Source organism: Nonomuraea spiralis (assembly GCF_014648435.1).
Taxonomy (GTDB): domain Bacteria; phylum Actinomycetota; class Actinomycetes; order Streptosporangiales; family Streptosporangiaceae; genus Nonomuraea; species Nonomuraea spiralis.
The window spans coordinates 112,533-170,203 of record NZ_BMRC01000007.1 but is presented as its reverse complement, the minus strand read 5'-3'; the positions used below and the strand labels follow the sequence as shown (position 1 = coordinate 170,203).

General features: G+C 74.3%; 32 protein-coding genes (2 of these 32 cut by a window edge). 17 read left to right on the top strand and 15 right to left on the bottom strand.

All coding sequences use genetic code 11. The features are described 5' to 3' along the window. Window positions 1–778, top strand: partial view of a guanitoxin biosynthesis L-enduracididine beta-hydroxylase GntD gene (gene gntD, locus IEZ27_RS19030; RefSeq protein WP_189648466.1) — the 3' portion only. The gene continues 251 nt to the left of window position 1, outside the view; only the last 778 of its 1,029 coding nucleotides appear in the window; the start codon falls outside the window, past its left edge; the stop codon is at window positions 776–778. An 18-nt stretch (window positions 779–796) separates the two neighbouring features. Beyond that, the gene (locus IEZ27_RS19025; protein ID WP_189648465.1) at window positions 797–10,237 is read left to right on the top strand and encodes a non-ribosomal peptide synthetase; all 9,441 of its coding nucleotides are present in this window, start codon (window positions 797–799) and stop codon (window positions 10,235–10,237) included. 7 nt (window positions 10,238–10,244) lie between these two features. Here IEZ27_RS19025 and IEZ27_RS19020 read toward each other — a convergent pair whose 3' ends face one another. Further along, entirely contained in the window at window positions 10,245–11,414 is a 1,170-nt protein-coding gene (locus IEZ27_RS19020; protein WP_189648464.1) for an MAB_1171c family putative transporter, read from the bottom strand. Continuing rightward, window positions 11,407–11,949 carry an ImmA/IrrE family metallo-endopeptidase gene (locus tag IEZ27_RS19015; RefSeq protein WP_189648463.1) on the bottom strand — a complete coding sequence of 181 codons (543 nt, stop codon included), beginning with the start codon at window positions 11,947–11,949 and terminating at the stop codon, window positions 11,407–11,409. The genes IEZ27_RS19020 and IEZ27_RS19015 overlap by 8 nt, the downstream gene beginning before the upstream one ends. Window positions 11,950–12,280: 331 nt before the next feature. Between IEZ27_RS19015 and IEZ27_RS19010 the strand changes: the two genes are divergently transcribed. From IEZ27_RS19010 to IEZ27_RS19000, 3 genes are read left to right on the top strand one after another with little or no spacing between them, the layout of a single operon-like run. Further along, window positions 12,281–24,673 (top strand): non-ribosomal peptide synthetase, encoded by a 12,393-nt coding sequence (locus IEZ27_RS19010; RefSeq protein ID WP_189648462.1) that lies wholly within the window; start codon window positions 12,281–12,283, stop codon window positions 24,671–24,673. A 1-nt stretch (window position 24,674) separates the two neighbouring features. Beyond that, window positions 24,675–26,033, top strand: coding sequence for a serine hydrolase domain-containing protein (locus IEZ27_RS19005; RefSeq protein ID WP_189648461.1), 1,359 nt, complete (start codon window positions 24,675–24,677; stop codon window positions 26,031–26,033). Between the two features lie 20 nt (window positions 26,034–26,053). Next, a complete protein-coding gene (locus IEZ27_RS19000) occupies window positions 26,054–27,286 on the top strand; it encodes an MFS transporter (RefSeq protein WP_189648460.1) in 1,233 nt (410 codons plus the stop codon). A gap of 22 nt (window positions 27,287–27,308) precedes the next feature. On the opposite strand, the gene IEZ27_RS18995 is transcribed toward IEZ27_RS19000, so the two are convergent. The 4 genes from IEZ27_RS18995 to IEZ27_RS18980 form a co-directional block, all read right to left on the bottom strand. Further along, entirely contained in the window at window positions 27,309–28,016 is a 708-nt protein-coding gene (locus IEZ27_RS18995) for an SDR family NAD(P)-dependent oxidoreductase (protein WP_189648459.1), read from the bottom strand. Between the two features lie 65 nt (window positions 28,017–28,081). After that, complete coding sequence (locus tag IEZ27_RS18990) at window positions 28,082–28,726, bottom strand: response regulator transcription factor (RefSeq protein ID WP_189648458.1); 645 nt, start codon at window positions 28,724–28,726, stop codon at window positions 28,082–28,084. Then, the gene (locus IEZ27_RS18985) at window positions 28,690–29,943 is read right to left on the bottom strand and encodes a sensor histidine kinase (RefSeq protein ID WP_189648457.1); all 1,254 of its coding nucleotides are present in this window, start codon (window positions 29,941–29,943) and stop codon (window positions 28,690–28,692) included. Before IEZ27_RS18985 ends, IEZ27_RS18990 begins: the two co-directional genes overlap by 37 nt. After that, window positions 29,940–30,713: a CPBP family glutamic-type intramembrane protease gene (locus IEZ27_RS18980; protein ID WP_189648456.1), complete on the bottom strand. Its 774-nt coding sequence runs from the start codon at window positions 30,711–30,713 to the stop codon at window positions 29,940–29,942. The genes IEZ27_RS18985 and IEZ27_RS18980 overlap by 4 nt, the downstream gene beginning before the upstream one ends. Before the next feature lie 198 nt (window positions 30,714–30,911). Here IEZ27_RS18980 and IEZ27_RS18975 point away from each other — a divergent pair, with 198 nt between their 5' ends. Continuing rightward, complete coding sequence (locus tag IEZ27_RS18975; RefSeq protein ID WP_189648455.1) at window positions 30,912–32,753, top strand: serine hydrolase domain-containing protein; 1,842 nt, start codon at window positions 30,912–30,914, stop codon at window positions 32,751–32,753. Between the two features lie 18 nt (window positions 32,754–32,771). On the opposite strand, the gene IEZ27_RS18970 is transcribed toward IEZ27_RS18975, so the two are convergent. Further along, window positions 32,772–36,632 carry a protein kinase domain-containing protein gene (locus IEZ27_RS18970; protein ID WP_189648454.1) on the bottom strand — a complete coding sequence of 1,287 codons (3,861 nt, stop codon included), beginning with the start codon at window positions 36,630–36,632 and terminating at the stop codon, window positions 32,772–32,774. 161 nt (window positions 36,633–36,793) lie between these two features. Between IEZ27_RS18970 and IEZ27_RS18965 the strand changes: the two genes are divergently transcribed. Next, entirely contained in the window at window positions 36,794–38,077 is a 1,284-nt protein-coding gene (locus IEZ27_RS18965) for an NAD(P)/FAD-dependent oxidoreductase (RefSeq protein ID WP_189648453.1), read from the top strand. Between the two features lie 29 nt (window positions 38,078–38,106). Here the strand turns inward: IEZ27_RS18965 and IEZ27_RS18960 are convergent, their stop codons facing one another. From IEZ27_RS18960 to IEZ27_RS18950, 3 genes are all read right to left on the bottom strand, one after another. Beyond that, on the bottom strand, window positions 38,107–39,090 hold the full coding sequence (locus IEZ27_RS18960) for a BtrH N-terminal domain-containing protein (protein WP_189648452.1): 984 nt from the start codon (window positions 39,088–39,090) through the stop codon (window positions 38,107–38,109). A 112-nt stretch (window positions 39,091–39,202) separates the two neighbouring features. After that, the gene (locus IEZ27_RS18955) at window positions 39,203–40,726 is read right to left on the bottom strand and encodes an MFS transporter (RefSeq protein ID WP_189648451.1); all 1,524 of its coding nucleotides are present in this window, start codon (window positions 40,724–40,726) and stop codon (window positions 39,203–39,205) included. Between the two features lie 115 nt (window positions 40,727–40,841). Further along, window positions 40,842–41,660: a S1 family peptidase gene (locus IEZ27_RS18950; RefSeq protein WP_229824116.1), complete on the bottom strand. Its 819-nt coding sequence runs from the start codon at window positions 41,658–41,660 to the stop codon at window positions 40,842–40,844. A 190-nt stretch (window positions 41,661–41,850) separates the two neighbouring features. Between IEZ27_RS18950 and IEZ27_RS18945 the strand changes: the two genes are divergently transcribed. Beyond that, on the top strand, window positions 41,851–42,915 hold the full coding sequence (locus tag IEZ27_RS18945; protein ID WP_189648449.1) for a serine hydrolase domain-containing protein: 1,065 nt from the start codon (window positions 41,851–41,853) through the stop codon (window positions 42,913–42,915). A gap of 53 nt (window positions 42,916–42,968) precedes the next feature. After that, window positions 42,969–43,457 (top strand): phosphatase domain-containing protein, encoded by a 489-nt coding sequence (locus tag IEZ27_RS18940; RefSeq protein WP_229824115.1) that lies wholly within the window; start codon window positions 42,969–42,971, stop codon window positions 43,455–43,457. 30 nt (window positions 43,458–43,487) lie between these two features. On the opposite strand, the gene IEZ27_RS18935 is transcribed toward IEZ27_RS18940, so the two are convergent. Both IEZ27_RS18935 and IEZ27_RS18930 read right to left on the bottom strand, forming a co-directional pair. Further along, window positions 43,488–45,023, bottom strand: coding sequence for a long-chain-fatty-acid--CoA ligase (locus tag IEZ27_RS18935; protein ID WP_189648448.1), 1,536 nt, complete (start codon window positions 45,021–45,023; stop codon window positions 43,488–43,490). Between the two features lie 84 nt (window positions 45,024–45,107). Next, window positions 45,108–45,857 carry a helix-turn-helix transcriptional regulator gene (locus tag IEZ27_RS18930; protein WP_189648447.1) on the bottom strand — a complete coding sequence of 250 codons (750 nt, stop codon included), beginning with the start codon at window positions 45,855–45,857 and terminating at the stop codon, window positions 45,108–45,110. Between the two features lie 355 nt (window positions 45,858–46,212). Here IEZ27_RS18930 and IEZ27_RS18925 point away from each other — a divergent pair, with 355 nt between their 5' ends. The 4 genes from IEZ27_RS18925 to IEZ27_RS18910 all read left to right on the top strand — a co-directional run bounded on the left by IEZ27_RS18925 (window position 46,213) and on the right by IEZ27_RS18910 (window position 52,648). Further along, a complete protein-coding gene (locus tag IEZ27_RS18925; RefSeq protein ID WP_189648446.1) occupies window positions 46,213–48,621 on the top strand; it encodes a PQQ-dependent sugar dehydrogenase in 2,409 nt (802 codons plus the stop codon). A gap of 85 nt (window positions 48,622–48,706) precedes the next feature. Then, complete coding sequence (locus tag IEZ27_RS18920) at window positions 48,707–50,455, top strand: CBM35 domain-containing protein (RefSeq protein ID WP_189648445.1); 1,749 nt, start codon at window positions 48,707–48,709, stop codon at window positions 50,453–50,455. Between the two features lie 114 nt (window positions 50,456–50,569). Next, complete coding sequence (locus IEZ27_RS18915) at window positions 50,570–51,121, top strand: hemerythrin domain-containing protein (protein ID WP_189648444.1); 552 nt, start codon at window positions 50,570–50,572, stop codon at window positions 51,119–51,121. A 189-nt stretch (window positions 51,122–51,310) separates the two neighbouring features. Next, window positions 51,311–52,648, top strand: a complete 1,338-nt coding sequence (locus IEZ27_RS18910) for an MFS transporter (protein ID WP_189648443.1) — start codon at window positions 51,311–51,313, stop codon at window positions 52,646–52,648. Here IEZ27_RS18910 and IEZ27_RS18905 read toward each other — a convergent pair. Continuing rightward, on the bottom strand, window positions 52,632–53,474 hold the full coding sequence (locus IEZ27_RS18905; RefSeq protein WP_189648442.1) for an alpha/beta fold hydrolase: 843 nt from the start codon (window positions 53,472–53,474) through the stop codon (window positions 52,632–52,634). The two genes, IEZ27_RS18910 and IEZ27_RS18905, sit on opposite strands and share 17 nt — an antisense overlap. Window positions 53,475–53,531: 57 nt before the next feature. On the opposite strand from IEZ27_RS18905, the gene IEZ27_RS18900 reads away from it, so the two are divergent. Both IEZ27_RS18900 and pip read left to right on the top strand, forming a co-directional pair. Continuing rightward, window positions 53,532–54,062, top strand: a complete 531-nt coding sequence (locus tag IEZ27_RS18900) for a helix-turn-helix domain-containing protein (protein WP_189648441.1) — start codon at window positions 53,532–53,534, stop codon at window positions 54,060–54,062. A gap of 53 nt (window positions 54,063–54,115) precedes the next feature. Then, window positions 54,116–55,072 carry a prolyl aminopeptidase gene (gene pip / locus IEZ27_RS18895; protein ID WP_189648440.1) on the top strand — a complete coding sequence of 319 codons (957 nt, stop codon included), beginning with the start codon at window positions 54,116–54,118 and terminating at the stop codon, window positions 55,070–55,072. Between the two features lie 17 nt (window positions 55,073–55,089). Here the strand turns inward: pip and IEZ27_RS18890 are convergent, their stop codons facing one another. Further along, the gene (locus IEZ27_RS18890; RefSeq protein WP_189648439.1) at window positions 55,090–55,575 is read right to left on the bottom strand and encodes a nitroreductase family deazaflavin-dependent oxidoreductase; all 486 of its coding nucleotides are present in this window, start codon (window positions 55,573–55,575) and stop codon (window positions 55,090–55,092) included. A 91-nt stretch (window positions 55,576–55,666) separates the two neighbouring features. After that, a complete protein-coding gene (locus tag IEZ27_RS18885; RefSeq protein WP_189648438.1) occupies window positions 55,667–56,272 on the bottom strand; it encodes a TetR/AcrR family transcriptional regulator in 606 nt (201 codons plus the stop codon). 67 nt (window positions 56,273–56,339) lie between these two features. On the opposite strand from IEZ27_RS18885, the gene IEZ27_RS18880 reads away from it, so the two are divergent. Together IEZ27_RS18880 and IEZ27_RS18875 are read left to right on the top strand one after the other, a co-directional pair. After that, complete coding sequence (locus tag IEZ27_RS18880; protein WP_189648437.1) at window positions 56,340–56,960, top strand: hypothetical protein; 621 nt, start codon at window positions 56,340–56,342, stop codon at window positions 56,958–56,960. A 135-nt stretch (window positions 56,961–57,095) separates the two neighbouring features. After that, on the top strand, window positions 57,096–57,671 hold the 5' portion of the coding sequence (locus IEZ27_RS18875; protein WP_189648436.1) for a GNAT family N-acetyltransferase. The gene runs 228 nt beyond the window's last position; only the first 576 of its 804 coding nucleotides appear in the window; its start codon is at window positions 57,096–57,098; the stop codon falls past the right edge of the window.

The following is a 57,671-nucleotide window of genomic DNA, read 5'->3' as shown; positions in this document are numbered from 1 at the left end:
ATCGCGGCCCACGCCGTCGCCGACACTGTCGCTGGACATCGCGTTCTACCTGGTCATGAGCCTGTTGGGCGAGCCGATCGGCTGGGTGACGCAGCAGGACGGACGCATCATGCACGACGTTTTCCCGATGCGCGGCTTCGAACGCGAGCAAATCGGCTGGAGCAGCGCGGAAACGCTGGTCTGGCACACCGAGGACGCCTTCCACCCGCTCCGCACGGATTATCTCGGGCTGTTCTGCCTGCGTAATCCCGACAAGGTGGAGACGACCTTCGCCGAGGTCGGTTCGATACATCTCGACGAGGCCACAGAAGCCTTGCTCCGGGAGCACCGATTTCTCATTCTCCCGGACGACTCGCACCGTCCTGAGAATCGCGCCCCGGACCGGGACGACGACCCGAGGGTGGCCGACCTGAAACGCCGCAGTTATCGCCAGGTCGAAAGCGCGCTGACCGATCCGCAGCCGATGCCGGTGCTTTTCGGCGCCCCGGACGACCCGTATCTCTGCGTCGATCCGCACTATATGCAAGGAATACAGGGAGAGGACGAGGAGAAAGCGCTCGCCGCCCTCGCCGCGACCGTGGACGCGGCCATGACCGGGATCGTGCTGGAACCCGGCGACATCTGCGTCATCGACAACTACAAGGCCGTGCACGGGCGCAAGCCCTTCCGCGCCCGGTTCGACGGGACGGACCGGTGGCTGCGCCGGCTGAACGTGGCCAGGGATCTTCGCAAGTCGCGCGAGTTCCGGCTGGACGCGCGTTCCCGCGTCATCTACTGAGGCTAGGAGCACCGGGTGATGGACAACTCGACACGTGACGTCCTCGATCTGTTCGCCGAGCGGGTCCGGCTGGCTCCCGGCGCCACCGCCGTCTCCTCGGCCGCGGGCTCGCTCGCCTACCGGGAGCTCGACACGCGCGCGAACGGGTTCGCCCATCGCCTGCGCGGGCTCGGGGCCGGTCCGGACACGCTCGTCGCCGTCTACGCCGAGCGCGGCCTCGACCTGGTCGTGGCGCTGCTCGGCGTGCTCAAGGCGGGCGCGGCGTACCTGCCGCTGGATCCCGGCGTGCCGGCGAGCCGCCTCGCCGTCGTGATCGACGACGCGGGCGCGCCCGTCGTCGTCACCCAGCGGGCGCTGCGCGGGCGGCTGCCCGTGACGGCGGCGCGGGTGGTGTGCGTGGACGACGATCCCGCGCCGTTCGCCGACGCGCCGCCCGCTCCCCCGGGCCGTCCGGCGGACCTGGCGTACGCGATCTACACCTCCGGCTCCACCGGCCGTCCCAAGGGGGTGCTCGTCGAACGCCGGCAGCTCGCCGCCTACCTGGCCTGCTGCCTGCGGGACTACCCGGGGCTGGCGGGCACGGCGCTGCTGCACTCGTCGATCTCGTTCGACCTGTCGGTGACCACGCTGTGGGGGCCGCTCGTCGCGGGCGGGCGCGTCCACGCGGGCACGCTCGACGAGCCGGGCGGCGTCCGGCCGTCCTTCCTGAAGATCACCCCGAGCCACCTGCCGCTGCTGGAGGGCGGGTCGCCGGACGCCTCCCCGGAGCGCGGCGAGCTGGTGATCGGCGGCGAGGCGCTGCACGGCGACGCGATCGGCCGCTGGCGCGCGGACCGTCCCGGCGTGACGGTGGTCAACGAGTACGGCCCCACGGAGACGACGGTCGGCTGCGTGGCCTTCCGCCTCGAACCCGGCGACGGCACGCCCGGCGGCGCGGTGCCGATCGGCCGGCCCATGTCCGGGTCGCGGGCCTACGTCCTCGACGCCCGGCTGCGGCCGGTCCCGCCGGGCGAGCGGGGCGAGTTGTACGTCGCGGGCGCCGGGGTGGCCCGCGGGTACCGGGGCCGTCCCGGCGGCACCGCCGAACGGTTCGTCGCCGACCCGTACGGGACGGACGGCGAGCGCATGTACCGCACCGGGGACGTGGTGCGCCTGCTGCCGGACGGGGAGCTCGAATACCTCGGCCGGGCGGACGACCAGGTCAAGCTCGGCGGGCACCGGATCGAGCCCGGCGAGATCGAGGCCGCCCTGACCCGGCATCCGCGCGTGGCCGCCGCCGCGGTCGTCGCCGACGGCGACCGCCTGGTGGCCCACATCGTCCCCATCACCCCGGGCGGTGTGTCCCCTGAGGGGGCGGCTGGGCCGTCGCCTGAGCAGTTGCGGGCGTTCCTCGCGCGGGACCTGCCCGAGTACATGATCCCTTCGGTGTTCCAGCCTCTCGACCGGCTCCCTCTCGCGGCCAGCGGCAAGGTGGACCGCGCCGCCCTGCCCGCCACGGGCCCCCAGGGCGCCACCGGCTACACGCCCCCCGGCGATCATGAGGAACGGGTGATCGCCGAGTTGTGGGCCGAGGTGCTGGGCCTGGACCGGGTGGGCGTGACCGATGACTTCTTCGCCATCGGCGGCAACTCCCTGCTGGCCTTCCGCGTGGTGCCGCGCATCCGTGCCGCGCTCGGCACGAGCCTGTCCCCCCGGGCGATCTTCCGCGAACGCACGGTGGCCGCCCTGGCCGCCTCCCTGAAACCGGACGAGAACCGCGCCGGGGCGCACGTGGAGGGTGCGGACGTCGTCACCCCGCTTCCGCCCGGACGCGACGCGCCGCTCTCCTACGCCCAGCGGCGTTTCTGGTTCTTCCACGCCCACGACCCCGGCGGCACCGAGTACAACGTCCGGTTCGGCTACCGGCTGAGCGGGCCGTTCGACCCCGAGGCGCTGCGCACCGCGCTCGGCGAGCTCATCGCCCGGCACGAGCCGCTGCGCACGACGATCGAGGACGGCGGCGCCGACCCCACGCGTGCCGAACCCGTACAGAAGGTGCACGCGGACGTCGAGGTGCCGCTGACCGTCACCGACGTCGCCGGCCTGCCCGGCGAGGAGCTGGACCGGATGTTGCGGCACGAGGTGACCCGGCCCTTCGACCTGGCCCACGGCCCAGTGCTGCGCCTGGCCGTGCTGCGCCGGTCCGCCGAGGAGCACCTGCTGGTGCTGAGCCTGCACCACTCGGTGATCGACGCCGTGTCCATGCGCGTCCTGGCCGACGAACTGGGCCTGCTCTACGACGCCGCCCGCCACGGCCACCGGGCCACCCTCGCGCCGCTGCCCGTCCGGTACGCCGACTACGCCGCCTGGCAGCGCGACCGCTGGACCGACGACAGCCTGGCGGACCAGCTCGACCACTGGCGTCGCCGGCTCGACGGGATCACCCCGCTCGACCTGCCCGCCGACCGGCCGCGCCCGGCCGTACGCGGCTCGGCGGGGGCCGCGCACCGCTTCACCGTCCCGGCGGAGCTGGCCTCCGCGCTCGGGGACCTCGCCGCGCGTACCGGGGCGACGCCGTTCATGGTGCTGGTCGCGGCCTGCCAGGTGCTCCTGTCCAGGTACGCCGGCCAGCGGGACGTCTCGGTCGGCACCCCCGTCTCCGGACGCGACCTGCCCGAGTTCGAACCGCTCATCGGCTGCTTCATCAACACCCTGGTGCTGCGCTCCACCGTGGACGAGCGCGCCACGTTCGCCGAGTTCCTGGGCGCGGTGCGGGAGACCGTGCTGAACGCGTTCGCCAACCGGGACGTGCCCTTCGACCGGCTGGTGCGCGAGCTGGACGCCGAACGCGATCCCAGCAGGACGCCCCTGGTGCAGGCCATGGTGGCGTTGCAGAACGCGCCGCCGAAGACGCCGCGCTTCGCCGGGGCGCGTACGGAGCCGTACCGGCTGCCGCACGTGTCCTCGATCTTCGACGTCACGCTGGAGTTCGTCGAACGCGAGGACGGCGGCGCGCTCGACGCGATGATCGAGTACAGCACGGACCTGTTCGAGGCCGCGACCGCCGAGCGGATGGCCGCGCACCTGATCGCGCTGCTGGAAGCGGTGACCACGACCCCGGACCGCCCCCTGGCCCGCCTCCCCCTGCCATCCGCTCCCCGGACCGCCCCCGCGATGACCGATCCCGCCGCTCCCGCTGCCGGTCGCGGCGGCGGGCCGGCCGGGCGGCCGGTGCATGTGCAGGTGAGTGAGTGGGCGCGGGTCGCGCCCGACGCCGTCGCGCTGGAGTGGGACGGCGGCACCCGCACCTACGCCGACCTCGACCGGCGCGCCGACCGGCTGGCGCACCGGCTGCGCGGCCTCGGCGTGGGCCGGGGCGTGCCCGTGGTGGTGTGCATGGAACGCGGCCCGGACATGGTGACCGCCGCCCTCGGCGTGCTCAAGGCGGGCGGCGCGTACGTGCCGCTCGACCCCGGCATCCCGGCCGAGCGGCTGGCGTACGTGATGGCCGACACCGGCGCGCCGATCCTGCTGGCCGACGAGGACCACGAGGGGCTGCCCGTCGTACGCCCCGGCGACACGGAAGCGGGCGACCGCCCCGGCGCCGGGCCCGATTGCGTGGCGGAGCCGGGCGACCTGGCGTACATCATCTACACCTCCGGCTCCACGGGCCGTCCCAAGGGTGTCATGATCGAGCACCGCGGCCTGGCCGACCTGTGCGCCTGGCACGTGGCGGCGTTCGGGGTGGTGCCCCGGGACCGGGCGTCCCAGGTGGCCTCGCTCGGGTTCGACGCCGCCGTGTGGGAGGTCTGGCCCTACCTGTGCGCGGGGGCCCGCGTCGCCTTCCCCGGTCAGGACGCGCTGGACGACCCGGACGCGCTGGTGGCCTGGTTCACCGCCATGGGCACCACGATCTGCTTCCTGCCGACGCCCCGGCTGGAGACCGTGCTCGACCTGCCCGCGATCGACGGGACGGCGCTGCGTACCGTCCTGACGGGCGGCGACGTGCTGCGCCGCCGGCCGCGGCCCGGCGTCCCGTTCCGGCTGGTCAACAACTACGGGCCCACCGAGGCCACCGTCGTGGCCACCGCCGGGGACGTGAGCCGGGAGGGCGAGGGGCTGCCGCCGATCGGCCGCCCGCTGACCGGCAGCGCCGGGTACGTCCTGGACGCCTACGCCAACCCGGTCCCGGAGGGCGTGCCCGGCGAGTTGTACCTGGCGGGGCCCGGCCTGGCCAGGGGCTACCTGAACCGGCCCGGCCTCACCGCCGAGCGCTTCGTCGCCGACCCGTTCGGCCCTCCGGGCGGACGGATGTACCGGACCGGGGACCTGGTCCGCCGGTTGCCCGGCGGCGAGCTGGAGTACCTGGGGCGGAGCGACGACCAGGTGAAGATCCGCGGCTTCCGGGTGGAGCCGGGCGAGATCGAGGCCGCCCTCCAGCGCCACCCCTCGGTGGGCGGCGCGGTCGTCCTGGCCTCCCCGGGACGCGACCGCCTCAACGGGTACGTCACCCCGGCGGGCGACGCCGAACCCGACCCGGCCGCGCTGCGGGCCTTCCTGGCCGGGTCGCTGCCCGACCACATGATCCCCGCCGTGATCATGGTGCTGCCCGCGTTCCCGCTGACCGAGCGGGGCAAGGTGGACCGGGCGGCGCTGCCCGAGCCCGGCGCGCGGGCGGGAACGGCGGCCTACGTCGCGCCCTCGGGGTCCGTGCAGCGGGAGCTGGCCGCGATCTGGGGCGAGGTGCTGGGCGTCGAGCGCGTGGGGGCCGAGGACTCCTTCTTCACGCTGGGCGGCGACTCGATCCTGGCCATCCAGGTCGTGTCCAGGGCGCAGCGCGCCGGGCTGCGGCTCACCGCGCGCGACCTGTTCCGGCGGCAGACCGTGGCGGCCCTGGCGCCGTACGTGCGGCGGGCCGAGCAGCCCGCGAACGCCGCCGCCGAGGATGCCGCCGACGGCGGGTCCGCGCCGCTGACGCCGATCCAGCGTTTCCTGTACGACCGGTTCACCGTGCCGGGGACGTTCCACCAGTACGTGGAGGCCGAGCTGGCGGCGGACGTGGACGCAGATGCGCTGGGCGTGGCGGTGTCCGCCCTGGTCACCCGGCACGCCGCGCTGCGGACACACGTCACCCGGCACGACGGCGAACGATCCCAGCACGTCACTCCGCCACCGGCCGGGAACGTCCTGCGCCACGTCCGCCTCGACGACGAGACCGGCGAGACTGACCAGACCGACGAAGGCGACGCGCGGGGCGTGATCGCGCGGGAGAGCGAGGCCGTGCAGCGGGGCATCGACGCCGAGCGCGGGCCCGTGTTCGCCGCGGTGTTGTTCACCGGCTCCGGCTCGCCTCGGCTGCTGCTCACCGCGCACCACCTCGTCGTGGACGGCGTGTCCTGGCGGGTGCTGCTCCAGGACCTGCACACCGCGTACGGGCAGGCCGTCCGCGGCGAGCCCGTCGACCTGGGCGCGGAGACCGCCTCCTTCGTGAGCTGGTCCCGCGCCCTGGCCGCCCACGCCGCCGCCTTCGACGGCGAACTCCCCCACTGGACCCGGGCGACCGACGCCCCGGGCGCGGCGGACGTCCCGCTGGACCGCGAGGGGGCCAACCTCGTGGCGTCGGGACGGCGTACGACGGTGTCGCTGGACGAGGAGACCACCCGCGCCCTGCTGCGCGACGTCCCCGGCGTCTACCGTACGGAGGTCAACGAGGTGCTGCTGGCCGCGCTGGCCCGCACCCTGGGCGACTGGACCGGGCGTACGGACCTGCTGCTGGCCACCGAGGGCCACGGCCGGGAGGAGATCTTCCCCGGCACCGACCTGTCCCGCACGGTCGGCTGGTTCACCACCTACTTCCCGCTGGCCCTGCGCCTGCCCGGCGACGGCGGCTGGGGCGAACTGCTGAAGAGCGTCAAGGAGCAGGTCAGGGCCGTCCCGGGCCGCGGCTTCGGGTACGGCGTGCTGCGTCACCTGCGCGGCACCGCGCCCGATTGCCACCCCGGCGTCTGCTTCAACTACCTCGGCCGGTTCGACCCGCCTCTGGGCGACCTCTACCGGGACGTCGCGCCCATCGGCCTGTTCCAGGACCCCGGCGACGTCCGGCCGCACCTCCTGGACGTCGTCGCCGCGGTGCGCGCCGGCCGCCTGGAGGTGACCTGGGAGTACTCGGCCGACCTGCACGACGAGGCCACCGTCGCCCGGCTCGCGGACGGGTTCGCCGCGAACGTGACCCGGCTGGTACGCCACTGCGCCGAACCGGGCGCGGGCGGGCGTACCCCGTCGGACTACCCGCTGGCGGGGCTGGACCAGGCGAGCCTGGACCGGCTGATCGGCGACGGACGCGACGTGACCGACGTCTACCCGCTCACCCCCGGCCAGGCCGGCATGCTCTACGAGTGCCTGGCGGCCGGCGACGACCTGTACGTCGCCCAGTTCGGCATGCTGCTCGACGGCGTCGACGACCCCGGGACGCTGGCGCGGGCGTGGCAGTCGGTCGTGGACCGGACGCCCGTGCTGCGCACGTCCCTGGCCTGGGAGGGACTGGACCATCCCGTGCAGATCGTGCACGGGCGGGCCCGTCTGCCGGTCGTCCGGCACGACTGGCGCCGCCTGCCCGAGGACGAACGGCGGGCCGCGCTGGCCGCCCTCCTCGCCGCGGACCGGGCCGAGGGCCTGGACCTGACGGCCGCGCCGCCGTCCAGGCTGGCGGTCATCCGGCTGGACGACGACACCGTGCGCGTCGTGTGGACCCTGCACCACATCCTGCTGGACGGCTGGAGCGTGCACCGGCTGCTGCGCGACGTGCTGGCCGCGTACGCCCGGCTCTCCGGAGAGGGCGACGGCGGCGCGCCCGAGCCGCGCCGCCCCTTCCGCGACTACGTGGAGTGGCTGGCCGGGCGCGACCTCGCCGCGGACGAGACGTACTGGCGGGAGGCGCTGGCCGGGCTCACCGCCCCGACGCCGCTGCCCTACGACCGGCCGCCCGGCAGGGAACACCGGCCCAAGGCGGCCGGACGGGTCCGCGCCGCCCTGCCGCCCGACCTGACCCGGCGGCTGGCCGACCGGGCCGCGGCGGCCGGCCTGACGCTCAACACGCTGGTCCAGGGCGCGTGGTCGATCCTGCTGTCCCGGCACAGCGGCGAGCCGCGGGTGTGCTTCGGCGCCACGGTGTCGGGCCGCCCCGAGGACCTGGACGGCGCCGAGTCCATGATCGGCATCTTCATCCAGACGCTCCCCGTCCACGTGCACGTGGACGGCGCCCGCCCGCTGCTGCCCTGGTTGCGCGAGCTCCAGGAGTCGCAGGCCGGGGCGCGGGAGCACGAGGCGGCCTCGCTCACCCGGATCCGCGCGTGGAGCGACGTGCCGCCGGGGACAGCGCTGTTCGACAACATCGTGGTCTTCGAGAACTACCCGATCGACTACGCCGCCCCCGGCCCGCGCCTGCGGGACGTGGACGCCGCCGAGGCGAACGGCTACCCGCTCGGCCTGGTCGTCTACCCGGGCGAGGAGCTGTCGTTCGTCCTGCTCCACGACGAGGAGCTGTTCGACGCCGCGACCGTGCGACGGCTCGGCGAGAGCCTGTCGGCGCTGCTCGGGCAGCTCGCCGCGGACCCCGGCGGGACCGTGGGGTCGCTGAGCGCGGTGAGCGCGCGGGAGCGGCGGCTGACGCTGACGGAGTGGAACGACACCGCGCGCGACTACCCGCGCCGGACGGTCCACGAGCTGTTCGCCGAGCGGGCGCGGGAGATGCCCGGCGCGGTGGCGGTGCGCGGCGGCGGCGCGGAGCTGACGTACGGGGAGCTCGACCGCCGTTCCGGGGAGCTGGCGGGGGTGCTGGCCGGGCTCGGCGTACGCGCCGAGTCGCGGGTGGCGGTGTTGCAGGGACGCTCGCCGGACGCGCTGGTGTCGATGCTGGCCGTGCTCAGGGCGGGCGGCGCGTACGTGCCGCTGCATCCGGACTTCCCGGCCGAACGCATGCGGTGGATCCTGCGGGACACGGGCGCGGTCGCGGTGCTGACCGACCGGTCGCTGGCCGGGCGCGCCGCGGACCTGGGCCTGCCCGCCGTCGAGGTGGACGGCGACCTGCCCGCCCCCGGCCCCCCGCCCACCACCTTGCCCACCGCGCTGCCCGGCTCGCTGGCCTACGTGATGTACACCTCGGGCTCGACCGGGTTGCCCAAGGGCGTCGCGGTCACCCACGAGGACGTGGTGAGCCTGGCCTGGGACCACCGCTGGCGCGGCGGCGGTCACGACCGGGTGTTGTTCCACTCGCCGCACGCCTTCGACGCGGCCACGTACGAGATGTGGGTGCCGCTGCTGGCGGGTGGCGAGGTGGTGGTCGCGCCCGGCGACCTGGACGCGCGGCGGCTGCGGGCGCTGGCGGCCGAGCACGGCGTCACGGGGATGTTCCTCACGGCGGCGCTGTTCAACCTGTTCGCCGAGGAGCTGCCCGAGTGCTTCGCCGGGCTGCGCGAGGTGTGGACGGGCGGCGAGGCGGCCTCGCCGCAGGCGCTCGCGCGGGTGATCGGCCGCTGCCCCGGGACCACGTTCCACAACGGGTACGGGCCCACCGAGACCACCACGTTCGTCACGACCCGGGAGATGACCCCCGAGCTCGTACAGGCGGGACGGGCGCCGATCGGCCGTCCCATGGACAACACCTGCGCCTACGTGCTGGACGCCGCCCTGGCGCCCGTGCCCGTCGGCGCGCCGGGCGAGCTGTACCTGGCGGGCTCCGGCCTGGCCAGGGGCTATCTCGGCAGGCCGGCGCTGACCGCCGAACGCTTCGTGGCCGACCCGTTCGGCGGCGGCGGGCGGCTCTACCGCACGGGGGACCGGGTCCGCTGGACGCCCGAAGGCGATCTGGAGTTCCTCGGCCGGGTGGACGGCCAGGTCAAGATCCGGGGCTTCCGGATCGAGACGGGCGAGGTGGAGGCCGCGCTCCTGGCGCATCCCGGGGTCGCCGAGGCCGTCGCCATGGCCAGGCAGGACGCCGCCGGACGCCGGACGCTGGCGGCGTACGTGGTGCCGGCGGCCGGCGGGCCCGCGCCCTCGCACGAGGAGCTGGCCGCGAGCCTGGGCGCGCGGCTGCCCGCGTACATGGTGCCCGCGGCGTTCGTATCCCTGGACCGGCTGCCGCTGAACGCCAACGGCAAGGTGGACCGCGCCGCCCTGCCGGAGCCCGCCCCGCCGCGGGAGAAGGCGGAGTCGTACGTCGCGCCGCGCAATCCGACCGAGGAGGCGCTCGGCCGCATCTGGGAGCAGGTGCTCGGCCTGGACCGGGTGGGCGTGCACGACGACTTCTTCGCGCTGGGCGGCGACTCGATCACCAGCCTGCGGGTGACGTCGCGGGTGGGACCGGCCTTCGGCGTCGACCTGTCGCCGCGCGACATCTTCCTGACGCCGACCGTCGCCGGGCTGTCGGAGGTGGTGCAGGACAGGATCCTGGACTCCCTGGAGGAGGCGGTCCACCGGTCGTGACCGCGGCTCAGCGCGCGCCCAGCCGCCGGTAGGCGCGCGAGACGAGGCCGAGGAAGGCGGCGTCGCTGCTCAGGTCGACGCCGCCGGGCACGGCCGCCGTCCCGGCGCCCCCGTCGGGCGGCAGGCCGCGGGCGCGGGCGCGGATGGCCGCGTCCACCGCGGCGGCCTCGGCGAACGCCTCCAGCCGCTGCCCGCGCAGGCCGGACCGCGCGCCCTCCCGCCGGGCCGCGTCCGTCACGCGCGCGTCCAGGTACGGCTCCAGCGCGATCCGGCCGTCCCGGATCTCCACGAACCGCCGGTACAGCCGCAGGTCCAGGTCGCGGAAGGTGACCAGCTCGGTCAGGAAGGGGGCCGGGGCCAGCAGCGCGATGTCCGGGCTGGCCCGGTAGAGCGCCCGCCACAGCGGACGCAGCCGCAGGTGCAGCCGGAAGTCGCGGAACCAGCGCAGCCGCGCGGGCCACCACGACGGCAGGGCCAGGCCGAGCAGCACCGCGAGCACGCCGAGCGGCACCAGCAGCATGTCCAGGGGCGCCCGCAGCAGGTCGGGGTAGTCGGCGCCGATCCGCCGGCAGGCGAAGTAGGCCGCCTTGTGCAGGTGGTAGAGCACGGTCAGGGACGCGCCCACGGCGATCAGCCGCAGCCCCGCGCTCACCGCCCGGTTCTCCGTCTGGCGGGCCTCACGCAGGGCGAACCAGGTGGCGTGGCACAACACCGGCACGAGGTAGCACAGGAAGACGAGCCAGTATTCGAGCACGCCCGGCGTGTCCCCGTACCGGACGGCGAAGCGCGGGCTGTTGACCGGCGTACGGGCCAGGGCGAAGGTCAGGCACATGCCGAGCAGCACGAGCGCCGGCCATGCCGCCTCCCCCCACGTACGGCGGCGCGGCCCCTCCGGCGGCTGGCCGACCTGCCGTACGAACGTCCCGACCGACCAGGCCACGGCCAGCATGAACGCGTGGGACACCAGCCTGGCCAGGTTCGGCACGCCGGTCAGCCGCCAGACGGCGTCGTAGGCCCAGGGCGTGTTGACCGTCGTCGAGGCGGCGATCGCGGCCAGGATGACGAACACCGCCCGCCCGGCCGGGTCGCGCGCCCAGGAGCGCACGGCGGCCAGCCGGTACACGGTCAGCGCGCAGGCCAGCACCGCAGGGCCGTTGAGCCGCAGCCACTCACCCACGGGCGAGGCCGGACACCCCGCCGTGGAGGGCGTCCACGGTCCCGGTGAGCGCGGCGTCCACACGCCGGACGTCCGACGCCCGCGGGCGCGACTCGCGGCAGGCCCGCTGCCAGATGAGCGAGGCGAGCAGCTCGGCCTCCTGCTCCTCCTCCGACCCGTAGATCGAACGCCTGAGCACGCGGCGGACGAGGGCGGGGTTAAGGCTGGGGAACAACACGTGCCGCTGTGCCCTCGGGTCGGCCTCGGGGTAGTGGCCGCAGATCACGTGGCTCAGCTCGTGCAGGATGATGTGGTCCTGGTGCGGCGGCGTCGTGTCGGGCTTGTAGAAGATCAGGTCGGTCGCCTCGGTGGCCAGCCAGGCGCCCAGCATCTCGTCGTCGCCGGGCAGCTCCAGGAGCCGGATGGGACGCCCCCGCTCGGCGGCGACCAGGTCGCAGAGCGTTCTGACGCGATAGGGCCGCGGCATCGGTAATCGGCGGGCGATCTCCGCGCAGCGACGCCGCATGAGCCTGAACTTCTTGCCGGCGGGAGTCATACCTCTCCAGGGCTAACAATTCAGCATCGACATCCGATCACGATCGTGTCGCATCCGCTTCGACCGTGACAACGTCGTGCTTGCTCTGCCCCTTGGGCCGCCGGCCTAACCACCTCCGCACCCGCCGCCCGTACCGGCCTCTGAGCTGGTTCTTTAGCCGTCGGTTCAATGCTCTGGAGCGGCCGGGCGGCCGTTGACAACATCAAGAGGAGGCGGCGGGCGGCCTCGGACGACGCCCGCGAGGGCCGGGCCGCGCGCTTACCGCAGTTCATCGAAACGTTATCCAGGCGCGGGCGGCCGACCGTCAACCGGAGGGCTTGGAGACACCCCGATGCATATCTCTTCCCAGCGGGACGAGCGGATCGCGGCACTGCCGGAACACCTCCGTGACCAGATGCTGCGGAGACTGTCCGGCCGGTCGGCCGCCGACCCGATCCCGCGTACGGACACCACCGGCCCGGTCCCGCTCTCCCCCGCCCAGGAGCGGCTCTGGTTCATGTACGAGCTGGACCCGGACGCCGTGGACTACCTGGTGCCGCTGGCCGTACGGCTGAGGGGCGACCTGGACGTGCCCGCGCTGCGGACCGCGCTCACCCGGGTGGTGGCCCGGCACGAGACCCTGCGCACGACGTTCGGGTCCCTGGACGGGCGCGGCACGCAGCGGGTCATGCCGGCCGCCGACGTGCCGCTGCCGCTGACGGACCTGTCGGAGCGTCCCGGCGAGCTGGACCGCCTGCTGGAGGAGGAGGCCCGCCGGCCCGTGGACCTGCGCGTGGGGCCGGTGTTCCGGGCCCGGCTGATCCGGCTCGGCCCGCGCGAGCACGTGCTGACCGCCCACGCCCACCACATCGTCACCGACGGCTGGTCCTCGCGGGTGCTGCTCGACGACCTGGCCGCCCTGTACGCCGAGGCCGCCGGCGGCCCGCCCGCCGGCCTGCCGCCGCTGCCGGTGAGCTACGCCGACGTCAGCGTCTGGCAGCGGGAGCGGGCCTCGGCGCCGCAGGCCGGGGAGCAGCTCGCGTACTGGCGGCGCAGGCTGGACCGGCTGGCCCCCATGGACCTGCCGACGGACCGGCCGCGCCCGCCGGTCAGGAGCTCCGCGGGGGCGGCGTGCGCGTTCGAGGTGCCGGCGGACGTCGCCGGGCGGCTTCGGGAGATCGGCGAGCGGGCCGGCGCCACGCTCTTCATGACGCTGGTCGCCGCGGTGCACACGCTGCTGGCCCGCTACACCGGCCGTCCGGACGTGGCCGTGGCCACCGTCGTCTCCGGCCGGGACCGGGTCGAGACGGAGAACCTGGTCGGCTTCTTCGTCAACACGCTGGTGCTGCGCGGCGAGGTGGACGAGTCGCGCCCGTTCGAGGAGCTGCTGGGCCGTACGCGCACGACGGTGCTGGACGCGTTCGCCCACGACCGGGTGCCGTTCCAGCGGCTGGTGGAGGCGCTGCGCCCGGAACGCGACCCGAGCCGCCCGCCGCTGACGGAGGTGGCGGTCAACCTGCGCAACCTGCCGCCCGGCACGGCCGCCTTCCCCGGCCTGCGGGTCACCGAGCTGCCGCCGCCCGTGCTGGCCGCGAGCATGGACCTGTCGTTCGACTTCACCGAACGGGACGGCGCCCTGGCCGGGAGCCTGGCCTACAACACGAGCCTGTACGGCCCGGACACCGCCGAGCGGATGACCGCCCACCTGGTGCGCCTGCTCGCCGGGATCGCGGCGGCGCCAGGCCGGCCGCTGGCCGGGATCCCGCTGCTCGGCCGGACCGAGCACCGGCTGCTGACCTCGTTGTGGGCCGGGACCGGCGCCGGGCCGGAGACGCTGACGGTGACGCGGCTGTTCGCCGAGCAGGTGGCGGCCCGGCCGCGGGCCCAGGCCGTGGTGTGCGGCGGCCGTTCGCTCACCTACGGCGAGCTGGACGAGCGCGCCGACCGGCTGGCCCGGCTGCTGGCCGCCAGGGGCGCGGGGCCGGAGCGGTACGTCGCGGTGGCGCTGCCCCGGTCGATCGACATGGTCGTGGCGGTGCTGGCGGTGCTCAAGTCCGGGGCCGCGTACCTGCCGGTGGACGTGGGGCAGCCGGCCGGCCGGATCGCGGCCATGGTCGGCGACACCCATCCCGTGCTGGCGGTGGCCACCCGGGAGAGCGCGTCCGCGCTGCCCGCCGGCCTGCCGTTCGTCGAGCCGGACGCCCCGGCGCCCGCCGGACCGTCCGGCGGCGCCCCGGCCGCGCGGCCGGACAACCCCGCCTACGTGATCTACACCTCCGGCTCGACCGGCCGGCCCAAGGCCGTGGTGGTCACGCACGAGGGCGTGCACGACATGGTGCGCGTCCAGCGCGAGCGCATGGACGCCGGGCCGGGCGCGCGGGTGCTGCAGTTCGCCTCGCTCTCCTTCGACGGCGCGTTCTGGGAGCTGGTGCTCGCCCTGCTGTCCGGGGGCACGCTCGTGGTCGCCGCCGACGACGAACGCCCGCCGGGCGCGCCGCTGGCCGGGCTGATCGCCCGCGAGCGGGTCACCCACGTCACGCTGCCGCCCACCGCGCTCGCGACGCTGCCCGAGGACGGCGTCCCGCGCGGCGCGGTCGTCGTGGTGGCGGGCGAGACGTGCCCGCCGGAGCTGGTGCGCGCCTGGTCGCCGGGGCGGCGGGTGTTCAACGGGTACGGGCCCACGGAGACCATGGTCGGCGCCACGCTGAGCGAGCCGCTGACCCCGGCGGACGCCGACCCGGGGCCGGTCCCCATCGGGCGGCCGTTCCCGAGCATCCGGGCGTACGTGCTGGACGAGCGGCTCAGGCCCGCGCCCATCGGCGTGCCGGGCGAGCTGTACCTGGGCGGTACGCGCCTGGCCAGGGGGTATCTGAACCGGCCCGGCCTGACCGGCGAGCGGTTCGTGGCCGACCCGTACGGGCCGCCGGGCACGCGCATGTACCGCACCGGGGACCGGGCCCGCTGGCTGGCGAACGGGCGGCTGGAGCACGCGGGCCGCACCGACGACCAGGTCAAGCTGCGCGGGTTCCGGATCGAGCCGGGCGAGGTGGAGGCCGCGCTGTCGGAGCAGCCCTGCGTGGTCGCCGCCGCCGCCGCGGTCAAGGAGGACGCGAACGGGACCAGGCGGCTGGTGGGGTACGTCGTACCGGCCGAGGGCGGCGCGGACCCCGCGGAGCTGCGCGAGGCCCTGCGGCGGCGGCTGCCCGAGCACATGGTGCCGACGGCGTTCGTGATCCTGGCCGCCCTGCCGCTCACGCACAGCGGCAAGGTGGACCGGCGGGCCCTGCCCGCGCCGACCGGCGCCCGCCACAGCGGCGAGGAGTACGCCGAGCCGCGCACACCGGCCGAACGCGCGCTCGCCGAGGTGTGGGCGCGGGTGCTGGGCGTCGAGCGGGTGGGCGTGCACGACAACTTCTTCGACCTGGGCGGCGACTCCATCCTCGGGCTCCAGGTCGTCGCCGGGGCGCAGGCGGCGGGGCTGGCTCTGACCCCGCGCCTGATGTTCCTCCGCCAGACCGTCGCCGACCTGGCCGCCGAGCTGCCCGCCGACCTGCCCGACGAGTTGCCGGGCGCGCGGGAGGCCGAGGACGGCCCGGTGAGCGGTGACGTGCCGCTCACGCCGATCCAGCACTGGTTCCTGGAGAACCTGGCCGGCAGCCTGCCGCGGTTCAACCAGGCGATAGCGCTGGAACCGCCCGCCGAAGCCGGCGACGACGCCGTCGAGGCGGCGCTGACGGCCCTGGTCGAGCGGCACGACGCGCTGCGCCTGCGGCTGGAGCGGGACGGCGCCGGGTGGCGGCAGCACAACGCCGCCGCCGAGCACGGCCGGGTGCTGCGCCGCGTCGACCTGTCCGGCGTGCCCGAGGACGAGCGCGCCGCGTACGCCCACCGCGCGGCCGTGGAGGCGCAGACCTCGTTCGCGCTCGACCGCGGGCCGCTGATCAAGGCCCTGCTGTTCACCGGCGGCGGCCCCCGGTGGTTGTTCCTGGCCGCCCACCACCTGGTCGTGGACGGCGTGTCGTGGCGGGTGCTGCTGTCGGACCTGGAGATCGCCTGCCGCCAGGCCGCCGCCGGGCAGCCGATCCGGCTGGGCCCGCGTTCCACGTCGTTCCGCGAGTGGGCGCTGCGGCTGGGCGACCACGCGGCCTCGGGCGGCTTCGACCACGAGCTGCCCCACTGGCGGCGGGTACGTGAGCTGGCCTCCGGGGTCCCCCCGCTGCCCGTGGACGACGCCGGGGGCGCGAACGTCGCCGGCGACCTGCGTACGGTGACGGCCACGCTGGACGCCCGGCTCACCCGCCGGCTGCTGCGCGAGGTGCCGGAGGTCTACCGGACGCGCATCGACGAGGTGCTGCTCGGCGCGCTCGGCCGGGTGCTGGCCGGCTGGGCGGGCGGCGCCCGCGTCCTGGTCGAGCTGGAAGGGCACGGCCGCGAGGAGCTGTTCCCCGAGGTGGACCTGTCGCGCACGGTCGGCTGGTTCACCACCGTCTCGCCCCTGGTGCTGGAGCTCCCGGACGGCGGGTGGGGCGACCTGCTCCGATCCGTCAAGGAGCAGGTCAGGGCGGTCCCGCTGCGCGGACTCGGGTACGGCGCGCTGCGCCACCTGTCCCCGGCGGGCGCCGAGCTGCGCGACGACCGGCAGCCCGAGGTCGCCTTCAACTACCTGGGCCGGATGGAGTCGCGCGGCATGCTGCCGACTCCCGAGGGCACCGAGCGCGACCCGCGGCAGGAGCGCGTCCACCTGCTGGAGGTCAACGCGGTGGTGCGCGGGGACCGGCTGGAGATGCGCTGGTCGTACTCGTGCCGGCGGCATCGGGAGGCGACCGTGGCGGCCCTGGCCGAACGGATGACGGCGGCGCTGGCGGAGATCGTCGAGCACTGCGCGGAGCCCGGCGCGGGCGGCTGCACCCCCTCCGACTTCCCGCTGGCCCGGCTCGACCAGGCCGCCGTGGACCGCGTCGCGGGTGACGGCCGCTCGGTCGAGGACGTCTACCCGCTCACGCCGTTGCAGGGCGGCCTGCTGTTCCACTCGCTGGCCGACCCCGCCGCCGACACCTACGCCTCGCACTTCAGCCTCCTGCTCGACGGCGTGGACGACCCGGAACGCCTGGTACGGGCCTGGCAGGAGGTCACCGACGAGATCCCGGCGCTGCGCACGGCGATCGTCTGGCAGGACGTGCCCGAGCCCGTGCAGGTCGTGCGGCGCGGCGTGCGCCTCCCGGTCGAGCGGCACGACTGGCGCGGGCTGCCGGAGGCCGGGCGGCGGGCCGAGACCGAACGGCTGTGGGCGCGCCGCGCCGAACGGCGCCTCGACCTGGCCACCGCGCCGCTGGCCCGGCTGGTCGTCGCCCGCCTGACCGACACCCGGGTACGGGTCTTCTGGACCGCGCATCACCTCATGCTCGACGGCTGGAGCGCGGCGCAGGTGCTGACCCAGGTGTTCGAGCGGTACGCGGGCCGTCCGGCCCCGGTGCGCAGGCCGTACCGGGACTATCTGGAATGGCTCGGGCGGCAGGACGTGGCGGCGGCCGAGGAGCACTGGCGGCGGGAGCTGGCCGGGTTCGCCGCGCCGACGCCGATCCCGTACGACCGGCCTCCGGCGCGGGCGCACCGGTCGCGTTCCACCGCCGCCGTACGGGTGAGCCTGCCCGCCGACCGTTCCGCCCGCCTGTACGAGCGGGCCAGGAACGCGCGGCTGACGGTGAACACGCTGCTCCAGGGCGCGTGGGCGATCCTGCTGTCGCGCTACGCCGGAGAGCGCGAGGTGTGCTTCGGCGCCACCGTCTCCGGCCGCCCCGCCGGCCTGCGGGACGCCGGGTCGATCGTGGGGCTGTTCATCAACATGCTGCCCGTCCGGGTCGAGGTGGACGGCGAGGCCGAGGTGTTCGGCTGGCTGCGCCGGCTCCAGGACCACCAGGCCGAGTGCCGCCAGTACGACTACCTGTCCCCCGCCCAGGTCCACCGGTGCGGCGAGCTGCCGGGCGGCGTGCCCCTGTTCGACAGCGTGCTGGTGTTCGAGAACTACCCCGAGGGCCGGCGCGACGGGCACGGCGTACGGGTGCTGGAGCACCTCGGCGACGAGCGCAGCAACTACCCGCTCATGATCACCGTGCACGCGGGCGACGAGCTGACCATCGCCGCCGACTACGACCCGGCGCTGCTCGACGAGTCCACCGCGGCCCGGCTGCTGGGCCATCTGGAGACCCTGCTCGACGCCCTCGCCGACGGCACCGCCCGGCGGACGGCGGACCTGCCGGTGCTCACCGCCGCCGAACGCGGGCAGCTCGCCGCCTGGAACGACACCGCGGCGCGTTTCCCCGCCGCCCGCCCGGTGCACGAGCTGTTCGCCGAGCAGGCCGCGCGCACCCCCGGCGACACCGCCGTGAGCTGCGGCCCCGACAGCCTGACGTTCGCCGAGCTGGACGGGCGGGCCGACCGGCTGGCGCACCTGCTGATCGAGCGCGGCGCGCGGCCGGGCACGCTGGTCGGCGTCTGCGTCGAACGCGGTGTGGACGCCGTGGCCGCGCTGCTCGGCGTGCTCAAGTCGGGGGCGGCGTTCGTGCCGCTCGACCCGGACTACCCGCCTGCCCTGCTGGAATCCATGCTGGCCGACTGCGCCGCCCCGCTCGTGGTCACCCGTACGGCGCTGCTCGACCGGCTGGGCGGGACGCGGGCCGTCCTGCTGGACGATCCCGCCCTCGCCACCGCCCCCGCCCGGCCGCCGCGCGTGGACGTCGGGCCGGACGACCTGGCGTACGTGATCTACACCTCGGGCTCGACGGGACGGCCGAAGGGCGTGATGGTCGAGCACCGCAACGTCCACCACATGACCCACGCCTGGGACGCCCGCTACGGCCTGGCCGGGACCCGGCCGCGCTGCCTGGCGGTCTCCAGCCAGTCGGTCGACCTGTTCTTCGGCGACTTCCTGCTGTCGGCGATGTTCGGCGGCGAGATGGTGATCTGCCCGGCCGACCGCGTCGGCGACCCCCGTGCCATGGCCGAGCTGCTGGTGAGCAGCGGCGCGCACCTCATGGTGACCGTGCCGTCGCTGGCGGCGGCGGTGACCGAGGAGCTGGAGCGCGCGGGCCTTCGGCCGGAGGCGCTGCGGGTGCTGATGGTCGGCTCGGAGGGCTGGCCGGTGGCCGAGGCCGGACGGGTGCTCGCCCGCCTCGGGCCCGGGACGATCGCGGTCAACGCCTACGGCGCGACGGAGACCACCGTGGACTCGACGGTGTTCCGGCTCGGCGCGGCGCCCATGGGGCAGGGGGCGTACGCGCCGATCGGGCGGCCGTTCGCCAACACCCGCGTGCACGTGCTCGACGCCGGGCTGCGTCCGGTGCCCGTGGGCGTGACCGGCGAGATCTGCGTCGCGGGCGACGGGGTCGCGCGCGGTTACTGGGGGCGTCCCGAACTGACCGCGAGCCGGTTCGTGCGCGACGCCTCCGGGGAGCGTGTGTACCGTACCGCCGACCTGGGCCGCCGCCGGGCGGACGGCGAGCTGGAGATCGTCGGACGGGCCGACGACCAGATCAAGGTCCGCGGGTTCCGCGTGGAGCTGGGCGAGGTGGAGGCCGCGCTGGCCCGCCATCCCGGGGTGGCCGCCGCCGCGGCGGCCGGGCACCGGGACGAGGCCGGGCGCACGCGGCTGGTCGGCTACGTCGTGCCGGCCGGCGAGGACGTCCCAGGTCCGGCCGAGCTGCGCGCGTTCATGGCCGCGCACGTGCCCGCGCAGGCGGTGCCGTCGGCGTTCGCCCGGCTGGACGCCCTGCCGCTGACCGCGGGCGGCACCCTCGACCGGCGGGCGCTGCCCGTGCCCGACGGGCCGCTCGACGCGGCCGTGCCCCGGGTCGCCCCGCGCGACGACACCGAGTCGCTGCTGGCCGGGATCTGGGCCGAGGTGCTGGGGCTGGACGTGGCGGACGTGGGCGTCGAGGACGACTTCTTCGACCTCGGCGGCGACTCCGTCCTCAGCATCCGGGTGATCTCGCGGGTGCGCGCGGCGCTCGGCGCGGCGCCCTCGCCGCGCCAGCTCTTCGACACCCCGACCATCGCCGCCTTCGCGGGCACGCTCACCGCCGCGCCCGTGCCCGACGCCGTCGAACGGGTCACGGGCGACGAGGGCCTGCCGCTGTCCTTCGCCCAGCAGCGGTTGTGGTTCCTCAGCGAGTTCGAGCCCGGCGGCTCGGAGTACAACACCGTGTACGGGCTGCGCCTGTCCGGCGAACTGGACGTGGCGGCGCTGCGTACCGCGCTCGACCGGCTGGTGGAGCGGCACGAGGCGCTGCGCACGGTCTACGGCGACGTGGACGGCCGCGGCACGCAGACGATCCTGCCTCCCGGGCCGGTGCCCCTGCCGGTGACCGACGTGTCCGGCGACGGCGATCCCGAACGGGCGATGCGGGAGGCCGTGCAACGGGCCGCGTCCCGGCCGTTCGACCTGCGGCGCGGACCCGTACTGCGGGCCACGCTGGTCCGGCTGGGCGCCGGCGAGCACGCGCTCGCGCTGGTCATGCACCACATCGCGACCGACGGCTGGTCGATGGGCGTGCTCGGCGCCGAGCTGGGCGCCTGCTACGCCGCCGCGCTGCGGGGCGAGCGGGCCGAGCTGCCGCCGCTCCCGCTGCGGTACGCCGACTTCGCCTCCTGGCAGCGCCGGCACCCGTCCGACCCCGCCTACTGGGAACGCCGGCTGGCCGGCCTCACGCCGCTCGCGCTGCCGATCGACCGGCCCCGCCCGCCGGTACGGGTGGCCGACGGCGCGATGCGGCTGCTCGACGTCGCGCCGGGGACGCTGGACCGGCTCAAGGCGCTGGCCCGCGGGCACGACGCCACACTGTTCATGGTCCTGACCGCCGTGACGCAACTCCTGCTCTCCCGGATCTGCGGCCGGCGGGACGTCGCCGTCGGCACGGCGACCTCCGGACGCGGCCGGGCCGAGCTGGAGGGGCTGGTCGGGTTCTTCGTCAACACCGTCGTGCTCAGGTCCACGGTCGACGGCTCGTCGTCGTTCGCCGCGTTCCTGGCGCAGGTGCGTTCGACCGTGCTGGAGGCGTTCGAGCACGAGGACGTGCCGTTCGAGCGGCTGGTCGAGCTGCTCCGGCCGGAGCGGGACCCGAGCAGGAACCCGCTGGTGGACGTCATGGTGGTGCTGGACAACACGCCGTCGGCCGACCCGGACCTGCCGGGCCTGCGCGCCGCGCCGCTGCCGGCCGTCTCCGACCAGGTCAGCCACGACCTGACGTTCGACTTCCACGAGCACGGCGGCCGGCTGAGGGCGGCCATCGGCTACAGCACCGCGCTGTTCGACCATTCCACCGCCGAACGGCTGGCCGGCCACCTGGCGACCCTGCTCGACGCCGTCGCGGCCGACCCCGGCGCCCTCCTGGCCGACCTGCCGATCATGACGGACGCCGAACGGGAGCAGGTCGTGACCGGCTGGAACGCCACGCGCGCCCCGGCGTCGTCCGCGCTCTTCGCCGACCTGTTCGCCGAACGGGCCCGCGCCGACGCCGCCCTGCCCGCGCTGTCCTTCCGCGACCGTACGCTCACCTTCGCCGAGCTGGACGCCCGCGCCGACCGCCTGGCGCGGCTGCTCCGGGCGCGCGGGGCCCGTCCCGAGACGCTGGTGGGGCTGGCCTGCTCGCGTGGCGACCGGACCGTCGTGGCCCTGCTGGCGGTGCTCAAGGCCGGGGCCGCCTTCCTGCCGCTGGATCCCGACCTGCCGGACGAACGGTTGTCGTTCATGCTGGACGATGCCGCGCCGGTGATCGTCCTGACCGACCGGGAGGCGGCGTTCGGCCCGCCCGTGCCCGGCGAGCTGATCATGTTGGACGATCCCGCGCTGCTCGACGGGCAGCCGGACGGCCCGCCGGACTGGCCCGCGCCGCTCCCCGGGCACCCGGCGTACGTGATCTACACCTCCGGCTCGACCGGCCGGCCCAAGGGCGTGGTGCTCGAACACCGCGGGCTGGCCAACCTGTTCCTCGACCACCGGGCCGGTCTCATCCGTCCCGAGGCGGGCGGCGGGCGGCTCAGGGCGGGGCTCACCGCGGCGTTCAGCTTCGACACCTCGCTGGAGGGCGTGTTGTGGCTGGCCGACGGCCACGAGCTGCACGTGATCGACGACCTCACGCGGCGCGACCCGGAGGCGCTGCTGTCCTACATCGACCGGCACCGGATCGACGTGCTGGACCTGACGCCGTCCTACGCCGAGCAGCTCGTGCCGCTCGGCCTGCTCACCGGGGAACGGCACCGGCCGGCGGTGGTCATGCTGGGCGGCGAGGCGGTGGGCGAAGCACTCTGGCGCGACCTGCGTACGGCCCCGGACACCGCCGGTTACAACTACTACGGGCCGACCGAGTGCACCGTGGACACCCTGTACTGCCGCCTGTCCGACAGCGAACGGCCCATCGTGGGCAGGCCGATGCGCAACACCCGGGCGTACGTGCTGGACGGGGGGCTGCGGCCGGTCCCCGTGGGTGTGGCCGGGGAGCTGTATCTCGCCGGTGACCAGCTCGGCCGCGGTTACCTCGGCCGGCCCGCGCTCACCGCAGAACGGTTCGTCGCCGGGCCGTTCGAGGAGGCGGGCGGGCGCATGTACCGCACCGGGGACCTGGCGCGGTGGCGTCCCGACGGCACGCTGGAGTACCTAGGCCGGACCGACGACCAGGTGAAGGTGCGCGGGTTCCGGATCGAGCCCGGCGAGATCGAGGCGGTGCTCGGCGAACACCCGGAGGTGGCGCGGGCGACCGTCGTGGTGCTCGGGGACGGGCAGGGCGTGCCGCGGATCGCCGCGTACGTCGTGCCGGTGGCCGGGGCCGCGCCGGAGACCGCCGCGCTGCGCGAGTTCGCCCGCGGCCGCCTGCCCGGCTACATGGTGCCGCACTTCTTCGTGACGCTGGACGAGCTGCCGTTGACCAGCAGCGGCAAGGTGGACCGGCGGGCCCTGCCGCAGCCGTCCGCCACCGCCGTGGGCGCGGGCGCGGACGGGCGGCTCGCGCCGCGCGACGGCGTGGAGTCGGCGCTGGTGGAGGTGTGGGCGGAGGTCCTGGGCGTCGAGCCGGGGGCGTTCGGGGTCGAGGACAACTTCTTCGACCTGGGTGGCGACTCCATCCTCAGCATGCAGATGGTCGCGAGGGCCCGGCGCGCCGGGATCGGCGTCACCACCAAGGACCTCTTCCTGAACCAGACGATCGCCGAGCTGGCCCCGGTGGCCAGGGCCGCCCCCGCCTCCACGGGCGCCGGGGCCGGTGGGGCCGTTCACGGGGCCGGTGGGGACGCCGGTGGGCCGGTGCCGTTGACGCCGGTGCAGCGGGCGTTCCTGGCCGGTCACCGGGTCGCCCCGCACCACTACAACCAGTCCATGCTGGCCGAGCTGACCGGCCCGGTGGACGAGGAGGCCCTGCGGGCCGCGCTCGCCGCGCTGGCGCGGCGCCACGACGCGCTGCGATCCCGCTTCGAACGGGACGGCGACGAACGGGACGGCGGCGAACGGGACGGCGGCGAGCGGAATCAGCACGAACGGGACGGCGGCGAATGGCGGCAGCACATCGCCCCCGCCGACGCCGCGCGGGTGCCGCTGACCCGGCACGACCTGGCGCACCTGGACGCGGACGCCGACCTGCGGGCGGCCATGGACGAACAGGCCGCCGCCGCGGACGCCGGGTTCGACCTCGCCCACGGCCCCCTGTGCCGGGCCCTGCTGTTCGACACCGGCCCCGGCCGCCGGCCGTGGTTGTACCTCACCGCCCACCACCTGGTCGTGGACGCCGTCTCCTGGCGGGTCCTGACCGAGGACCTGGAGACCGCGTACCGGCAGGCGGCCGGCGGCGAGCCGATCGACCTCGGCCCCGCCTCCTCGCCGTTCGGCACGTGGGCGGCCAGGCTGGCCGGGTACGCCGCGGGCGACGGGCCGGGCCGGGAGGCCGCGTACTGGACCGGGCTGCCGGAGCCGCCGCCGCTGCCGGTGGACCGCGACGGCGACAACCTGGTCGGCTCGGTCGACGCCGTGCCCGGCGCGCTGTCGGAGGAGGAGACCCGCGCGCTGGTCCGCGCCGCCCCCGCCGCCTTCCGCGTACGGCTCCACGAGCTGCTGGTCGCGGCCCTGGCCTGGACCCTCAGCCGGTGGAGCGGCGACGAGCGGGTGGTGATCGACATGGAGGGCCACGGTCGCGAGCACCTGTTCGACGACCTCGACCTGAGCAGGACCGTCGGCTGGTTCACCACGGAGTACCCGGCGGCCCTCACGCTGCCCGGCGGCGACGACTGGGTGAAGATCGTCCGGTCGGTGCGCGAGCAGCTTCGCGCGATCCCCGGCAACGGGCTCGGCTACGGCCTGCTGCGCCATCTCGGCCCGCCGGGATCCGCGGGGGCGGAGTTGTCGTCGCGGGCCGTCCCGCAGGTGGCCTTCAACTACCACGGGCAGGCGGACACGGCCGGCGGCCCCGGCGGCGGCCTCCTGCACGCCTTCCACGACCCGATCGGCCGCGAGCAGAGCCCGCTGGAGCGGGCCGACCACCTGCTGGAGGTCGTGGGCGCGATCCGGGACGGCCGGTTGTCGTTCGACTGGTACCACTCGCGGAACGTGCACGACCGGGCCACGGTGGACCGGCTCATGGCGGAATTCCTGGCCTGCCTGCGCTCGCTGGCCCGCCACCCGGGCCCCCGCCACGCCACCGGCCCCGGCCCCCGCTCCGGCTTCGCCCCCGACCCCGGCCCCGGCTCCGGCTCCGGCGGGGAGGGTTGACATGGACCGCCTCGACCTGCCGGGCCTGCTGGCCGAGTTGTCGCGCGGGCACCGCGTCCCCGGCGCCCAGCTCGCCGTCCACCGCGACGGCCGGACGACGACCGCCGAGTACGGCGTCCAGACCCCCGGCGGCCCGCCGGTGACGGCCGGCACCGCGTTCCCGCTCGGGTCGCTGACGAAGCCGTTCACCGCGACGCTGGCCGCCATGCTGGCCGACGACGGCGACGTGGGCTTCGGCACGCCGCTCGCCGGACCACTGCCCGAGCTGGGCCCGTACGCCGCGGACCTCACCCTGGGCCGGCTGCTCAGCCACACCGCCGGCCTGGCGGCCAACGCCGAGGACGCCGACCGCGCGCCCAGCAGGCGGGCGTGGGCCGAGGGGCACTGCGGGCCCGCCTGGCCCGGCATCGTCCCCGCCTTCTCCTACTCCAACGCCGGGTACGTCCTGGCCGGTCACCTGATCGAGTCCGTCACCGGGATGACCTGGTGGGAGGCGGTCGAGGACCTGCTGCTGGCCCCGCTGGAGATCACGCCCGCGTACGTGGCGGGCCCGCCGACGGCCCGGCGGGCGGTGACCGGCCACAGCGTGCACCCGTCCCGGGACGTGGCGGTGGCGGTGGCCGATGAGGAGTCGCCCGTCGAGGCCCCGGACGGCGCGCTGGCGCTCAGCGCCGCCGACCTGGTCACCTTCGCCCGCCTGCACCTGGGCGACCCGTCCCTGCCCGCCCTGCTCGGCGCGGACACGCTGCTGCGGATGCGCGTGGACCGGCTGGCCGGCGCCGCGATCGGCCCGTACGGCATGGCGGACGGGTGGGGACTCGGCTGGGCGATCCACCGCCGCGACGGCGTGGAGTGGTTCGGCCACGACGGCACGGGCGAGGGCACCTCGTGCCACCTGCGTGCCGATCCCGTCAGCGGCACGGTCGTCGCCCTGACCACGAACGCGAACACCGGCCTGGCCGTGTGGCGCGATCTGGTGGACCGGCTGGCGGCGGCGGGCGCCGGGGTGGGCGTCGAGGTGGGCGACCACCGCCCGCTGGCCGCCCTCGGTCCGCCCGTGCCGGGTCCGCCGGGCTGCGCGGGGGCGTACGCGAACGGCGCGGCCAGGTTCGAGGTGGCCGAGGACGGCGCGGGCCGCCTGAGCCTGCGGTCCACGGGCGCGATCACGTGTTTCCCCGGCCTGGTGTTCGCCGTCGGCGAGCCGCCGCCCCACGGCCGCACCGCGCACGCCGGCAGGTTCATCGCCGACGCCCCCGGCGGCAACGGCTTCGGCGGCTTCGGCGGCAACGGCGGCGGCGGCCGGATCGGCCTGATCCAAGTGACCGGACGGCTGGCCCGCCGCCTGCCGCCGGAGTCCTGAACGGGAGGAACACGTCGACCATGAAGGATTCCGCCGTCGAGCCCGAGCCGGCCCCGCTGTCGCGCAACAGGAGCTACGCCACGCTGTGGAGCGGGCAGTTCCTCTCCGAGCTGGGCAACGAGATCAACTTCATCGCGATCCCCCTGCTGATCCTGGCCATGTCCGGCTCCGCCCTGGAGGCGGGGCTGGCCTCATCGGTGGTGGCGGCCGGTCACATGATCGCCAACCTTCCGGCCGGGGTGATCGCCGACCGCTGGGACCGCAGGCGCACCCTGCTGATCTGCCAGACCGGGCGGGCGCTGGCGATGGCCTCCGTCGCCGCCGCCGTGTGGCTGGACGCCTACTCCTTCCCGCACATCCTGCTGGTGGCGCTGCTCGACGGCCTGCTCGGGGCCGCGTTCGAGCCGGCCGAGCAGGCCGCGTTGCCGCAGGTGGTGCCCGCCTCGCAGCTGTCGCGGGCGGTGGCGGCCAACACCGCGCGGCCGTTCATCGCGACCCTGGTGGGGCCGGCGCTGGCCGGTTTCCTGTTCGCCGTGCAGCGGGCGATCCCCTTCGTGGTGGACGCCGTCATGCTCGCGTTCTCCTCCGTGGCGCTGCTCTTCCTGCGGCTGCCCGCGCGTCCGGAACCGGCGGCCGGGGAGGAGGCCCGGGGGCCGGGCGGTGACCTGGTGGCCGGGTTCCGGTGGGTGCTGGGGCGGCGGGTCATCAGGACGACGCTGCTGTGGATGTTGCTGTCCAACCTGGTCTTCACCGCCCTGATCATCATCGTGCTGGCGACGTCCCACGAGGACCAGGTGGGCGCCGGGGTGATCGGGCTGAGCATGGCCTGCATGGGGGCGGGCGGGCTGCTCGGCGCCGCGCTGGCCGACCGGCTGCACGCCGCGCTGCCCGCGCCGGTCGTGATCGTGGGCTTCTCGTGGGTCACCGCCGCGCTGACGGCGCTGATGGCGGTCGTGCCGAGCGGGCTGCCGCTCGGGTTGCTGCTCGGCTGCGCCGCCTTCTTCGTCCCCGTGGCCAACACCACGATCCTGACGTACCAGATCACCGTCACCCCGGACGCGCTGCGCGGCCGGCTGACGGGCATCACCGGGTTGTGCGGCGGCGGGGCGGCGGCGCTCGGGCCGCTGCTCGGCGGGGCGCTGGTCACGGCGGGGACCGGCGGCATCCTGGCCTGCGCCGCCGCGCTCGCCCTCGTGGCGACCGCGACCACGCTCAGCCCGACCCTCCGTCGTTTCCCCACCGCCCGCGCCTGACCCCCAGGTCAGGCGGCCGGGGCTACCAGCCGAGGGCGCCCTCGGCGTCGAAGTAGCCGCCGGTGGGACCGTCGGGGCCGGTCAGCGCCATGCGGACGATGATCTCGGCGCCCTGCCCGACGGTCTGGTGGCCGGTGTTGCCGTTCAGGTCGGTACGGGTGAAGCCGGGTTCAACCGCGTTGATCCGCATCCGGGGGAACGCCTTCGCGTACTGGACGGTGACCATGTTGACGGCGGCCTTCGACGCCGGGTACGCGACGCCCGGGTAGGCGTACCCGATGGCGGCGGGGTCGGTCATGCGGCTGAGTGAGGCCAGGCCGCTGCTGACGTTGACGACGACCGGCGCGCCGGACCGCCGCAGCAGCGGCAGGAACGCGTGCAGCACGCGCACCATGCCGAAGACGTTCGTCTCGAACGTCCGGCGCATCATGTCGGCCGTCACATCGGGCGCGCCGACCACGTGACCGTCCCCCATCTCCACCTGGACGCCGGCGTTGTTGACCAGCACGTCCAGCCCTCCATCGGCCTCGACGGCACGGGCCGCGGCCGCCACGGAGTCGTCGTCGGTGACGTCGAGCGGCACGGCCCGCGCGCCCAGCCGCTCGGCGGCCCGTCGTCCGCGCCCGGCGTCACGGCTTCCCACGTAAACGGTGTGGCCCGCGGCCACGAGCCTGCGGGCCGTCTCGAAGCCGAGGCCCTTGTTCGCACCGGTGATCAGTGTTGTTGTCATGGCGCGACGCTAGGGATTCGCGCGCGCTCGAAGTCAACCCGGGCGCGGCGGGCTGCGCGCGGGCGTCAGCGCTTGAGGTAGGCCAGGACCGCCAGGACCCGGCGGTTGTCATCCGTGGAGGGGGCGATCCGGAGCTTGGCGAAGATGCTCGCGGTGTGCTTGGCGACCGCGCTCTCGCTGAAGTGCAGGGTGGCGGCGATGGCGACGTTGGAGCGGCCCTCGGCCATCATCTCCAGCACGTCGAGCTCGCGCGGGGTCAGGCTGTCGATCATGCCGCGCGCCTGGCTGCGGGACAGCAGCTTGGTGATGACCTGCGGGTCCATCACCGTGCCGCCCGCCGCGACCCGGGCTACGGCGTCGACGAACTGCTCGGTGTTGGTGACCCGGTCCTTGAGCAGGTAGCCGACCGCGCCGTCGCCGCCGGCCAGCAGTTCGTTGGCGTAGAGCTGGTCGACGTACTGGGAGAGCACCAGGATGGGCAGGCCGGGCCGCCGGCGGCGGGCCTCCAGCGCGGCCTGAAGGCCCTCGTCGGTGTAGGAGGGCGGGAGCCGTACGTCGACCACGGCGACGTCCGGCTTCTCCTCCAGCAGCGCGCGCAGCAGGGACGGCCCGTTGTCGACCGACGCCACCACCTCGTAGCCGTGCTCGCGCAGCGTCCTGGTCAGCCCGTCCCTCAGGAGGAAGAGGTCTTCGGCGAGGACAACGCGCACGGGATCTCCAGGGTCGCAGTGGTCGGCCCGCCGGGCGGGCTGTGCAGGGTGAGCACGCCGTCGAAGGACTCCAGGCGGCGCCGGAGCCCGCGCAGGCCGGTGCCCTTGGCAGGGTCGGCGCCGCCCTGGCCGTCGTCGGTGACGGTGACGCGCAGGCGCCGCCCGTCGTGGTCGAGGACGACGGCGACCGTCCGCGCGGCGGCGTGCTTGGCCGCGTTGGCCAGCAGCTCACCCACCGCGAAGTAGGCCGCCGACTCGACCGGTGAGGGCAGGCGGCCGGTCAACCCTACCTCGACGTGCACGTCCAGATGGCTGTCCAGCGCCAGCGACCGGACGGCGTCACCGAGCCCCCGGTCGGCCAGGACCGGCGGGTGGATGCCGCGTACCAGGTTGCGCAGGTCCTCCAGGGCGCGCGCGGACGTCTCACCCACCTCCAGCAGCAGCAGGCGGGCCGCCGCCGGGTCGCTGTCGAGGAGCCGGGTGGCGGCGTCCAGGGTCAGGCCGAGGGAGACGAGCCGGGCCTGGGCGCCGTCGTGCAGGTCGCGTTCGATCCGCCGCAGCTCGGCCGCCTGCACGTCGAGCACCTGGGCCCGGGTGTCGGTCAGGTGGGCGATCCGCCGGGTCAGCTCGACTCGGCGCGCCGACAACACCAGCCGGGTCCAGCGGGCGTGCAGGCGCAGGATCGGCGGCGCGAGGAGGAGCCCGGTGACCATGAAGACGGCCCCCAGGACGGCGGACGCCAGCATCGTCGGCGTGTCGTTCAGCGGGATGAACGCGTACCAGTTGCCGTCGCCGAGCAGCCGCCACACGAACGGCTGCACCAGCACGCCGAACGCGCCGTACCAGAGGAAGGCGAGCGGGATCGCGACGAGGCCCCCGCCGATCCACGGCTCCAGCCACGCCCAGACCAGGTCCCGCCAGAACCCCTCCGCGGCCAGGATCGCCCCGGCCCGCCTGCGCCTGCTCCACGAGCGGTCGCCGGCAAGCGGCTCCGACGGGGCGACGAGCGTGCCCGTCCACCGGAGGGCACGGTCGCGGGACCGGTCCGACAACGACCGCAGCCTGGTCGCGGCCGGCGCGAGCAGCCAGAGACCGGCGCCGACCGGCAGCAGGACGAGAGCCAGGACGACGAGTGATCCGACCGCCTGCGCCGCCACGGCGAGCAGCCCCGCGAGCTGGCAGCGCGCCACGGCGGCCAGTGTGTTTTTCCCCCTCATCGGAGGTGGATTCTAGCCGGTGCCCTCCATACCCAGATCAGCGCCGCCACCAGGCACGACACGCCGAACGCCGTGATCGGCGCCACCGCGCCGCTCTCCTCGTCCATGAGCAGCAGCAGGCCGAGGTTGATCAGCGTGTGGAAACCGCCGCTCAGCAGCAGCCGGTGGGCCCGCACCCGTTCCAGCGCCAGCCCCATCACGACCGACATGGACACCGTCGCCAGCAGGAACGCGCCCGCGTACGCCGGCGACTGGCCGAACACCGGCACGTGCCACACCCCCCACAACACGCCCACCGTGATCGACGTGGCCAGTGGGCCGAGCCGGCGGCGCAGCAGCGGCTGCAGCAGGCACCGCCAGCCGATCTCCTCCGCGCACGCCCCGATGAACTGCGCGACCACGATCAGCGCGAACGGGCTGCTCAACGCCCCGGGGGCGGTGAAGCGCACGTCGCCGGTCAGCAGCCCGTACGCGCCCGCGCCGAGCACCAGGATCAGCACGGCCGTGGCGAGCAGCAGCGGCCCGGTGGCGCCCACCCGGCCGCGGCCCACGGCGCCGGACAACACCGTACGGGCGAGCCCCGGCCACAACACCGCCACGACGAGGACACCCAGGGCCGGCCCGAACTGGGTGAGCTGGATGACCACGGCCGGGATCGGGGTGGCCGCCTGGGCCACGCCCAGCGCCCCCGCCGCCACGAAGGCGACGGCGGTGAACACCGCCGTCGGCGCCACCACGCCCCGGGCCGTCCCACGTTCTGTCAGAACCATGTGATCACGCTTTCGTCCAGTCGACAGGTCCAGTACCTGCAGGACGACGATCCCGCCCGGCGGGGCCGCGGGCACTGCATCTGCCAACCGGCTCGGGGTGTATCCAGGTACACCCCCGGCCTGGCCGGCGGTTGGTCCTCGGTGAGCATCTCTGCCAAGATCCATGCTGTTTCGCCCGTCTTTTGAGCGAGGAGTCCTGTGGACAGGAGACGTTTTCTCACGCTGACCGGCGTGGCCGGACTGGCGGCCGCCGCCGTGCCGGCCACGCCCGCGCTGGCGGCGGCCTACCCGTCCGCGGACTCGGGCTTGACGGCCGAGGCACACGCGAAGCTGATCGAGCTGGCCCCCTACGGCGTCACGGCGCTGGCCTTCACCCCGTCCGGCGGCTGGGTCATGGTCACGCAGGACGGGCGTTACTTCGCCCGCGGCATCCCCGACGCCTGCTACACGGAGCTGGGAGCGCTGCTCAAGGCGGGCCGGAAGATCAACGCGATCGCCTTCCCCCCGGCGGGCGGCGACCGCTGGGTGATCACCACCGACCGCGGGGTGTCGGCGCGCGGCCTGCCGGAGGCGTGCCTCACCCGCGTCAAGGCCTACTACACCGCCGGGCAGCAGGTCGTGGACGTGGCCTTCCCGCCCGCCGGCGGCGACCGCTGGGTGGTCGTCGCCGCCAACGCCTTCCAGGCGAACGGCGTGGACGACGAGTGTTACCAGATGATGCGCAACCTGACCCAGGGCGGCCGCCGGGTGACCCGCGTCGCCTTCCCGAAGGCGGGCGGCTGGACCGTGGTCGCGCAGGACGAGTTCTTCGCGCGCGGCATCGACGACGCCGCTTTCAAGAAGATGAACGCCCTGGCCGGCGGCGGCTGGCAGTTGCACAACGTGGCCTTCGCCCCCGGCGGCGGCTGGGCGCTGTGCAGCCGGGGCAAGGTGCCCGCGCTGCCCGCCGACCGGGTGCGGCAGTTCGAGAACGCGGTCGGCGGCTCGACCATCTGGCAGCGGATGAGCGCGTACAAGACGCCGGGTGTGGCGGTCGCGGTGGTCGTCGGCAACAAGATCGCCTGGTCCACCGGCTACGGGCGGCTGGCGGCCGGCGGCGCAGCCGCCGCGCATCCGGAGAGCGCGTTCCAGGCGGCCTCCATCAGCAAGGCCGTGGCCGCGGTGGGCGTGCTGCGCCTGCTGCAGACGCGCAAGATCGCGCTCACCGACGACGTCCGCCCGCTGCTCGGCTGGACGTTGCCGAGCCGCTCGTGTGTCCCGTCGTCGGCCGCGCCCACCGTCGACCAGCTCCTGACGCACCGGGCCGGGGTGATCGGGCGCGGCTCGACCTCGCCCGCCGGGGTCTGCTCCGGCTTCGACGCCGGCGGCGGCGGCTTCGCCGGGTACGCGGCCTCGGCCACGGTGCCGTCACTGCTGGAGGTCATGAACGGCGAGGGCAACTCCCCCAAGATCGAGCTGACCACCGAGCCGGGCGCCGAGTACCACTACTCGGGAGCCGGGTACGTGCTGCTCCAGCGCATGGTCGAGGAGACGGCCGGCATGCCGCTGGCCGACTACATGCGCCAGGAGGTGCTGGCCCCGCTCGGGATGACGACCAGCTCGTACGCGCTCTCGCCCTCGTTCGAGCTGGCCTCCGGCCACACCGCCGCCGGGGCGGTGATCCCGGGCGCCCGCAACCGCCACCCCGAGTCGGCCGCGGCGGGCCTGTACACGAACGTGCTCGACCTGTGCCGCCTGGTGTCGTACCTGAACCGGGCCTGGACCGCGACCGGCGACATCGCCGGCCCGCTCAGCCGCTCCTCGGCGCGTACGCTGCTCACCCAGGGGCCGCAGCCGGGCATGGGCCGCGGGCTGTTCATCGCCGGCTCCGGCACCCAGAACTTCTCCTACACCCACGACGGCTCCAACTACGGTTTCAGGTCGGTGTTCAAGGGTTATCCGGAGCTGGGCGCGGGCTACGCCGTCCTGGCCAACGGCAGCGACGCGGCGCTGGTCAACGAGGTCGCGGCGGCCGTCAGGTCGGTCTACGGCTGGGCGTAGGGACACCGCGGCCGGGGGTCAGCTCAGGTCCTGTTCGAGCTGCGACAGCCGTCCGGCCAGCCGGGCTGCCGTCGGCCGATCGGCGGGGTTCCTGGCGAGGGCGGCCGTCAGGAGCGGGCGCAGCAACGCCGGAGCCTCTCCGACGTTGGCCTTCCCCGCCGTGATGTTGTAGAAGATCACCTCGAGCGGCCCCTTGCCGAACGGCGGCCGGCCGGTGGCCGCGTACAGGAGCGTGGCCGCCCAGGCGTGCACGTCGACCGCCGGTCCGGCCTTGGCGCCCTCGATGATCTCGGGGGCGACGTAGCCGGGCGTGCCGATGAACATGCCCGTGCCAGTGAGCCTGGTGGAGTCCATGGCCTGGGCGATGCCGAAGTCGATCACGACGGGGGCGCCGTCCAGCAGGACCACGTTGGTGGGCTTCAGGTCGCGGTGGATGACCCCTGCGCCGTGCATGGCGGCCAGGGCCTCGGCCACGCCTCTGGCCACGCGGAGCAGCGGGCCGAGTTCCAGCGGGCCGTCCTCCTTGACGGTGACGTCCAGGGACCTGCCGGGGACGTACCGGGTCACGATGTAGGGCGGGTCGTCGCTCAGGTCCACGTCGAGGACCTCGGCCACGAACTCGTGGCGGACCTGGCGCATCACCGAGACCTCCCGGGCCAGGCGCTGCCGGGCGAGTTTGTCCCCGGCGACCTCGGGGCGCAGCGCCTTGATGGCCACCTGCCTGCCGGAACGGGGGTCGGCGGCGAGGTAGACCAGGCCGGTGCCGCCCTCGCCGAGGAGCCGGACGAGCCGGTAGTGGCCGAGGTGGCCCGCGCGCAGGCCGTCCCTCAGCGGGCCGCCCTTCAGTGAGCCGTCCTTCAGCGGGCCGTCGTCCAGTGGATCGGTGTCCGGGGGCGGCGGTGGGGCCGGCTGGTCCGGACGGTCGTTCTTCAGGCGCAGCCGGCGTGACCGGCCCAGGGTGACCGTGCTGCCGGGCCGGAGCGTCACCGGCTCGTTCGGCGGGATCTCCTTCGCCGCGGCCTCGTCCGGGAAGCGCACATGCGTGCCGTGGGCCGAGCCCAGGTCGATCACGTTGACGTCCCAGCCGTCCGGCTTCACCCGCAGGTGGCGGCGCGAGACCGTGCCCTCCTGGTCGGTCACCGTGACCGGGCGGGCCTCGCCCGCCGCGACCTCGGGCGCCGTCTCCGGCGCGCGCCCGATCAGGTACGTCGCGTCGAGCGGGAACGACGTCCCGTCGTCGAGGACAAGCGTCCCGAGCGGCGGCCGGGCCCCCTTGTACGGCACCGGCCCGCGCCGCGCCAGGGTGACCCCGCACACCGCGCACGCGACCAGCCGGGGGTCGTTGAAGTGCCCGTTGTCGCAGTCGACGCCGTAGACCTGCGCGTCGTCCGCGGGCACGTCGGGCAGCGGCGTGGTCTCCTCCACGGACCGCGGCCGGACGGGACCGGGCGTCGCCGCCAGGTCGAGCGCGCGGCCCTCCGGGGTGCCCGCCAGCGCGGCCAGCAGGTCGGCGGGACGCCGGAAACGTTCCTCCGGCTCGGCCGCCATCGCCTTGGCCACGATCTCCTGGAGGTGCGGGAGGTCGGCCAGCGGCGACAGGTCGAGCCTCCTTCCCAGGATCGCCGCGATGACCGCGGGGATGTTGTTCCCGCTCGGGTACGGGGACTGCCCGGTCAGCGAGAAGTAGAGGATGACGCCCAGCGAGTAGATGTCGGACCTGATGTCCACCGCCAGGTTCCGCAGCGCCTCGGGCGACATGTACGCGGGCGTCCCGACGCCGGCGGTCCCCGGGTCGGTGATCTCGGCCGCGCCCGTGCTCTTGGCGATGCCGAAGTCCACGATGACCGCGTCCTTCGACGGTTTCATCATGATGTTGGACGGCTTGAGGTCGATGCGGCTGACCCCGCGGCTCTCCAGGTAGCCGAGCGCCTGCGCGAGCTGCGCGCCCAGCCGGACCGCGTCCGCGGGCTCCAGCGGGCCCAGCCGGCGCACGACCTCGTTGAGCGTACGCCCTTCGACCAGTTCCATCACCAGGATGGGCCGGCCCTCGTCGTCGCCGGCGACGTCGTAGGTGCGGACGATCCTGGGGTGGTCGAGCCGGATGGCGATGGCGGCCTCCCTGCGCATCCGCTCCACCCCCTCGGCGTTGCCGAAGTGGAAGCGGCGCGGCACCTTCACGGCCACGTCGCGGGCGAGCACGACGTCCCGTCCGCGGTAGACGGTGCTCTGGCCGCCCTCGCCGATGAGCTCGACCAGCTCGTAACGGTCGCCGATGGTCCGCAACACGGACTCGACCAGGGGCGCGGGTCGCGCATCCGGCGTACGGACCAGCGTGACGTCCCCGGCGGGGACGCGCAGCGACACGTCGAGCGCGGCCCGCTCGCCCTCGTTGCCCAGGGCGATGCCGAGCAGGGCCTGCGTCAGCCCGTCCGCCAGCTTGTACGACACCAGCCCCGCGTCCGGATCGCCCCCGTAGTTCGTCGCGTCCGGCCGGCCGGGATCGCGGGCCACGCTCAGCACCCCGTGCGCCTCCAGGTGCAGCAGCAGCCGGTCGACGCTGGCGCGGCCGACGTGCAGCAGGGGATCGAGCTCGGGCTGGTCCGCCGAGCCGACGATGTCCATCGCGGTGAACGAGTCGCCCTGCTTCTTCAGGATCCAGTCGACGATGTAGTAGCCCGTGAGCCGCCACCGGTCCTCGTCGATCGGCAGCTGGAAGAGCCGGTCCCGGCCGCTGTCCAGGAAGAAGCGCTCCAGCAGCTCCTCCAGCCGGGCGTAGAACGCGACACGCTGCGCGTCCTGGTCGTCGATGACCAGGAACGGCCGGTCGCCCTCCCACCGGACCAGCTCGCCGAACTCCTGGAGCAGCCGGCGTGGGATCCCGCGCGCCTTGAAACGCAGGTAGCGGGCCAGTTGCTCGAACTCGGCCGGCCGGTCGTCGAGCACCGCCTCCAGCAGGAGGCCGGGCGCCTCCCACGAGCAGGGGACGTAGCAGCGCCAGGCGAACACGCTCTCGTAGACGCTGTTGCCCCGGCTGGTGTCCCGGACGACGTGGTCGTGCAGATCGGGACCGGCCACCACGAGGAAGTGCGCGCCCTGCGTGGTGAGCGTGTTCTTGAGGCTGCCCAGCAGTTTCTCGATCTCGTCGAGCCCGGAGGGGTCGGCGGTGAGCTTGTCCACCTCGTCGAGCACGATGATCAGATGCACCCGCCGCGTCGCGCGCGACCACGGGCGCCAGCGCCGCCGGCGGGTCGCCGGCCTGGCGAGCAGGCCGATGATGCGGGCCAGGTCGTGCTCGACGTCGGTGTCCGAATAGGTCAGGTACGAAGCCTCCAGCGCCAGCGAACGGGTGCGCTTGCCGGACAGGCCCGCGCTCGGGGACAACCACCCGGCCGGGCCGGTCAGCTTCTTGGCCGCCGGGCCCATGCCCACGTTGAACGTCGCCGTACGCTCGGAGGCGTCCGACTGCGTCTGCTTGAGCCCGAACGAGGTCCGTACGTGCGCGAGCAGCAGCGCGCGCCGCGCGCCCGCGTCGAGGCGTTGCAGCACCCGCCGGTCGTGCAGCGCCTCGTAGGTCCGCCTGACCACGGCGAAGAGCAGCTGGTCCGGGGTCATCGGGCGGGCCACGTTGAGCGCGATGGGCACGACGAGCTCGTCCTTGGGCCGGGCGGCGGAGATCTCCTCCACCGCGCGCATGACGACCGTGCTCTTGCCCACGCCCCGGAACCCGGTGATGAGGAACGTGCCCCCGCGCGACCAGCGCAGCCGCTGGTCGAGCTCGTCGATGAGCTTCGCGTTGCCCAGCAGCGGCATCGACTGCTCGTCGTGCCGCAGCGGCTCGTGGATGTAGCGGAACGACCCTTTGAGCGGAACCCTGAGCATCCTCACACCCCTGCGCCGCGCGGAAGAACACATCCCCTGAGACGAACGAGGGCGCCGGATTCACGGTTCCTCTGGGAGTACCGTACGCGCCCGCTCGCCCCCTTCGCCGCCCTACGGCCGGGCCGGTGTCTGAGCGGCGAGGTCACGGGTAGTGCCCTGACATGGACAATCGGGGAACGCGGGCCGTCATCGTCGTGGGGGCCGGAATGGCGGGGCTGGCCTGCGCCGTGCGACTGCACGAGGCCGGGGTGCCGGTACGGGTGCTGGAGGCGTCCGACGGCGTCGGCGGCCGGGTGCGCACCGACATCGTCGACGGCTTCCGGCTGGAACGCGGTTACCAGGTGTTCAACACCGCCTATCCCGAGGCCCGCCGGGTGCTCGATCTCGACGCGCTCGACCTGCGCCCGCTGGCCTCGGGCGTGATCGTCCAAGGGGCCGCCGGGGCCAAGGCCAGGGTGATGTTGCCGTGGCGGCACCCCCTGCACGCGCTGAGCGGGCTGCTGACCGGTCTCGGCACGCCGCGCGACGACGCCGTGCTGGCCGCCCTCACCGCACGCGACCTGCTCCTTCCCGCCTCCGCGCTGCGCGGCGGGCCGGACCGGCGCACCGACGACGAGCTGCGGGCATGGGGCATGTCCGACAGGATGATCGACTGCCTGATGCGTCCCTTCCTGGCCGGAGTGCTCCTCGAACGCGACCTGGAGACCTCCAGCCGGATCTTCCACCTGTTCTGGCGGTCGTTCGCGCGCGGCACCATCGGCCTGCCCGCGCTCGGCATGGGCCGCATCCCGGAGCAGCTCGCCGACCGGCTGCCGCTGGGCGCCGTCACCCTGGGCGCCCGGGTCACCGAGGTCTCACCCGACGGCGTGCGGCTCGCGGACGGGGCCACGGTCGAGGCCCCCGCCGTCGTGGTGGCCGCCGACCCGCGGGTGGCGGGCGAGCTGCTGAGCGAGATCGACGTGCCGCCGATGCGCGCGGTGACCACCTTCTACCACGCCGCTCCCCGCTCGCCCGTACGCGAGCCGATCCAGATCATCGACGCCACCGGGGCCGTCACCGACACGCTGGTCCTCACGGACGCGGCCCCCGAGTACTCCGCCGACGGGCGGGCGCTGGTGTCCACGTCGGTCCTCGGCCTGACCACCGACGAGGGCCCGGTCCGGCGGCGCCTCGACGAGATCTACGGCGACACCTCCGGCTGGGAGCACGTGGCCACGTACCCGGTGCCGGCGGCGCTGCCCGCGATGCGGGCGCCGTACCCGCTGCGCCGGCCGGTGCGGCTGCGCGCCGGCCTGTACGTGTGCGGCGACCACCGCGATACCGGCTCCCTCCAGGGGGCGCTGGTGTCCGGGCGGCGGGCCGCCGAGGCCGTGCTCGACGATCTCCCGGCCCGTCGCGCGGGCAGCCTCACGTACGTCGACCGGGCCGTGGTGCGGCCGTACTGATCGGGGTCGCCGGCCGCTGCCGATCGGGGTCACAGGTCGCGCAGCGCGGACATGGCGTCCCGTTCGAGGCGGGCGAGGTCGCGCAGGACGGCTCCGGCCTGTTCCAGGTACGCCGGGTCGTGGCCCTCGCCGGCCTTCGCGATCAGGGCGGCCACGTCGGTCCACAAGGTGGCGGCCTCGGCGTACAGCCGGTGGCCGGTGCGCAGGCGGTCGTCGTCCACGAGGTCGGCGCACTCGGCGAGGAAGTCGCGGTACAGGGCGCGGAACAGCGCGCCGCCGGTGCCGCCCCGCTCCATGAGGAGGGCGGCCTGCCGCAGGTCCCGGGCCGGTTCCTGCGCCCGGAGCAGCCAGCCGGGCACCAGGCGGGCGGCCTTGTCGATGCCGCGATGGCCCAGGTTGGCGATGGGCGCGGCGAGGAAACCCTCGGCGCAGGCCCTGATCGCCGGGACGACCTGCTCCTGCCAGGCGGGCGGGCCGTCCGGCAGGGTGACGGCGAAGGAACGGTTCCTGGCGGTCATCGGGCCGCGTTCCGCCCTCGCCGCCGCCAGCCCGGCCAGGCTCGTGCGGACCGCGCCGCCCTGGGGGGCGGTGTCCACGAGGTACGCCTGCTGCTCGTCGTAGCCGTACATGGCGACGACGTGGCCGCCGAAGTGCACCTTCGTCCCGAAGTAGTCCAGGTGGTAGGAGTCGAGCTGGAGGCCGACCGGCTGCCCGGCGTCGATGCGCGCGGCCACGTTCTGCCACGCCTTGCGCGCCGAGCCGGTCTCCTCCACCAGCAGGGTCAGCCCCAGCCTGGCGGCCAGGTTCCTGGTGAGCTCGAACGGCTTGACGCGCCCGCCCATGAACGGGAAGTCCATGGCCTTGGCGTCCCAGTAGACGAACGACAGACCCGCGCCGAGCCCGAACAACATCGGCTCGGACAGATCGAGCCCCTGGTGCCGCAGCAGCACGCCCAGGGTCGTCGTCTCGCAGTGTTCCAGGCCGCGCGCGTCGATGCCGTCCACGATGGTCATGCGTCGTTCTCCTCGGTTGCGGGGTCGGGCGGCGGGCGCGGAGCCGCGGGCCGGTCCGACCGCCGGGACCAGCATGACCCCTCCCACAATGGGAGAGTCCAACGCGGCGGGGTCACCGGTCCTGCGGGAGCGGGGCGGCCGCGATGGATTCCGCCCGGTTCGAGCGGTTGGCGGCGTGGGCGGTGAGGGCGCCGGTCGCGCAGATGGCCGCGAAGCCGAAGAGCACGTACCTGGCCGCGTCGAGCATCGAGCCGTCGCCGAGGTTGACCAGGATCCCGGCGATCGCCGTGCCGAACGCGATGGACAGGCTCGTCACGGTGGCGATCGCCGCCGCCGCCCGTCCGCCCTCCTCCGGATCCCGGGTGCTGGACATCGCCGCCACGGACAGGTGCGGGTACGCCAGCCCGATCCCCGCTCCGGCGGCGAACAACACCGGCACCCAGACCAGCACCAGCCACCCCGGCGTGTCCGCGCGCTGCAACAGCCCCTGGACGAGGAGCCCGGCCGCCAGCAGCACCGGGCCGAGCACCCGCAGCCGCCGTACCGCGCGGTGCCCGGTCACCGACGAGCCGGCGATCTGGGTCACCGACCAGCCGAGCGAGACGGCCGCCGCGAAGAACCCGGCGACCAGCGGCGGCAGCCCGGCCAGCCGCTGGCCGAACAGCGGCAGGAACGACTCGACCGCGACCCCGAAGGTCAGCACCCCGATCGTCAGATAGACCCACTTCAACGACGACCCCCGCTGGTACGTCGCCCGCGGCAGGATCCTGGACCCGCCGCGCCGCTCCTGGAGGACGAACCCGCCCATCAGCAGCAGCGCCACGCCGATGACGGCCGCCTTGGCCAGCGTGCCGGTCACGATCCCCGCCACGCTCACCGCCCCCGCGGCCGCCGTCACCAGCGACAACGCCCCGACCGGCACGGACCCCCGCCCGCCCCCGGGCCGTTCGGAGCGTTCGGGGCGTTGCGTGCGCGGCAGGGCTCGGGGGACGAGCGCGCCGCAGCCGACCCCGAGCACCGCCATCGCGACGAACGCCGGCCGCCAGGCCCCGAACTGGGCGAACAACCCGCCGAGCGCCGGACCGGCGAAGTTGCCGACGCCGTACATCGCCGACATGAGCGCGGTGCCGCGCGTCCAGAGCCGGGACGGCAGGGCCGACCGGATGACGGCGAACCCGAGCCCCGACAACAACCCCGCCCCGAGCCCCTGAATCCCCCGCGAGACCAGCAGAACCGCCATCACCGGGCTCACCGCGCAGGCCAGCGAGCCCACGGCGAACGTGCCGAACCCGGCGAGGTAGGAGCCGACGTGCCCCCACAGGGACAACGACCGGCCGGTGAGCATCGTCGCGACCACCATGGCGACCAGGTAGACCGTCATGTTCCAGGCGTAGAAGCTCGCGCCGCCGAGATCGGCCACCGCGGTCGGCAGCAGGCTCGCCGCCAGGTAGATGTTGATCGCGCCGGCGAGCACTCCCCCGGCCAGCACGACGGCGGCCCCGAGATGCTCCCGGCCCAGCAGTTCCCGCCAGGTGGCGGGCTCGACGGCCCCGGGCGCTCCTCGCGAACCGGGCCTGTCCCGGGGGCCGGCGTCGGGCGTCGCGGGACCGGGACTTTCGTGGTGGTCAGCACTCATGACTTCAAGGCTGTCGTTGAACTGTTCCCGGAAGCTTTTCGCCGCCTCCCACGGGCCGGGCTGGGCCTACGGACGGCGAAGCCTCAACCCGCGGCCGAACCCCGCGCGCGCCCGCTCAGCCGTACGCGCGCATCGTCGTACGGATCCAGTCCGCGTAGGCGGGCACGCTGGTGTAGAGGCCCGGCCCTTCCCCGCAGGACGGGCTCTTGGCGCCGGGCCCCGAGGTGACGCCGATGAGCTCCCACCGGCCGCCCCTGCCACGCTGGACCTGCGGCCCTCCGGAGTCACCGTTGCAGGCCATCGCCTTGGGCACGCGGCTGACCGTGCAGAGCCGGGTGCGGCTCGCGTACCCCGGGCCGCACTCGGACTTCGTGCCCCTGCGGGTGTCGAGCTCGTTGAGCCGGGGGGACATCTTCCAGTCGGCCGGGTTCTGGCTGAACTCGGTGATGCCGAAGCCGAGGATCCGGGTGGGGGTGCCGGGCCGGCCCGGCCGCGCGGCGATCGTGACAGGCTTCTGGTCGACGGGACGGTCCAGGCGGACCAGCGCGATGTCGTTCCTGTTGGGCGTGTGCTGGTCGTAGCGCGGGTGCAGGACGGCCTGGGCGATCCTGCGTACCGAGCCTCCGGACGTCCGCTTGTCGCTGCCGACGCGTACGGTGCCCTGCGGGATCGAGCCGATCTCCATGTCCAGGCAGTGGGCCGCGGTCACCACCCACTGCGGGTCGATCAGCGCCGCTCCGCACACACCGTCCGTGAGCCCCATGGCCGGGGCCGAGATCGGGATCGTGGCCATGAACGGGTACGCCTCGCCGGCCTTCCTGCCGTTGACGATCGCTCCGGCGCTCCCGGCGGTGACGGCCAGGCAGGCCGCGCCCGCCAGGACGACGACGGCGGAGCGGGTGGCGACACGACGAAGCGATTTCTTCCCAAACAACTGATTTATTCCTTTTTGTGGGCAATTAAGACGAAATAACGCTATCTGCGGGGAAATGTCGGGGTCAGTACGCCAGCAGGTCAACTCGCGGTAGGGACCACCCCCGCACCCCCGGGCTGTGGTTTTCCGCAGCCCGGGTGGACGGCGCACCGCATTACGCCGCGAAGTCGATCTCCCTAGCGTTGTCCACATGACGCAGACGATGATGAACGTGCTGATGGCGGCGACGATCGCGTTGGGTGGCCAGGGCGCCGGCGTGGGCCCCGACCTGGACAAGATCGTGGCGACCAAGGGCGCCACGGCGGCGGTGGCGCGGGTGACCGACGGCGGGCGCACCTGGACGGGCTCGGCGGGCGTACGCGACATCGAGCGCGGCGGCCGTCCCTCCCCCAACGGGTACTTCCGGATCGGCAGCGTGACCAAGACCTTCGTGGCCACGGTGGTGCTCCAGCTCGTGGACGAGGGCAAGCTGAAGCTCGACGACCCGATCGACCGGCACCTGCCCGGCCTGGTCCCCGACGGCGGGCAGGTCACGGTCCGCCGCCTGCTCAACCACACCAGCCACCTGTACGACTACATGAGCGAGCCCGGCTACTCGACCAACCGCTGGCGCGGCGAGGCCCGTTTCCGCTCCTACCAGCCGCGCGAGCTGCTCAAGGTGGCCTTCGCCAAGAAGCTGCCCGACGACGGCGCGTGGCACTACTCCAACACCAACTACGTGGTGCTCGGGCTGCTGGTGGAGAAGCTGACCGGCCACACGTACGGCGCGGAGGTCATGAGCCGGATCCTGCGCCCGCTGGGGCTGCGCCACACGGTGGTCCCGGGCGACCGGGCAGGGCTGCCGTCCCCGCACGCCAAGGGGTACGAGGCGATGCCCGAGCTCGTGGACGCCACCCGGATGAACCCCTCGCTCGACTGGGCCGCGGGAGAGATGATCTCGACCGCCGGCGACCTGGAACGGTTCATGTCCGCCCTGTTCGGCGGCAGGCTGACCAGCGCCGAGTCGCTGAAGGCCATGCGCACGACCGTCGAGACGGGCGCCGGGTTCGGCTACGGCCTCGGGCTCCAGGCGTACGCGCTGCCGTGCGGCACGGTGTGGGGGCACAGCGGGGAGCTGATCGGGTATCTGACGTTCGCGTTCCGCTCGGACTCGGGCAAGTCGCTGACGCTGTCGCTCAACCCCTCGACGCGGAACCCGTCCACACAGGAGATCATGGGCATCGCCGTCAAGGTGTTCTGCGGGACCGGAAGCTGACGACAGGGCCTCCGGCGGCGGGACGTCGCAGAGATCACGAGGAGTTGTTCCCCATGGAAGGTCCGATGGACGACATGACGGGCGAGCCGCCGCTCCTGGGCGCCTTCCGGCTCCCGGACGGCTCCTGGATCCGCGGCCGGGGCCTGCGGAACCCGCTGCCGGCGGGACCGCTGCCGGACTTCGGCCTCTACCTCGGCTCCGCGCGGCTCGCCCGCCGCCACGAGGACGGGCTGCGGTGGCCGCACGCCTGGATCGACTGGCCCGACTTCCTGCTGCCCCGCGACCGCGACGCGGCCGTACGGCAGATCCGCGAGCTGCACCGCAAGGCGCGGGAGGGCGCGGCGGTGGAGGTCGCCTGCGGCGGCGGGGTGGGCCGCACCGGCACGGTCGTCGCCTGCCTCGCCGTCCTGGCCGGCGTCGCCCCGGGCGACGCCGTCGCCTGGACGCGCGAGCACCACCATCACCGGGCGGTCGAGACCCCGTGGCAGCGTCGCTGGGTCCTCCGCTTCCCCCCGCAGCCGCACGACCGCACCGTACGGTGACCGCGTCCGGGCCGCGAGGGGGCCGGGCGGTCAGCGCAGCTCGCGCTTGAGGATCTTGCCGGTGACCGTCATCGGCAGACTCTCGCGGAACTCGATCAGCCGCGGGTACTTGTAGGCCGCCATGTTCTCCCGGCACCAGGCGATGAGCTCGTCCTCGCTCGCCGCCGCCCCCGGCGCCGGGATGACGTACGCCTTGATCTCCTCGCCGTGCGAGGCGTGCGGGACGCCGACCACCGCCGCCAGCGACACGGACGGATGCGTCATCAGCACCTCCTCCAGCTCGCGCGGGTAGACGTTGAACCCACCCCTGATGATCATGTCCTTGGTACGGTCGACGACGGCGTAGTAGCCGTCCTCGTCGCGGGTGGCGAGGTCGCCGGTAAGGAACCAGCCGTCCCGCAGGACCTCCTCGGTCTCCTCGGGGCGCCCGTAGTAGCCCTTCATGACGTTGTGACCGCGAACGGCGATCTCACCGGGGCCCCCGCCCTCGATGACGTTCCCGTCGCCGTCCACCAGACGCATCTCCACGCCCCAGACCGGAAGGCCGATGGTCCCGGGCCTGGTGGGCCGGCCCGGCCGGTTGAAGCAGGCCACCGGGGAGGTCTCCGACAGGCCGTACCCCTCCAGGATCGGGACGCCGAAGGCGGCCTCGAAGTCCTTGAGCACCTCGACCGGGCAGGCGGCCCCGCCCGACACCGCCACCCGCAGCGCCGGGGGCGGCGCCGCGCCGCCGGCGCGCAGCTCCGACAGCAGCGCCCAGAACATCGTCGGCACCCCGGCGAACATGGTCACCTTCTCGCCGCGCATCAGCTCCAGCGCCGCGCCGGCCTCGAAGCGCGGCTGGAGCACCAGCGTGGCACGGCGGCGCACGCTCACGTTCATCACCGCGACCTGGCCGAAGGAGTGGAAGAGCGGCAGCACGGCGAGCGCGACGTCGCCCTCGGGGTCGGCGGGGAACATCTCGTCGCTGACCATGGTGTTGACCAGGAGGTTCAGGTGGGTGAGCTCGGCGCCCTTGGGCCGGCCGGTGGTGCCGGAGGTGTAGAGGACGGCCGCGGTGTCGTCCGGCGCGGTCGGCACGGTCTCGAACCGCGCCGGCATGCCCTCCAGCGCCGCCCAGAACGACTCGCCGTGCTCCGACTCGGTGGCGAGGGGCGTGGCGGGCAGGACGAAGAAGTGCTCGCAGCCCTCGGCGGCGTCGTACGCCTCCCGCCCCCGCGCGCCCATGGGCAGCTCGGCCGAGCCCTCGAAGCAGAAGAACGCCCTGCTGTCGCTGTCGGTCAGGTGGTAGGCGATCTCGCGCGGGCGCAGCAGCACGTTGAGGGGCACCACCGCCGCGCCCGCCTTGAGGATGCCGAAGTAGACGAAGGGGAAGTAGGGCAGGTTCGGGCAGAGCAGCGCGACCTTGTCGCCCCTGCCGATCCCCCGGGCCGCCAGCAGAGCGGCGACCTGGCCGGCGACGGAGTCCAGCATGGAGTACGGCAGGCGCAGGTCGCCGAGGACCAGCGCGGTGCGGTCCGGGGTGTTGCGGGCGCTGTCCTCCAGAATGATCGACAGATTGAGCATCGCGGCCTTCTCCTCGGGGCGCTGGGCGTACGCCCCCAAGGATGCGGGGCCGGGGCCGTCAGGGCTTGTACGAACGTGCCGTTCTCAGGGCAGCCATTCGACGGCGGCGGCCAGCGTGGAGGGCGCGGTCCCGAAGGTGCGCCTGAAGACCCGGGTGAAGTGCGGCCCGTCGGTGAACCCGGCGCTGTGGGCGGCGTCCGTCAGCGTCTCACCGGCGGCCACCAGCGCGATCGCGTGCTGGACGCGCCGCCAGCGTACGTAGGGGCGCAGCGGGATCCCCACGTGCGCGCTGAACAGGTGCGCCAGCCGGCTCGGCGACAGGTGCACCGCTGCCGCGAGCGTGTCGAGGCGCACCGGTCCCGAGCGCAGCAGCGCGGGGATGACGGCCACCGCCCGTTCCACCGCCGGGTGCGCCGGGGCCTCCGCCGCGCCGGGGCGGCCGGTCCAGTGCTCGACGAGCTCCAGGGCGTGCGCGGCCTCGGCGGGGTCGGCGAACGGGGGCGTGGCCGCGTCCGTGAAGGGCTGACCCCAGGTCGGCGCGTCGGGGCCGGCGCCCGAACGGGCGAGCAGGGCGCGGCCCGCCGAGCCGCCCGGTTCGAGCTGCGCCAGCAGGGCCCCGCGCGCTCCCGCGAGGAGGGTGTGGCCGGTGTCGGGCGGGACGACCGCGGCCAGGGTGGTCAGCCGGCGGCCTCGGGCGTCGGCCATGGTGAAGGGCTCCGCGGCGACGATCAGGTGGACGGCGTGGTGGGCGTGGAGCTGGTTCGTGCCGATGGTGCCGCCGTACAGCAGGAGGCCGGGGCGGAGCGAGCACCAGCCGCGCCAGAGATGCGCCATCGCGCCTCCTCGTCAGGGCAGGGTTCCGGCCTCCGATCGTCGTGCCGGGAGGCCGCCGTGTGAAGGGGGCGTGCCGAACCGGCCCGCCGTACGATGTCGGTTTCTGAGCGGCACGGTTTGCCCTCCTGTCGTACGGCGGCGAACACAGATCCGATCTCATCCTTGCTTCAGGCATACATCTCCGGCAAATGCCTGTCCAGCGTCCTTGGCACATCGGATGTCTTGCTGCCTCTTCCGAGTTGAGAGTTAGGAAAGTTTCCTAAACTTGGATCGTTCCAAGATCGGCAACTTGTTGACGGGTGTGACTCCTTGTGGGAACACGATGAAAAGCCGCTCACCCCCCAGGAGCCACCCGATGAACCTGTGGAAGTCCCGGTTATGCGTCCTCGTGCTGGTCGCGGGCGCACTGGCCGTACCCGCCGGGCCCGCCGGCGCCGCGCCCACCCGGTACGAGGCCGAGAACGCCACGGTCTCGCAGGGAGCCGTCGAGTCCAACCACACCGGCTACTCGGGCACCGGCTTCGTCAACGGCGACAACGTCGCCGGCTCGTACGTCGAATGGACGCTCGACGCGCCCGCCGCCGGCACCGCCACGCTGGCCCTGCGCTACGCCAACGGCACCGCCGCCGACCGGCCGGCCGACATCGCCGTCAACGGCTCGGTCGTGGCCGCCTCGCGGGCCTTCGCGCCCACCGCCGACTGGGACACCTGGGCCACGGTCACGATGACCGCGCAGTTCAAGGCGGGCGCCAACACGATCAGGGTCACCGCGGCCACGGCCGGCGGCAACCCCAACTGGGACTACCTCGACGCCGAGGTCAAGGTCAGCGGCTACACCGACTACCAGGCCGAGACGGCCACGATCGCGCAGGGCGTCGTGGAGTCCAACCACGCCGGCTACACCGGATCCGGGTTCGTCAACTACGACAACGCGCTCGGCTCGTACGTCGAGTTCCAGGTCAGCGCGGCGGCCACCGGCCCGCAGAGCCTGACGTTGCGCTTCGCCAACGGCACCACGATCGACCGGCCGATGAGCGTCTCCGTGAACGGCACGGCGAGCACCCGCTCCTTCCCCGGCACCGGCGCGTGGACCACCTGGAACGAGGTCACGCTCACCGCCACCCTGAACGCGGGCGCCAACACCGTACGGGCCACCGCGACCACCGCGAACGGCGGCCCCAACCTCGACCGGCTGCGCGTCAGCGGACCGGGCGACACCCAGAAGCCGACCGCGCCCGGCCAGCCGGTGTGCAGCCAGATCACCCACAACAGCCTGAAGCTGGACTGGCCGCCCTCCACCGACGACATCGGCGTCGCCGCCTACGACATCTACCAGCAGGGCCAGCTCATCGCCACCGCCCCCGCGCCGCCCGCCACGCTGACCGGGCTGAGCCCGGACTTCGGGTACCAGCTCTCGGTGTTCGCCCGCGACGCCTCCGGCAACGTCTCGCTGAGCAGCCCGGAGGCCGCCTGCCACACGCTGCCCGCGCCGCCCGACGACCCGCCGTCGCAGCCGGGTCAGCCCGCCGTCAGCGGCGTCCAGCCCACGTCGGCGACCGTCACGTGGGCCGCCTCCACCGACGACGGCGGCGTGCGCGCCTACCTGGTCCGCGACCACGCCTCCGGCACCGTGCTGGCCACCGTCACCGGCGCCCCGCCCGCCACCACCGCGAGCGTGCCGCTGGAGTGCGCCCGTACGTACCAGCTCGACGTCGTCGCCCGGGACACCGCCGGGCAGCTCTCCGCGCCGAGCGCGGCCTCGGCCTCGTTCACCACGGGGACCTGCGGGACCGTGCCGCAGACGCCCGCCGGTGTCGCGGGCGGCTGGGACGTGCCCTGGGACGTCTCCTGGACGCCGGACGGCTCGTACGCGCTGGTCACCGAGCGGGACACGTTCAAGGTGTTCAAGGTGACCCCGGCGGGCGTCAAGACGCAGGTCGGGACCGTGCCGAACGTGCAGACCACCGACGGCGAGGGCGGCCTCATGGGCCTGGACCTCTCCCCCACCTGGAACGGCACGACCGACCAGGAGGTGTTCTTCATGCACACCGCCGCCGAGGGCAACCGCATCGCCAGGATGAACTTCAACGGCAGCACGCTCAGCGGCTACACCTCGATCCTCCAGGGCATCGACAAGAACCGGTACCACAACGGCGGCCGCATCAGGTTCGGCCCCGACGGCTACCTGTACGCCACCACCGGCGACGCCCAGCAGTCCGCCAACGCGCCCAACCTGAACTCGCTCAACGGCAAGATCCTGCGCATCACCAGGACCGGCGCGGCGGCGCCCGGCAACCCGTTCGGCACCCGCGTCTACAGCTACGGCCACCGCAACCCGCAGGGCCTGGCCTGGGACTCGGCCGGCCGCCTGTGGTCCTCGGAACTGGGCAACTCCTCGCGCGACGAGCTCAACCTGATCCAGCCCGGCAAGAACTACGGCTGGCCCACCTGCGAGGGCACCTGCACCACCTCGGGCATGACCAACCCCAAGTACACCTGGGGCGTCGCCGAGGCCTCGCCGAGCGGCATCGCGATCGTCAACAACACGATCTTCATGGCGGCGCTGCGCGGGCAGCGGCTGTGGCGCATCGTGCTGAACGGCGAGAACGTCTCGTCGGTCAACTCCTACTTCAACGGCACGTACGGCCGGCTGCGCGCGGTCGAGAAGGTGCCGAACGCCGCCGCTATCTGGTTCGGCTCGACCAACTCCGACAACAACGGCGACGGGAGCGCCGACACGATCCGGCGTTCCGCCATCCAGTGAGGCCACCGGCGGCCGCGCCGGCGCGCGGCCGCCGGCACCCCCGATCACCCTGACCTGCCCCTTCGACACCCCCCGAGGTAGGACCGTGCTCCCATCCCGCTTACGCGCCCTCGTCCCGGTCGCCGCCGCCTGCCTGGCCGTCTCCCCCCTGGTGGCGCTGCCCGCCCGCGCGGCGACCGTGCGCTACGAGGCCGAGAACGCCACCAACGTCCAGGGCGCCGTCGAGGCCGACCACACCGGGTTCTCCGGCACCGGGTTCGTCAACAGCGCCAACGCGGCGGGCCCGTACACGGAGTGGACCGTCAACGCCCCGGCGGCCGGGACCGCCACCCTGGCCCTCAGGTACGCCAACGGCACCGGCTCGGCCCGGGTCGCCGACGTCTCCGTCAACGGCGCGGTCGTGTCGGCCGGGCGCTCGTTCGGGGCCACCGCGAACTGGGACACCTGGGCGACCTCCACCCTCACCGCCACGCTGCGCGCGGGCGACAACACGATCCGGGTCACCGCCACCTCCGCCGGAGGCAACCCCAACCTCGACTACCTGGAGGCCACGACCGCCGACGCGCCCGCCACCGAGTACCAGGCCGAGGCGGCGACGCTCGCGCAGGCCGCCGTCGCCACCAACCACACCGGCTACACCGGCACCGGGTTCGTGGACTACGTCAACGCCGCCGGCGGCTCGATCGAATGGTCGGTCAACGTCGCCGAGGCCGGCAGCCACACGCTGACCTTCCGCTACGCCAACGGCACCGCCGTCACCCGCCCGATGGACATCGCCGTCAACGGCGCCACCGCCGTGCCCGGCATGGCCTTCCCCGGCACCGGGAGCTGGGACACCTGGGCCGACGGCCGCGCCACCGTGACCCTGAACGCCGGCGTCAACACCGTCCGCGCGACCGGCACCGGCGCCGACGGCGGCCCGAACGTGGACCGGCTGTCGGTCAGCGGCGCCGGCGGCGCGGACGGCCAGGCGCCCACCGTCCCGGCGGGCCCGCGGGTGACCGGCGTGTCGGCGAGCAGCATCTCGCTGGCCTGGACCGACTCCACCGACAACGTGGGCGTCACCGGCTACCGCGTCTACGAGGGCACCACCGTGGTGGCGACCTCGCCGACCGCCGGCGCGACCGTGGGCGGGCTGGCCTCGGGGTCCGCGCACACGTACACGATCACCGCGCTGGACGCGGCGGGCAACGAGTCGGGGCACAGCGCCGCCGTCACCGGCACCGCGACCGGCGGCACCTCCGGGCCGACCGCCGACCAGCTCCTCGCCAAGGTCACCTCGTGCGCTCAGATCTCCAACGGCACGTACAAGACCGACTCCGACGTCTCCTCCGGGACCGTCGCGGTGTGCGGCAAGACCGGCGGCGTGTTCTGGAAGGGCGACATGGACATCGACTGCGACGGCGTGCGCACCACGCAGTGCAACGAGAGCACCGACTGCTGCTTCCAGGCCGACACGTTCTGCCACACCACGTCCGACACGCCGCTGAACGCGGCGCAGCTCCCGTACGTGGTGGTGCCGAGCCCCAGCTCGATCTGGGACTACCGGACCAAGGGCATCGGCTGCGGGACGGTGGTGGCCGTCGTCTACAACGGCCAGGTGGAGTACGCGGTCATGGGTGACACCGGCCCGTCGGGGATCATCGGTGAGGCTTCCTACCGCACCGCCGCCGACCTGGGCATCAACCCCGACCCGAGCAACGGCGGCACCGACGCCGGCGTCACGTACATCGTGTTCACCGGCTCGGGCACGAAGGTCTCGGCCGCCGAGAACCACAACCAGGCCGTCACGCTGGGCAGGACCCTCGCCCAGCGGTTCATCGACGCCAACTGACCGTCCCGGAGCGACGTACGCGCAGGGCTCGGTGGGGCGGCCAGGTTTGCGCCGCCCGCACCGGGCACTGTCACAGTGCGTAACCACAGGGGAACGAGCCGGCGGGGGCATGGCGTGGAGGAACGACAGGACCTGATCGACGTGCTGATCTCCGATCACCGCGAGATCGAGCGGATGTTCACGGAGCTGGAGGGGATGACCGGCCGGCTCGACGAGCGTCCGCAGGAGCTGGCCGAGGAGGTGCTCATCGAGCTGGTACGCCATTCCGTGACCGAGGAGGAGTACCTGTATCCGGCCGTACGCGAGCACGTGCCCGGCGGCGACGCGGCGGCCGACCGGCAGCTGGCCGGGCACGCCGAGACCGAGCGGACGATCAGGCGGCTGGAGGGGCTGGAGCCCGGTGACGCCGCATACTGGACGACGCTGGAGGAGCTGAGGGGCCAGGTCCGCCACCATGTGGACGAGGCGGAGACGGACATCTTCCCCCTCGTACGGGAGTCCTGCCCGCGGGAGCGGCTGCTGGAGCTGGGCGCCGAGGCCGTACGGGCCAGGCACGCCACACCGGACCAGTCACACCCCACCACATCCGGCACCCCGGGCTCTTCCGGGACGCCGTGGGCCGGGCTGGTGGATCGTGTCCGCCGCGCCCTCACCGGCCACGCCTGAGCCCGCCGCACCCGTACGACCGGCCGGACCCTCTTGACCGGTCTCCTCGGCGACTCCTAAAGTCGGTGACTGTTGTAATTGCTTTTGTCAGTTACCGAAGGAGTCGACATGAAGATCACCCTTGTGCCCCGCACCGGACGGGAACGCGGACCACGCGCCGCCGCCGTCACCCGCGCGGACGGCTGACCCTTGCCCCGCACACTCACAGACCTCTCCTTCACCGGCTGGCCCGTGGTCCGCTACGTCGGCGCGGCGACGCTGGTCCGCTGCGTGGACGGCGGCGCGACCGTGGGCCTGGTCCTGCTCGCGGTCCGGCGTCTCCCCCAGGGGGCCGCGGCCGGTGGGCTGTTCGTGGCGCTGCTGACCGTGCCGCACCTGCTCGGCCCGTGGCTGGCCCGCCAGTTGGACCGCTCCGCCGACGGGCGGCGGCTGCTGGCGGGGGCGTTCGTGCTGCACGGGGCGGCGCTGGCGGCCGGCGCGGCGCTCATGGGGGTCGCGCCGCTGCCCGTGGTGGGCGCGCTGCTCCTGCTCGCGGGGGCCGGCGGTCCCATGGTGACGGGCGGGCTGAGCAGCCGGCTGCCGGAGATCGCCGTACGTGCGCGGATGGCGCGCGGTCGGGCCGAGGGCTGGGACGCGGTCACGTACGGGGTGGGCGGCACGGCCGGTCCGGCCCTGGTCGCCGGGCTGGCGGCGGTGGCCGACCCGCTGTCGGCCGTACTCGGCCTGGGGGTGGCCGCCGTGGTGGCGGGCGCCGTCGTACTGACGTTGCCGGACGACCCCAGGAAACCAACCTTGCCGGGCGAATCGGACCCCAGAAAAGCGGGCCTGCCGGGCGAGACGGTCGCCTCTCGGGAGGGGCGCCGGGGCGAAGGCGTTCTGACGGTGCGCCAGGCGCTGAGGCTCATGGTCACGCTCGGGCCGTTGCGGCGGGTACTGGTCGCGACGCTGCTCACCGCCGTCACCGCCGGGGGGCTGACCGTGGTGGCGGTCGAGTTCGGCGCCCGGCTCGGCCACGGGGAGGCGGCCGGCGCCGCGCTGGCCGCCGTGTACGGCCTGGGCAATCTGGCGGGCTCGCTGGCGGTGACCGCTTTCCCGCTGCGGGGAGAGCCGGAGCGGCTGACGGTCCGGCACGTGGTGATCCTGGCCGTGGCGCTGGCCCTGTGCGCGCTGTCGCCCGTCTACCCGGTGGCCGTGGCGGCGTTCGGGCTGGCCGGGTTCGCCAACGCGCCGCTGTTCGCGGCGAGCCTGGCCGCGCGGTCGGCGTACTCGCCGCCCGGGGCGCGGGCGCAGGTCTTCGTGTCGATCGCGGGACTCAAGATGGGGTTGTCCTCGGTGGGGGCGGCCGGCGCCGGGGCGGCGCTCGTCCTGGGGCCCCGGCCGCTGCTGGCCGCCGGGGCGGCGCTCGTGCTGGTCGCCGCGGTGGTCGCCGTGGCGGACAGACGCCTCACCGCCGCCCCCGCGCGTCCGCGGCCGGGACGTACGGCGCCCGGCGGCGTTGCTCCCGAGCAGGTCAGGGAGTGCGGTTGAGCAGCCGCTCTATCCGGTCGGCGACCAGCTCCGGCCGCTCGGCCTGGACGAGGTGTCCCGAGGCGACGTCCTCGTGGCGCCCGTCGGGCAGGCTCTCGGCGTAGCGGCGCTGGTGCTCGCGGTTCTCGGCGTGCTGCCGCTCCCGGCCCTTCGCGGCACGCTCGACCGACAACACGATCGTCGGGCACTCCGGGAGCGGGGGCGGCTCGGCGCGGAACCTCGGTACGGCGGCGGCCACCGCCCGGATCTCCCGGCGGGTCTGGGCGACCCCGGCGGGGGTGAAGTCCTCGGTGAGCATGGTCCGGTAGGTGTCGGCCGGGTAGAGCCGCCGGACGTTCCCGCTGAACAGCCGCGCCACCGGGCGGAACCGGCTGAGCGTCTGCGAGACCGCCAGCATGCGGTCGATCCGCTCGGTGGTCGCGTCCCACGTGTCGTACACCGGCGAGGTCTCCGGCAGGACGTCGGCCAGCAGCAGACCCCGCAGCCGGGACCCCAGGCGCCCGGCGGCGCGGCGCGCGACCAGCCCGCCCATGCTGTGCGCCACGAGCACGAACTCCCCCGGCACGACGGCCTCGGTCATCGCGACCAGGTCGGCCGCCAGGTCGTCGATGTCCAGCCCGGCGACCCGGCCGCTGCGCGCCCGCCCGGCGCGGTCGTAGGCGACCAGCCGGGCCTTCCCGGCCAGCAGCGGCGTCAACCGGTCCCAGCAGGTACGGCCACACCCCCCGCCCGCCTCGAAGACCACCTGGTACGGCCCCTGCCCGAACTCCTCGACGTAGACGTGCCCGCCGTTCACCGGCACCGCCCGCCCCTGCGTCTCCCGCATGACGACCCCCTACGTTTTCATTTTGGATAACGGTATCTCATATGAAATCGTCAGGCCATGGACCCTGTGGAACAACTCCTGCACCCGGTACGGCTGCGCATCGTGCACGCCGTGGCCGCGGCGGGCACGATGACGATCGCGCAACTGTGCGCCCGCATGCCCGAGGTTCCGAAGATCACGATGTACCGCCAGGTCGCCCACCTCACCGAGGGCGGCTTCCTGGAGGTGGACGGCGAGCAGCGCGTACGCGGCGCCACCGAGCGCCGCTACCGGCTGCGCCAGGACCGTCCCGCGATCGAGGCCGGCGCGGCCGCCGCGATGTCGCTCGACGACCACCGCCGGGGTTTCGCCGCGGCCATGGCCGTCCTGATCGCCGAGTTCGACGCCTACCTGCGCCGCGAGGGCGCCGACCCGGTCGCCGACTCGGTCTCCTACCGGCAGGGCACCCTGTGGCTCAGCCCGGACGAGCTCGACGCGATGCTGGCCGACCTGCTCACGGTGTTGCGCGACCGGCTGGCCAACACCCCCGAGCCCGGCCGCGCCCCCTACCTGCTCAGCGCGATCCTGTTCCCCTCGGCGCGGCCGTGACCGCGCCGCACGGGGCCGGTCCGGGCCGTCGGCGACGCTAGTACGGTGGCCGGATGTATCCCGCGATCGAACCCTATGATCATGGCCTGCTCGACGTCGGCGACGGCAACCTCGTCTACTGGGAGGCGTGCGGCAACCCCGACGGCAAACCCGCCCTGGTCGTGCACGGCGGGCCCGGGTCGGGCTGCACGCCCGGCCAGCGGCGCAGCTTCGACCCGGAGCGCTACCGGGTCATCCTGTTCGACCAGCGCAACTGCGGCCGCAGCCGGCCGCACGCCGCCGACCCGGCCACCGATATGTCCGCCAACACCACCCACCACCTGGTGGCCGACATGGAACGGCTGCGCGAGCACCTGGGCGTCGACCGCTGGCTGCTGTACGGCGGCTCCTGGGGTTCGACGCTGATCCTGGCCTACGCCGAGGCCCATCCGGAGCGGGTCTCGGAGATCGTCGTCACCGGCGTCACCATGACCCGCCGTTCGGAGATCGACTGGCTGTACGACGGCGTCGGCCGCTTCTTCCCCGAACAGCGGCGGCGCTTCCGCGAGGGGGTGCCCGAGGCCGATCGCGGCAGCCTGCGCGAGGTGCTGAGCGCCTACGCGGGCCTGATGGCCGACCCCGACCCGGCGGTCCGCGTCAAGGCGGCCCACGACTGGACGGCGTGGGAGGACACGGTCATCTCGCTGGAGGCGAACGGCAAGCCCAACGCCTACAGCGACCGGCCGCCGGACCGGCTGGCGGCGCTGGTCCGCGTCTGCGCCCACTACTTCTCCAACGACGCCTGGCTGGAGGAGGGTGTGCTGCTGCGGGAGGCGTACAAGCTGGCGGGCATCCCCGGCGTGCTCCTGCACGGCCGCTTCGACCTCGGCGCGCCCCTGGAGTACGCCTGGGACCTGGCCCAGGCGTGGCCCGAGGCGCGCCTGGTGGTCGTGGAGGACTCCGGGCACACCGGCAGCGGCACCTACCGCGACGAGATCCTCAAGGCGCTGGACGGTTTCGCCGCGTCCTGAGGTCCACCGCGGACGGCTCACGAAGAAGCGGCATCACCCGGAATGAAACGCACGAACGGGATGTGCCTGCCGACCTCACGGTAGTCCGCCACGCTGCCGTCCACGGCGAACCCCATGATCCGGCAGAGGCGCCGGGCGGCGGCCGGGTGGCGGGGCGCGTACCGGGCCATGATCTCCGCGCCCTCGGCGGCCTCGATCGGCACGGCGGTCGCCCGGAAGCGGCGGCCCCCCACCTGGACGGTCACCCGTGGGGTGGCCATGACGTTGCGGTACCAGTCGGCCTTGGGGCCGAAGCCGGAGGCGGCCACGTAGCCGTGGCCGTCGTGCCGGACGACCTCGATGACCGCCCGGCGGGGCAGGCCCGAGACGCGTCCGGTGTGGGTGAGCAGCATGACGCGGCTTCCCAGCAGCGGCCCGAGGCCCAGCCGGTAGAGCAGGATGGGCAGGCGCCACAACCGCCGCCGCAGCCCGGCCGGTGGGTCCGGCCGGTTGACGATCTCCATCGTTCTCAGTCCCTTCCGAGGCCGGCGGGCGGGGCGTTGCGCTGCCGCAGCCAGTACGCCGGCGTGAGACCGGCGATGCCGGCCCCGCAGATCAGGACCCGCACGAGCCGCCCTCCTCCAGCAGGTCCTCCACCGCCGACAGCGCCGCGCCGACGGGAAGATCGGGATCGATCATGTAGTGCAACATCAGGCCGTCGATCGCTGCGGTGACGAGCGTGGCGACGCCGTCCAGCCGGGCGGCCGTCCAGCCGGGACGCAGGCTCGCCAGGCGGGTGGCGATCAGGCCGCGGGCCCGGCGGAGCTCGTCGCGCAGCACCACGCCCAGGGCGGGATCGCGGGTGGCGCCCACGATCAGCTCGGCCGCCAGCCGGGTCGTCGGCTCGTCGGCCGCCGCGCGGTCCGGCATGTCGCGCATCAGGGCCAGCGCCGCGCGCTCGTCCTCGGCGTTCAGCAGCTCGGTGACCAGCGGGGTGACGACGAGGTCGGTGGCCCGGCGGAAGATCGCCTCGTGCAGGCCGGGCAGCCCGCCGAAGTGGTAGTGGATCAGGCCGGGGTTGGTGCCGGCCCGCTCGGCCACGGCGCGCGTGGTGACGCCGGGCCATCCGTGCTCACGCAGCAGCGCGACGCCGGTCTCCACCAGTTGCTCGCGGCGGCGGTCCCCTCGCACCGAATTTGGTCGATCGGCCAAGTTGGTCATACGGCCAATTTAACACGTACGAGAAAGGCGCGTGCGCCGCGGGCACGAGCGGTGGTTGCATGATCAGATGACCGACGACCCCTTGGAACGCCTCAGCGCCGCCGCCCGCCGCATCCGCGAGCTGGCACATGAACGGCCCCCCACCGGCCTGTCCCACGAGGACGCCGACGACGACGCCGGCACGATCGACACGGACGGCGCCCTCGGGTTCGACCCGTTCCCCCTGCTCGGAGCCTTCCAGCGGCACGGCGTCCGGGTCGTGGTGATCGGGCAGGTCGCCGGCATCATGCACGGCTCCACCGAACTGACCGGCGACCTGGACGTGCTCTGGGACGGCACCCCTGCCCACGCCCCCGCCCTGGCTGCCGCGTTCGCCTCCGTCGGCGCCCGGCTCACCGGCGAGACGGGCGAGCCCCTGCCCCTCCGCCCGGAGTCCTTCCTCCGGCCCAAGGTGCCGTTCACCTCGCCGGGGGCCGGCGGCGACTGCTGCACCCCGGCGCTCCCCTGGGGCGGCCTGCCGGTCCGGGAGTGCTTCGACCGCGCGGTCACCGCCGTGAGCCCGAGCGGACTGGCGGTCCACTACGTCTCCCGCGAGGACCTGGTCCGGATGCGCCGCGCCCTGGGCCGCCCGAAGGACCTCCGCCGCGCGGACGAACTGGACCCACCCGCCCCCGCACCGGACGCCTGACCCCCGCCCCCCCGAACGCCGGCCCAGTCCTGCCGGAGGTGTCGAGGTGGGGAGCGTGCCGCATCGGTTCCTTCCGTACGGGCGGGCGGGTAAACCCTTTGATGACGGTGTGGGGGGCTGGTTAGTCTGCCGTGCATGATCTCGCTCGTACGGCGCCGCCTGACCTCCGCCGAGACCGGCCCGGCGCTGCGCGCGCTGCGCGAGTGGACACCGCCCGACGCGCCCGAAGGCGGCGTGCATCCCGGGGACGTGGGCTGGCACCTACGGTACGACGACGCGGCCGTCCTGCTCTGGACCGAGGACGCGCTGCCGGTGGCGGCCGGTTTCCTCGACGGTCCGGTGCTGCGGGTGACCGCCGCGCCGGGGGCCGACCTCGGGGCGCTGGCGGCCGACGCCGACGAGCTGCTCGAACCCGGCCAGGACTGGTCCGACGGCCTGCCCGTGCCCGGGTGGGGGCACGATCAGGAGGAGTCCTGGCTCGTCATGTCGTGGGCCCCGCGGCCGGTGTCGAGCCGCGCCGAGCCGGTCGGCGCGGCCACCGCGGCCGACCGGGCGCTGGTGCACCGGTCGGCCTTCGCGGGATCCACGTTCAGCGTCGGCCACTGGGACACGATGAAACGGTCACCGGCGGGCGGGATGGCCGTGGAGACGCTCGTGCGTACGCCGTCGGGGGCGCCCGCGGCCGCCGCGACCGGCTGGTTCGCGGGGGTG

Excerpts from the sequence above, each read along its gene's own strand:
- IEZ27_RS19025 (WP_189648465.1), top strand. The coding sequence starts at position 797 with ATGGACAACTCGACACGTGACGTCCTCGATCTGTTCGCCGAGCGGGTC.
- IEZ27_RS19015 (WP_189648463.1), bottom strand. The coding sequence starts at position 11,949 with ATGACTCCCGCCGGCAAGAAGTTCAGGCTCATGCGGCGTCGCTGCGCG.
- IEZ27_RS19010 (WP_189648462.1), top strand. The coding sequence starts at position 12,281 with ATGCATATCTCTTCCCAGCGGGACGAGCGGATCGCGGCACTGCCGGAA.
- IEZ27_RS19005 (WP_189648461.1), top strand. The coding sequence starts at position 24,675 with ATGGACCGCCTCGACCTGCCGGGCCTGCTGGCCGAGTTGTCGCGCGGG.
- IEZ27_RS19000 (WP_189648460.1), top strand. The coding sequence starts at position 26,054 with ATGAAGGATTCCGCCGTCGAGCCCGAGCCGGCCCCGCTGTCGCGCAAC.
- IEZ27_RS18995 (WP_189648459.1), bottom strand. The coding sequence starts at position 28,016 with ATGACAACAACACTGATCACCGGTGCGAACAAGGGCCTCGGCTTCGAG.
- IEZ27_RS18985 (WP_189648457.1), bottom strand. The coding sequence starts at position 29,943 with ATGAGGGGGAAAAACACACTGGCCGCCGTGGCGCGCTGCCAGCTCGCG.
- IEZ27_RS18980 (WP_189648456.1), bottom strand. The coding sequence starts at position 30,713 with ATGGTTCTGACAGAACGTGGGACGGCCCGGGGCGTGGTGGCGCCGACG.
- IEZ27_RS18970 (WP_189648454.1), bottom strand. The coding sequence starts at position 36,632 with ATGCTCAGGGTTCCGCTCAAAGGGTCGTTCCGCTACATCCACGAGCCG.
- IEZ27_RS18965 (WP_189648453.1), top strand. The coding sequence starts at position 36,794 with ATGGACAATCGGGGAACGCGGGCCGTCATCGTCGTGGGGGCCGGAATG.
- IEZ27_RS18960 (WP_189648452.1), bottom strand. The coding sequence starts at position 39,090 with ATGACCATCGTGGACGGCATCGACGCGCGCGGCCTGGAACACTGCGAG.
- IEZ27_RS18955 (WP_189648451.1), bottom strand. The coding sequence starts at position 40,726 with ATGAGTGCTGACCACCACGAAAGTCCCGGTCCCGCGACGCCCGACGCC.
- IEZ27_RS18945 (WP_189648449.1), top strand. The coding sequence starts at position 41,851 with ATGACGCAGACGATGATGAACGTGCTGATGGCGGCGACGATCGCGTTG.
- IEZ27_RS18940 (WP_229824115.1), top strand. The coding sequence starts at position 42,969 with ATGGAAGGTCCGATGGACGACATGACGGGCGAGCCGCCGCTCCTGGGC.
- IEZ27_RS18935 (WP_189648448.1), bottom strand. The coding sequence starts at position 45,023 with ATGCTCAATCTGTCGATCATTCTGGAGGACAGCGCCCGCAACACCCCG.
- IEZ27_RS18930 (WP_189648447.1), bottom strand. The coding sequence starts at position 45,857 with ATGGCGCATCTCTGGCGCGGCTGGTGCTCGCTCCGCCCCGGCCTCCTG.
- IEZ27_RS18925 (WP_189648446.1), top strand. The coding sequence starts at position 46,213 with ATGAACCTGTGGAAGTCCCGGTTATGCGTCCTCGTGCTGGTCGCGGGC.
- IEZ27_RS18905 (WP_189648442.1), bottom strand. The coding sequence starts at position 53,474 with ATGCGGGAGACGCAGGGGCGGGCGGTGCCGGTGAACGGCGGGCACGTC.
- IEZ27_RS18900 (WP_189648441.1), top strand. The coding sequence starts at position 53,532 with ATGGACCCTGTGGAACAACTCCTGCACCCGGTACGGCTGCGCATCGTG.
- pip (WP_189648440.1), top strand. The coding sequence starts at position 54,116 with ATGTATCCCGCGATCGAACCCTATGATCATGGCCTGCTCGACGTCGGC.
- IEZ27_RS18890 (WP_189648439.1), bottom strand. The coding sequence starts at position 55,575 with ATGGAGATCGTCAACCGGCCGGACCCACCGGCCGGGCTGCGGCGGCGG.
- IEZ27_RS18885 (WP_189648438.1), bottom strand. The coding sequence starts at position 56,272 with ATGACCAACTTGGCCGATCGACCAAATTCGGTGCGAGGGGACCGCCGC.
- IEZ27_RS18880 (WP_189648437.1), top strand. The coding sequence starts at position 56,340 with ATGACCGACGACCCCTTGGAACGCCTCAGCGCCGCCGCCCGCCGCATC.